This is a genomic window from Desulfopila inferna, from assembly GCF_016919005.1.
In the GTDB taxonomy this organism is placed as follows: Bacteria; Desulfobacterota; Desulfobulbia; order Desulfobulbales; family Desulfocapsaceae; genus Desulfopila_A; species Desulfopila_A inferna.
In genome coordinates this window covers 57,672-115,342 of the sequence record NZ_JAFFQE010000009.1, presented here as the reverse complement: position 1 = coordinate 115,342, position 57,671 = coordinate 57,672, and the positions used below count along the sequence as shown (strand labels likewise).

53 protein-coding genes and 1 pseudogene (2 of these 54 cut by a window edge) are annotated in these 57,671 nt (G+C 50.2%); 22 read left to right on the top strand and 32 right to left on the bottom strand.

Annotated features, from left to right (window positions below):
• Both JWG88_RS19145 and JWG88_RS19140 read right to left on the bottom strand, forming a co-directional pair.
• On the bottom strand, positions 1 to 473 hold the 5' portion of the coding sequence (locus tag JWG88_RS19145; protein WP_240194616.1) for a tRNA nucleotidyltransferase/poly(A) polymerase-related protein. The gene continues 883 nt to the left of window position 1, outside the view; 473 of the gene's 1,356 nt are visible here — the first part of the coding sequence; the start codon lies at positions 471 to 473; its stop codon lies beyond the left edge, outside the window.
• Between the two features lie 23 nt (positions 474 to 496).
• Entirely contained in the window at positions 497 to 1,483 is a 987-nt protein-coding gene (locus tag JWG88_RS19140; protein ID WP_205235401.1) for an NAD(P)H-dependent flavin oxidoreductase, read from the bottom strand.
• Positions 1,484 to 1,854: 371 nt separating this feature from the next.
• Here JWG88_RS19140 and hisS point away from each other — a divergent pair, with 371 nt between their 5' ends.
• Positions 1,855 to 3,114, top strand: coding sequence for a histidine--tRNA ligase (gene hisS / locus JWG88_RS19135; RefSeq protein WP_205235400.1), 1,260 nt, complete (start codon positions 1,855 to 1,857; stop codon positions 3,112 to 3,114).
• Between the two features lie 125 nt (positions 3,115 to 3,239).
• On the top strand, positions 3,240 to 5,030 hold the full coding sequence (gene aspS / locus JWG88_RS19130) for an aspartate--tRNA ligase (RefSeq protein ID WP_205235399.1): 1,791 nt from the start codon (positions 3,240 to 3,242) through the stop codon (positions 5,028 to 5,030).
• Between the two features lie 53 nt (positions 5,031 to 5,083).
• On the opposite strand, the gene JWG88_RS19125 is transcribed toward aspS, so the two are convergent.
• Together JWG88_RS19125 and hslO are read right to left on the bottom strand one after the other, a co-directional pair.
• A complete protein-coding gene (locus tag JWG88_RS19125; protein WP_205235398.1) occupies positions 5,084 to 5,323 on the bottom strand; it encodes a hypothetical protein in 240 nt (79 codons plus the stop codon).
• A gap of 207 nt (positions 5,324 to 5,530) precedes the next feature.
• Positions 5,531 to 6,412 (bottom strand): Hsp33 family molecular chaperone HslO, encoded by an 882-nt coding sequence (gene hslO / locus JWG88_RS19120; protein ID WP_205235397.1) that lies wholly within the window; start codon positions 6,410 to 6,412, stop codon positions 5,531 to 5,533.
• Positions 6,413 to 6,685: 273 nt separating this feature from the next.
• Here hslO and JWG88_RS19115 point away from each other — a divergent pair, with 273 nt between their 5' ends.
• Positions 6,686 to 7,249 (top strand): chalcone isomerase family protein, encoded by a 564-nt coding sequence (locus tag JWG88_RS19115; RefSeq protein WP_205235396.1) that lies wholly within the window; start codon positions 6,686 to 6,688, stop codon positions 7,247 to 7,249.
• Positions 7,250 to 7,358: 109 nt separating this feature from the next.
• On the opposite strand, the gene nikR is transcribed toward JWG88_RS19115, so the two are convergent.
• The 3 genes from nikR to JWG88_RS19100 form a co-directional block, all read right to left on the bottom strand.
• Positions 7,359 to 7,769, bottom strand: a complete 411-nt coding sequence (gene nikR, locus JWG88_RS19110) for a nickel-responsive transcriptional regulator NikR (protein WP_205235395.1) — start codon at positions 7,767 to 7,769, stop codon at positions 7,359 to 7,361.
• Positions 7,770 to 7,787: 18 nt separating this feature from the next.
• Positions 7,788 to 8,138, bottom strand: a complete 351-nt coding sequence (locus tag JWG88_RS19105) for a cupin domain-containing protein (RefSeq protein ID WP_205235394.1) — start codon at positions 8,136 to 8,138, stop codon at positions 7,788 to 7,790.
• Between the two features lie 115 nt (positions 8,139 to 8,253).
• Positions 8,254 to 9,174, bottom strand: coding sequence for a DMT family transporter (locus JWG88_RS19100; RefSeq protein ID WP_337833144.1), 921 nt, complete (start codon positions 9,172 to 9,174; stop codon positions 8,254 to 8,256).
• 892 nt (positions 9,175 to 10,066) lie between these two features.
• On the opposite strand from JWG88_RS19100, the gene JWG88_RS19095 reads away from it, so the two are divergent.
• From JWG88_RS19095 to rnfB, 7 genes are all read left to right on the top strand, one after another.
• Positions 10,067 to 11,050: a dihydroorotate dehydrogenase-like protein gene (locus JWG88_RS19095; RefSeq protein WP_205235393.1), complete on the top strand. Its 984-nt coding sequence runs from the start codon at positions 10,067 to 10,069 to the stop codon at positions 11,048 to 11,050.
• 163 nt (positions 11,051 to 11,213) lie between these two features.
• Positions 11,214 to 12,536, top strand: coding sequence for an electron transport complex subunit RsxC (gene rsxC / locus JWG88_RS19090; protein WP_205235392.1), 1,323 nt, complete (start codon positions 11,214 to 11,216; stop codon positions 12,534 to 12,536).
• 98 nt (positions 12,537 to 12,634) lie between these two features.
• A complete protein-coding gene (locus JWG88_RS19085; RefSeq protein ID WP_337833143.1) occupies positions 12,635 to 13,684 on the top strand; it encodes an RnfABCDGE type electron transport complex subunit D in 1,050 nt (349 codons plus the stop codon).
• Positions 13,681 to 14,571 (top strand): FMN-binding protein, encoded by an 891-nt coding sequence (locus JWG88_RS19080; protein ID WP_205235391.1) that lies wholly within the window; start codon positions 13,681 to 13,683, stop codon positions 14,569 to 14,571. Before JWG88_RS19085 ends, JWG88_RS19080 begins: the two co-directional genes overlap by 4 nt.
• A 21-nt stretch (positions 14,572 to 14,592) precedes the next feature.
• The gene (gene rsxE, locus JWG88_RS19075; RefSeq protein ID WP_205235390.1) at positions 14,593 to 15,210 is read left to right on the top strand and encodes an electron transport complex subunit RsxE; all 618 of its coding nucleotides are present in this window, start codon (positions 14,593 to 14,595) and stop codon (positions 15,208 to 15,210) included.
• On the top strand, positions 15,207 to 16,151 hold the full coding sequence (locus JWG88_RS19070; protein WP_240194615.1) for an electron transport complex protein RnfA: 945 nt from the start codon (positions 15,207 to 15,209) through the stop codon (positions 16,149 to 16,151). The genes rsxE and JWG88_RS19070 overlap by 4 nt, the downstream gene beginning before the upstream one ends.
• A gap of 34 nt (positions 16,152 to 16,185) precedes the next feature.
• Positions 16,186 to 17,061 carry an RnfABCDGE type electron transport complex subunit B gene (gene rnfB, locus JWG88_RS19065; protein WP_205235389.1) on the top strand — a complete coding sequence of 292 codons (876 nt, stop codon included), beginning with the start codon at positions 16,186 to 16,188 and terminating at the stop codon, positions 17,059 to 17,061.
• Positions 17,062 to 17,386: 325 nt separating this feature from the next.
• Here rnfB and JWG88_RS19060 read toward each other — a convergent pair whose 3' ends face one another.
• The 12 genes and pseudogenes from JWG88_RS19060 to JWG88_RS19005 all read right to left on the bottom strand — a co-directional run bounded on the left by JWG88_RS19060 (position 17,387) and on the right by JWG88_RS19005 (position 27,344).
• Entirely contained in the window at positions 17,387 to 18,121 is a 735-nt protein-coding gene (locus tag JWG88_RS19060; protein ID WP_205235388.1) for an ATP-binding cassette domain-containing protein, read from the bottom strand.
• The gene (locus JWG88_RS19055) at positions 18,114 to 19,076 is read right to left on the bottom strand and encodes an amino acid ABC transporter permease (protein ID WP_371927115.1); all 963 of its coding nucleotides are present in this window, start codon (positions 19,074 to 19,076) and stop codon (positions 18,114 to 18,116) included. The genes JWG88_RS19060 and JWG88_RS19055 overlap by 8 nt, the downstream gene beginning before the upstream one ends.
• Positions 19,077 to 19,091: 15 nt before the next feature.
• Positions 19,092 to 19,892, bottom strand: a complete 801-nt coding sequence (locus JWG88_RS19050) for a transporter substrate-binding domain-containing protein (protein WP_205235386.1) — start codon at positions 19,890 to 19,892, stop codon at positions 19,092 to 19,094.
• Between the two features lie 538 nt (positions 19,893 to 20,430).
• A complete protein-coding gene (locus JWG88_RS19045) occupies positions 20,431 to 21,342 on the bottom strand; it encodes a DMT family transporter (RefSeq protein WP_205235385.1) in 912 nt (303 codons plus the stop codon).
• A 545-nt stretch (positions 21,343 to 21,887) separates the two neighbouring features.
• Positions 21,888 to 22,457 (bottom strand): annotated as a pseudogene (locus JWG88_RS19040) (DsbA family oxidoreductase); the annotation flags it as partial.
• Between the two features lie 121 nt (positions 22,458 to 22,578).
• On the bottom strand, positions 22,579 to 23,946 hold the full coding sequence (locus JWG88_RS19035; RefSeq protein WP_205235384.1) for an ATP-binding cassette domain-containing protein: 1,368 nt from the start codon (positions 23,944 to 23,946) through the stop codon (positions 22,579 to 22,581).
• Between the two features lie 28 nt (positions 23,947 to 23,974).
• Positions 23,975 to 25,048, bottom strand: a complete 1,074-nt coding sequence (locus tag JWG88_RS19030) for a uroporphyrinogen decarboxylase/cobalamine-independent methonine synthase family protein (RefSeq protein WP_205235383.1) — start codon at positions 25,046 to 25,048, stop codon at positions 23,975 to 23,977.
• Complete coding sequence (locus JWG88_RS19025) at positions 25,035 to 25,337, bottom strand: type II toxin-antitoxin system RelE family toxin (RefSeq protein ID WP_205235382.1); 303 nt, start codon at positions 25,335 to 25,337, stop codon at positions 25,035 to 25,037. The genes JWG88_RS19030 and JWG88_RS19025 overlap by 14 nt, the downstream gene beginning before the upstream one ends.
• 174 nt (positions 25,338 to 25,511) lie before the next feature.
• A complete protein-coding gene (locus tag JWG88_RS19020) occupies positions 25,512 to 25,670 on the bottom strand; it encodes a LiaI-LiaF-like domain-containing protein (protein WP_205235381.1) in 159 nt (52 codons plus the stop codon).
• A 403-nt stretch (positions 25,671 to 26,073) separates the two neighbouring features.
• Complete coding sequence (locus JWG88_RS19015; RefSeq protein ID WP_205235380.1) at positions 26,074 to 26,586, bottom strand: O-acetyl-ADP-ribose deacetylase; 513 nt, start codon at positions 26,584 to 26,586, stop codon at positions 26,074 to 26,076.
• A 25-nt stretch (positions 26,587 to 26,611) separates the two neighbouring features.
• On the bottom strand, positions 26,612 to 26,863 hold the full coding sequence (locus JWG88_RS19010; protein WP_205235379.1) for a VF530 family protein: 252 nt from the start codon (positions 26,861 to 26,863) through the stop codon (positions 26,612 to 26,614).
• Between the two features lie 118 nt (positions 26,864 to 26,981).
• The gene (locus tag JWG88_RS19005; RefSeq protein ID WP_205235378.1) at positions 26,982 to 27,344 is read right to left on the bottom strand and encodes a DUF3047 domain-containing protein; all 363 of its coding nucleotides are present in this window, start codon (positions 27,342 to 27,344) and stop codon (positions 26,982 to 26,984) included.
• 154 nt (positions 27,345 to 27,498) lie between these two features.
• Here JWG88_RS19005 and JWG88_RS19000 point away from each other — a divergent pair, with 154 nt between their 5' ends.
• The gene (locus JWG88_RS19000) at positions 27,499 to 27,669 is read left to right on the top strand and encodes a hypothetical protein (RefSeq protein ID WP_205235377.1); all 171 of its coding nucleotides are present in this window, start codon (positions 27,499 to 27,501) and stop codon (positions 27,667 to 27,669) included.
• A 51-nt stretch (positions 27,670 to 27,720) separates the two neighbouring features.
• Entirely contained in the window at positions 27,721 to 28,242 is a 522-nt protein-coding gene (locus JWG88_RS18995; RefSeq protein ID WP_205235376.1) for a universal stress protein, read from the top strand.
• 195 nt (positions 28,243 to 28,437) lie between these two features.
• Here JWG88_RS18995 and JWG88_RS18990 read toward each other — a convergent pair whose 3' ends face one another.
• Both JWG88_RS18990 and JWG88_RS22020 read right to left on the bottom strand, forming a co-directional pair.
• The gene (locus tag JWG88_RS18990) at positions 28,438 to 28,746 is read right to left on the bottom strand and encodes a TFIIB-type zinc ribbon-containing protein (protein WP_205235375.1); all 309 of its coding nucleotides are present in this window, start codon (positions 28,744 to 28,746) and stop codon (positions 28,438 to 28,440) included.
• A 301-nt stretch (positions 28,747 to 29,047) separates the two neighbouring features.
• Positions 29,048 to 29,491 carry a thioredoxin family protein gene (locus JWG88_RS22020; RefSeq protein ID WP_306793130.1) on the bottom strand — a complete coding sequence of 148 codons (444 nt, stop codon included), beginning with the start codon at positions 29,489 to 29,491 and terminating at the stop codon, positions 29,048 to 29,050.
• 334 nt (positions 29,492 to 29,825) lie between these two features.
• On the opposite strand from JWG88_RS22020, the gene JWG88_RS18975 reads away from it, so the two are divergent.
• From JWG88_RS18975 to JWG88_RS18950, 6 genes are all read left to right on the top strand, one after another.
• Entirely contained in the window at positions 29,826 to 30,293 is a 468-nt protein-coding gene (locus tag JWG88_RS18975) for a PRC-barrel domain-containing protein (RefSeq protein WP_205235372.1), read from the top strand.
• 306 nt (positions 30,294 to 30,599) lie between these two features.
• Positions 30,600 to 31,751, top strand: a complete 1,152-nt coding sequence (locus tag JWG88_RS18970; RefSeq protein ID WP_205235371.1) for an efflux RND transporter periplasmic adaptor subunit — start codon at positions 30,600 to 30,602, stop codon at positions 31,749 to 31,751.
• Complete coding sequence (locus JWG88_RS18965) at positions 31,748 to 32,437, top strand: ABC transporter ATP-binding protein (RefSeq protein WP_205235370.1); 690 nt, start codon at positions 31,748 to 31,750, stop codon at positions 32,435 to 32,437. Before JWG88_RS18970 ends, JWG88_RS18965 begins: the two co-directional genes overlap by 4 nt.
• Positions 32,434 to 33,639 carry an ABC transporter permease gene (locus JWG88_RS18960; protein WP_205235369.1) on the top strand — a complete coding sequence of 402 codons (1,206 nt, stop codon included), beginning with the start codon at positions 32,434 to 32,436 and terminating at the stop codon, positions 33,637 to 33,639. Before JWG88_RS18965 ends, JWG88_RS18960 begins: the two co-directional genes overlap by 4 nt.
• A gap of 6 nt (positions 33,640 to 33,645) precedes the next feature.
• The gene (locus tag JWG88_RS18955) at positions 33,646 to 34,845 is read left to right on the top strand and encodes an ABC transporter permease (protein ID WP_205235368.1); all 1,200 of its coding nucleotides are present in this window, start codon (positions 33,646 to 33,648) and stop codon (positions 34,843 to 34,845) included.
• 250 nt (positions 34,846 to 35,095) lie between these two features.
• Complete coding sequence (locus tag JWG88_RS18950; RefSeq protein ID WP_205235367.1) at positions 35,096 to 35,458, top strand: DUF3135 domain-containing protein; 363 nt, start codon at positions 35,096 to 35,098, stop codon at positions 35,456 to 35,458.
• 103 nt (positions 35,459 to 35,561) lie between these two features.
• Here the strand turns inward: JWG88_RS18950 and JWG88_RS18945 are convergent, their stop codons facing one another.
• On the bottom strand, positions 35,562 to 37,094 hold the full coding sequence (locus tag JWG88_RS18945) for a phosphotransferase (protein WP_205235366.1): 1,533 nt from the start codon (positions 37,092 to 37,094) through the stop codon (positions 35,562 to 35,564).
• A gap of 532 nt (positions 37,095 to 37,626) precedes the next feature.
• On the opposite strand from JWG88_RS18945, the gene glgX reads away from it, so the two are divergent.
• From glgX to treZ, 3 genes are all read left to right on the top strand, one after another.
• Positions 37,627 to 39,738 (top strand): glycogen debranching protein GlgX, encoded by a 2,112-nt coding sequence (gene glgX, locus JWG88_RS18940; RefSeq protein WP_205235365.1) that lies wholly within the window; start codon positions 37,627 to 37,629, stop codon positions 39,736 to 39,738.
• A gap of 105 nt (positions 39,739 to 39,843) precedes the next feature.
• A complete protein-coding gene (gene treY / locus JWG88_RS18935; RefSeq protein ID WP_205235364.1) occupies positions 39,844 to 42,498 on the top strand; it encodes a malto-oligosyltrehalose synthase in 2,655 nt (884 codons plus the stop codon).
• 1 nt (position 42,499) lies between these two features.
• Entirely contained in the window at positions 42,500 to 44,245 is a 1,746-nt protein-coding gene (gene treZ, locus JWG88_RS18930; protein WP_205235363.1) for a malto-oligosyltrehalose trehalohydrolase, read from the top strand.
• Positions 44,246 to 44,267: 22 nt separating this feature from the next.
• Here treZ and JWG88_RS18925 read toward each other — a convergent pair whose 3' ends face one another.
• From JWG88_RS18925 to JWG88_RS18880, 10 genes are all read right to left on the bottom strand, one after another.
• Positions 44,268 to 44,516, bottom strand: coding sequence for an SHOCT domain-containing protein (locus JWG88_RS18925; RefSeq protein ID WP_205235362.1), 249 nt, complete (start codon positions 44,514 to 44,516; stop codon positions 44,268 to 44,270).
• Between the two features lie 56 nt (positions 44,517 to 44,572).
• Complete coding sequence (locus tag JWG88_RS18920; protein WP_205235361.1) at positions 44,573 to 45,100, bottom strand: hypothetical protein; 528 nt, start codon at positions 45,098 to 45,100, stop codon at positions 44,573 to 44,575.
• 307 nt (positions 45,101 to 45,407) lie between these two features.
• Positions 45,408 to 46,244 (bottom strand): glycerophosphodiester phosphodiesterase, encoded by an 837-nt coding sequence (locus tag JWG88_RS18915; protein WP_205235360.1) that lies wholly within the window; start codon positions 46,242 to 46,244, stop codon positions 45,408 to 45,410.
• 57 nt (positions 46,245 to 46,301) lie between these two features.
• Positions 46,302 to 47,675 carry an MFS transporter gene (locus JWG88_RS18910; RefSeq protein WP_205235359.1) on the bottom strand — a complete coding sequence of 458 codons (1,374 nt, stop codon included), beginning with the start codon at positions 47,673 to 47,675 and terminating at the stop codon, positions 46,302 to 46,304.
• A gap of 11 nt (positions 47,676 to 47,686) precedes the next feature.
• Entirely contained in the window at positions 47,687 to 48,562 is an 876-nt protein-coding gene (locus tag JWG88_RS18905) for an amino acid ABC transporter permease (RefSeq protein ID WP_240194613.1), read from the bottom strand.
• A 113-nt stretch (positions 48,563 to 48,675) separates the two neighbouring features.
• Positions 48,676 to 49,509, bottom strand: coding sequence for a transporter substrate-binding domain-containing protein (locus tag JWG88_RS18900; RefSeq protein WP_205235358.1), 834 nt, complete (start codon positions 49,507 to 49,509; stop codon positions 48,676 to 48,678).
• A gap of 43 nt (positions 49,510 to 49,552) precedes the next feature.
• Positions 49,553 to 50,380 (bottom strand): amino acid ABC transporter permease, encoded by an 828-nt coding sequence (locus JWG88_RS18895; RefSeq protein WP_205235357.1) that lies wholly within the window; start codon positions 50,378 to 50,380, stop codon positions 49,553 to 49,555.
• 405 nt (positions 50,381 to 50,785) lie between these two features.
• Positions 50,786 to 52,312, bottom strand: coding sequence for an AMP-binding protein (locus tag JWG88_RS18890; protein WP_205235356.1), 1,527 nt, complete (start codon positions 52,310 to 52,312; stop codon positions 50,786 to 50,788).
• Between the two features lie 119 nt (positions 52,313 to 52,431).
• Positions 52,432 to 53,748, bottom strand: a complete 1,317-nt coding sequence (locus JWG88_RS18885; protein WP_205235355.1) for a DNA recombination protein RmuC — start codon at positions 53,746 to 53,748, stop codon at positions 52,432 to 52,434.
• 443 nt (positions 53,749 to 54,191) lie between these two features.
• Positions 54,192 to 56,090: a propionyl-CoA synthetase gene (locus JWG88_RS18880; protein WP_240194612.1), complete on the bottom strand. Its 1,899-nt coding sequence runs from the start codon at positions 56,088 to 56,090 to the stop codon at positions 54,192 to 54,194.
• A gap of 703 nt (positions 56,091 to 56,793) precedes the next feature.
• Between JWG88_RS18880 and JWG88_RS18875 the strand changes: the two genes are divergently transcribed.
• Positions 56,794 to 57,671 carry the 5' end (the start) of a cache domain-containing protein gene (locus tag JWG88_RS18875; RefSeq protein WP_205235354.1) on the top strand. The gene runs 1,021 nt beyond the window's last position, so only the first 878 of its 1,899 coding nucleotides appear in the window; it begins with the start codon at positions 56,794 to 56,796; its stop codon lies beyond the right edge, outside the window.

Sequence of the window (57,671 nt, the reverse complement as noted above, 5' to 3'; positions counted from 1 at the left end):
TCGATTATGGTATGACTCTCCAGTTCATAGAAGAGCGAATTTATTGAGAGATCACGACGCTGGGCATCTTCGGGTAGATTGCCGTAGGTGTTGTTGGGTGCCAGGACCGCTTCGGGGCCGTCAAGATCATGCTCGCTCAGCGACCTGAGAGTCGAGATTTCAATGAGATTGCCCGACTTGAAGAATACCTGAACCAGCCTGAAGCGCCTGCCGATTGTCGAGCTGTGGGGAAAGATCTTACGAATCTGTCCGGGCTTGGCATTGGTGCTTATGTCAAAGTCCTTGGGCTTCTTGCCCAGATAAAGATCGCGTACGCCGCCGCCGACAAGATAGCTGGAAAAGCCTTCCTTGTTGAGCTTGCGCATCACGAATATGGCATCCCCATCGAGCATGTTTCGCCGGATGGGGTGGTTATGTTCCGATATTACCAGGGGCTGTGAGGCGTCAGGATGTTCTGATGGCATGCCGGTCATTGATGGCTGGAGGCAATTGATGATCAAACGGCAGGAGAAAAGCCTCTTCCTTCCTTATAGACGGATTCAGCTTCCCGGATAAATTTTTCAAAAATCTCGGAGACCGTCAATATTGATTTCATCTTATAGGTGTTTTCTCCTGAGAAGACGAGGCCTTCCTCAATATTCCCCTCTTTGGACATGTTAAGCCGCTCGTTGATGCAATAATGATGGTCGCATTTTTTCAAACAGAGTGAGCCACATTTTTTGGTACTGAGATCATCTCCATTCGCCAGCGATTTGACGAAAGGAGTGTTGATGGCGCGCCCGGGCAATCCCACGGGTGATGTGGTCAGGACAATGTCTTCCTTCCGGGCGTTGAGATAAGCCTGTTTGTAATTGTCCGAGACATCACATTCTTTGCTGAGAACAAACCTGGAGGCGATCTGTACACCATCGGCTCCATATTTATCCATCATCTCAGCCATCTCGTAACCGTTGGTTATTCCGCCGGCGGCGATCAGGGGGATATTTTTGACCGCATCCCGTATCGAGGGAAATATTTCCCGGAGTGAGAGGCTGGTGCCGAGATGTCCGCCTGCTTCCTTGGCCTCTGCAACAATGGCTGAAGCCCCCAACCGCTCCGCCAGTTTAGCCAGTTTGGCGGAGGAGACGATCATTATGACAGGCACATTATTTTTCTCGCCAATTTTGAAAATATCGCGGGAGAAGCCGGCTCCGGTGACGATCATGTCCACGCCGGCATCAATGGATGTCATCACCAGCTCGTAAAAATTTTTCATGGCATACATGATATTGACGCCGACAACCCCGTTGGTCTGGGATTTTGCCTTGAGAATATCTTCCTGCAGTTCGGCTTTGGGAATACCCGATCCGCCGATAATGCCGATACCGCCGCAGTTGGCCACAGGCACGGCCAGCGCGGAAGTGGAGACGCGGATGGACATACCGCCCTGAATCAGTGGAATTGGGGCTGTCAGATTTGCAATTTTCAGTGAAGGTAACTTCATATATTCGTAAAAACTCCTTTGTACGTACTTAATAATAGATCCCGATATTGCCTTTCTTGATAGAATTTGTCAAGCTAACTCATACTATGACAGTAATCATTTTCACATGGAATAATCGGGGAAAGAGTGCAGAAAAGTTTTCAGAGACGAAAGAATGGATGATCCGCAACCTCCACCAGAGGCGACAATTTCTCTTTTCCGGTAAATAGGGGGGCGTGATATGGAAAAGATAAGTAACAGAAAAAACAATGAAAATATCATTTGTTACAGTGCCTTCGCTGGATTGCTTGACATTTTCCGGTATTTGCTTTTTATTCTATAATCTTTGACAAATGTCTTTTATGATTTTGCTAGAGTAGTGGAGGTACATTTTGAAAATCAAAGCCCTCAATGGCTTCAAGGATATACTGCCGGAAGAGGTTGCCCTGTGGAGAACCGTCGAGAGCCAGGCCCGCTCAATTCTGCAGCTTTTCAATTTTGCGGAGATACGACTGCCGGTTTTGGAGAAGACGGAATTGTTCGCAAGGTCCATCGGCGAGGCTACGGATATCGTCGAGAAAGAGATGTACACCTTTGTCGATAAGCAGATAACTATGAGGCCAGAGGCTACCGCTTCTTTGGTGCGTGCCTATATCCAGCACGGCCTCTATGTAAAAAAACCGGTGCAGCGTCTTTTTACCATAGGTCCCATGTTTCGGCATGAGCGGCCTCAGAAGGGACGATTGAGACAATTCCACCAGATCAGTGTCGAGGTTCTCGGCTCCGAGAACGGCCGCATAGATGCCGAGATGATGGCTTTGGCGGCATTGTTTTTCGAAGAATTAGGCGTCAATGTCAGCCTGGAGCTTAACTCTCTGGGATGTCCGGAATGCCGGCCCGCTTTTCGTCGGGAGCTCCTTGCTTTTCTCCAATCGAAACACGATGAACTCTGCGATGACTGCCGGCGCAGGGTAGATACCAATCCGCTGCGGGTGCTCGACTGCAAAAATGTACACTGCAGAGAGCTGGTTGAGGATGCTCCGTCCATTCTCGAACATCTTTGTGAGGTATGCTCCGATCATTTCAGCGTGGTTCGAAATTCCTTGGAACAACTTGGAATCGGTTATTCTCTTAATAAGTTTATGGTGCGCGGTCTTGATTACTATTGCAGGACCACCTTTGAGTTTCTTACCACCGATCTCGGCGCCCAGGCTGCGGTCTGTGCCGGCGGCAGATATGATGGTCTGGTAGAGCAGCTGGGTGGTCCGAAGACTCCGGGGATAGGTTTTGCCATGGGCCTGGAGAGGCTTGTCCTGCTCCTTCAGCAGAAGGGCGAGCTTGATGGGGAGGTTCCTCTGGATCTTTTTGTTGCGGGGCTGGGAGAACAGGGGGGAGAATTTGCCTATACCCTTACTCACCAGTTGCGCAAGCGGGGACTGAGCGTTGCCATGGATCATGAAGGTCGCAGCCTGAAAAGCCAAATGAAACAGGCAGACAGATCCAAGGCATCCTTTGTTCTGCTGATTGGTGATGAAGAGGTGGATAATCGTGCGGCTCTGCTGCGCAATATGAAGACCCGGGAACAGATGAGCGTCGAATTGCGGGATGAAGAGATCGAGGCGGTGGTCTCAAGCCTGCTGCCGCTTCGCTGATGTGCTCTGCAGTGGTTAGTGGATATTTTTCGTAGCTGTTCAGCAGCTCAAACCAGAAGCCGGGTATCTCTGCCCGCTAAGGTCCGACTGAAGAAGCTACTAATTTTTTTGAAAAAGCAAATACTATGGAATCAATGGGAACGTTGCGCCGCACACATTATTGTAATGTGCTCGGTAAGGAAAATGTTGGTGAAGAAGTCATTCTGATGGGCTGGGTGCTGCGCAGGCGGGATCATGGTGGCGTAATCTTTATCGATCTGCGCGATCGTCGCGGCATAACCCAGGTGGTCTTCAATCCTGAAGTAAACCCTGAGGTACATGCCAAGGCGCATCAACTGCGCAGTGAATGGGTGCTTGCCGTTAAGGGCAGGGTCGAGGCGCGGCCGGGTGATATGGCAAATCCCAAGCTTGCCACCGGGGAAATTGAGGTTCTGGTCAGTGAGCTGAGAATTCTCAATACCAGCGAAACACCTCCGTTTCCACTGGACGAGGAGAGCGATGTCTCCGATAATCTGCGCCTGCAATACCGTTATCTTGACCTGCGCAGACCGGAAATGAGTGCCAATCTGGTAATGCGTCACAAGGCGGTGCAGGCCATCCGGGCATATCTCAACGATCATGATTTTCTCGATATCGAGACGCCGATGCTGACCCGCTCCACCCCCGAGGGGGCAAGAGACTATCTGGTGCCGAGCCGGGTGAATGCCGGCAGATTCTATGCCCTGCCGCAGTCGCCTCAGCTGTTCAAACAGTTGTTGATGATGGCCGGAATGGATCGTTATTATCAGATTGTGAAGTGCTTCAGGGATGAAGATCTCCGGGCGGACAGGCAGCCGGAATTTACCCAGATCGATATGGAAATGTCCTTTGTCGACGAAGAGCAGGTGATAAAGACCACTGAGGGCATGATCGAGGCTCTTTTCGACAAGACCCTCGGTTTGGATGTAGCCCCGCCCTTCAAGAGAATCAGCTATGACGAGTCCATGGATCGGTTTGGCACCGATCGTCCCGACATGCGCTTTGGCCTTGAACTCACCGATCTTACCGGAATCGCCGCAGGATGCGGTTTCAAGGTATTTCGTGATGTGGCCGACGGCGGGGGGACGGTCAGGGCGATTAACGCCAGGGGGTGTGCGGTATTTTCCCGAAAGGACCTCGACGTCCTCACCGAATACGTCCTCCAGTTCGGCGCCAGGGGTCTTGCCTGGGTAAAAATGAAGGCGGGGGGCGAGTGGCAGTCGCCGATAGCCAAATTTTTTACCGATGAGGAGCGGAGCTTAGTCAATACAGCCCTGGAGGCAGTCGAGGGCGATCTTCTCTTCTTTGGAGCCGATAAATCCTCCGTGGTATTTCAATCTCTTGGCGAACTCAGAGTTGAGCTTGCCCGAAGGTTGGGTCTGGTCAAGGAAAACACCTTTGATTTCGTCTGGGTGACTGACTTCCCGCTGGTTGAGTATGACGAAAAGGAAAAGCGCTTTCAGGCACTGCATCATCCCTTCACCGCACCGCGCCATGATCAGCTGGAGCTGCTCGATTCAGACCCCGGGAAAGTATATAGCCGGGCCTATGATCTTGTCTTGAACGGTACCGAAATAGGCGGCGGCTCCATTCGTATCCATCAAAAGGATGTGCAGTCCAAGGTGCTGCTCGCTTTGGGAATTTCCGAGGAAGAAGCGCAGCAGAAATTCGGCTTTCTCCTGAAATCCCTTGAGCTGGGTGCCCCGCCTCATGGCGGTATCGCCTTCGGACTCGACCGGCTGCTGATGATCATTACCGGCAGCAGCTCGATCCGTAATGTCATTGCCTTTCCCAAGACCCAAAAAGCAACCTGTCCGCTGACCGACGCTCCGGCAGCGGTATCCAGGAAGCAGCTTACCGAGCTGCACCTTCGTCCCGATTGGAAGGAAAAAGAGTAATTCCAGAGCCGGCAGCCACATTTGCGGCTGCCGGCTCTGGTAAAATTCGCATCCTACCAGCCGTATTCCGCCAGCTGAGTGAAAAAGAGATAGGAGCCGCTCAGGAACAGTGCGGCGGTGAAGATCACTACACACAGGTTGCTCAATATAGTGTGCACTACCGTCTGATAACGTCCCGGAAACTTATCCCTGAAGAGCAATAATGTATTTCTGCCGGCTTCTTCTCTCCGGTTATTTCGGGGAGCTGTTTTAAAAATACTGGGGTTTTTTACAGAACTGCTTTCCATTTTCATACTGCGCCTCCTTCTGTTGTTTTTCGGAGTATAGCAGTACAGGGTTATCACAGAGTGACTACCCCTTTTAAAAGATATCTTTTTTCGTGTATATTGACTAAAACCTTCGCGACTGGGGCTTTTGTCGGTGAATCTAGAATAATTCGAGAAGTTCGTTGCTGAGAAACTACCTAAAGGAAAGTCAGTTGACGGTTCAGTCATCTACTTCTAGTGGAGATTTTTTCTTGCGGCCAGCGTCTGCAGATACTCCCGTGGAAAATTATAAGCGGTGTTGCAGTAATCGCACTTGACCTCTACGCCGTCATTCTGCTCGAGAAGGTATTCAATATCATCATTGCTCAGGGTGTCGAGAATATCCTCCATCTTCTCTTTCGAGCAGTAACACCTGAAGGCCAGGGGGGTGCTGCCTGTGTGTTTGTGTGGAGTTCCTTCAAATAACAGGGAAAGAATGGCTGCAGGGTTATGGCCGGAGGAGATAAGCGAGGTAACCGAACTGTGGGTTTGTATCTTGTTGTCAAGTTCTCTGAGCATTTTTTCATCGGCAGGAGGAAGAGACTGGATGAGATAACCCCCGGCTGCAGTAATTGTTCCGTCTGCCTGAAGATGGACTCCCACGGAGATAGCTGAAGGGGTCTGCTCCGATTCGGTCAGATAATAAGCAATATCCTCGCCGATTTCACTGGTGTAGAGGCGGACCAGTCCGGTATATTTTTCCTTGAGGCCGATGTCTTTGATGACCCGTAAAAAACCGGCCCGGCCGATACCGCCCGCAACATCTATCAGACCGTTTTTGAGTGGAACGTCGGCTCTGGGGGAAGAGACGTACCCCCTGCACCACCCGGAGCTTCCGGCCTGGGCGCTGACCTTGCCCAGAGGACCATTCCCCTCAAAAATCACTTGTACGTTCTGGTCGTCCTTGAGCAGGCCAGCAAGCAGGACGGCACCGCTGAGAGCCCGGCCGAGGGCGGCGGCTGCCGTAGGACCAAGATCATGCCTCCGCCGGGCTTCATTGACAAGAATCGTGGTATCGCAGGCAAGACCGAAGATATTGCCGGATGCGGTTATTATTCTATCGAGTGTATCTGTCATTGTCTCATCAGAAAAAGATGGTGTTGTCTTGCTCTTTACGTTAAGGTAACTTTAGGTCCGGGCCAATGTACGATAATACTTGCAGTTCTTATGGCCACCTTATGTATGAGGACTCGTAAAAGCTCATCTGTGGCATTTCGGATGGCTGCTTTTTGGTAATATTATATTTTCTCGAATCTGCGCTTATCGCCGGGGCCATGTTCGGCAACTTCGATGATTTTTTTTTCAGGATCATCATCTGTGGTTAACATAAAATTTTGAGGAGGTAAAGTGATGCGTACACTGTTAATTGTTTTCACCCTTCTGTTTTTCGTCAACCCTCTATGGGCAAAGGATATTGCCGGTGTTGAGGTTGAGGAAAGTGTGGTCAACAGTGGTGGTACGACACTGCAGCTCAATGGCGCTGGAATTCGGAAGAAATTCTTCGTTAAAGTGTATATTGCCGAGCTCTATCTGGAGACTCCTGCCGCAGATGCCTCACGGGTTATTGCTGATGATGGGGCAAAGCGCATAGTAATGCATTTCCTCTATGACGAGGTGGGCAGGGATAAGATCGTGGAAAGTTGGAATGAAGGCTTTGCCGCCAACAACGATGCGGCTACTCTTGATTCGTTACGGGCAGAAATTGAGGCATTCAATGCCATGTTCGATGAGGACATGACCGCCGATGATGTCATTGTTTTCGATTATATTCCTGGCAGTGGGACCCAGGTGAAGATAAAGGAGAATATCAAGGGGGTCATAGAAGGAAAAGGGTTTAATGACGCGCTCCTCTCCATCTGGCTGGGGGAAGAGCCTGTCACCTCGGATCTTAAAAAGGCGCTGCTGAAGAAGTAAACCTTCTCTCTTTTTGTGGAGATGGAGGCGGGGTCGGCAGGGTGAAAAACCCCTGCCGGATTGAACACCGGCGAATCCGAGGTATTTCTCAGCAAGATGGATGGCGAAATCAGTGCAGACCTTTTCCGGTGCTGCTCATGGCCAGATTACCGTCCCGGACGCCGCGGAGAGCGGTAAGCCTGTCCGAGAGCTCCTGGACCTCCTGGGCCTTGCCGCGGACGACGATAACTTCAAGACAGTTATGGTGATCCATGTGTACATGCGTGGTGGAGACAATCAGGTGATGACGGTCATGCTGCACTTCAGTCACCTTCTCCTGCAATTGATGCTGATGATGATCGTATACAAGGGTTATCACCCCCATAACATTACTATCGCTCAACCATTCCTGTCTGATCAGAGCCTTGCGGATAAGGTCGCGGATAGCTTCCGATCGATTATCATAACTCTGTGCTTTTATGTAGCTGTCAAAAGAATCCAGCAGATTGCCTTCAAGGGAAATGGAGAAACGTTTAAGCATAAGAAAATTCCTGTCCGATTATAGTTCCGGGACATCTCTGGGTATCAAACAAATAAAAGTAAAATCCTCATTTCCCCGGTTGCGCAGCTGATGCTCCTCATGGCCGGGAATGAAAACTGCTGTTCCCGCCTCCACATCGGTCCACTGGCCTTTTTGAAAAACCTGCCCTTTCCCTGAATGGATAAATATTTCATGTTCCCATTCGTGGGCATGGCGCGGTGTAAAACCGTCGGCGCCGATGGTGAAAGCGCGCATACAGAAATTCGGGGCGCCGTCATCCTTGCCTATTACCACGCGGCCGGTAACATTCTTGACAATTTCGCTGTCAAAAGATCGGCTTGATGCTTCGCTGTAATGAAGGACCTTCATTTTACAAACCTCATTGATGATGATTTGATAATCCTTTCTCAGGCCTGCCAAAAACAGGCAGGGGAATTTTTATGAGCGTCATTAATATATAGCAATCGCAGCCAATGGTAAAGACTTATAGTTGCTCCCTTCTGGAGGAGAGACCGAGATAAATGGCAAACAGTGTGATGAAAACGCCGAACCAGTTAAGCGGGTCTGTGGGCCTGGAAAAAATAAGAACGTCCCAGCAAAATGCCAGGGCAGGCTGGAGAAGCAGGATCAGTCCTGCGCCGGAGCTATTGGTGTGAGGCAGTGAAGTTGCAATAAGCAGCCACCCCAGACATTGACTGAAAAAGCCAAGGCCAACAAGGCTAAACAGTGATTTCAGATCAGGAATGGCGAAGGTATCACCAATGGAAAGAATATATATGCAAAGCACGACTGCAGTGCTGAGGGAAACCAGCAGCATCGGCAGAAATGTCCCGGAGCATCGGGCGGAGAATTTTTTGAGCGTGAGTATATATGCGGAATAGAAGAAGGCCGTAGCCAGTCCGAAATTGATGCCCAACCGGTAACTGCCGGTCATGTCGGTCCAGCCGAAACCGACGATCAGAAAGAGTCCTGTCACAGCCAGAGGGATAGAAAGGAGCAAGATTTTACTATATCTCTCTTTGAGAAAAAAAATACCGACTGCTGCGAGGACGAAGACCTGGAAATTTCCGAGAATGGTTGCCAGACCTGGGCCGATCAGGATGATCGAGCGGTGCCAGCAGATCAGGTCGGCGGCAAATAATACTCCGCATACCACCCCCAGGAGAAATTGGGATTTGTCGGTGAGAATTTTTTCTCTGGCCCGCCCTGCAAAGATGAGGAGAAAGAGAAATCCGAGAAACACCCGATAGAATGCAGATGAATCGGGCGAGACATCGGCGATTTTGACCCATACTCCGGAAAAGCTGATGAGGATGGCTCCGATTATCAGCTTGAGGACGGGGGTGCTGAGAATTTCGAATATATGTCTTATGGCATTGTCATTCGGGATGCTGGATTTAAACACCAATAACTCCTTTTTTTTGATGGCGTCGCGATAAGCACCCGTACGGGCATAAACACCGACTTCAAGAAAAACGATCGCCCGCGCAGCTGGTCTTTAGAAAATCAATGCTCGCAGGTAAGCGAAGACTCCGATAATAAGTATATGGCTGTGCTTGATTTCCTAAAAACGTCTTAATCTGAGGAAAAATTGCAATTCTCCGACGCACTCCTAGGAGCTGTATCGGTCTTTTTCTCTGGCCACCTGAGAGTACGCGCCGACATTTTATGAGATTATCCTTTAAAATAATGTGATAATTTCATTGAAGATCCCTTCAGGCTCCCGATTGTGATAATGGTGAATACGCAAATACAATATCAAGGAAAATGGAAAAAGAAATAAGAAATCGGCCGTTGATCTTAATCTTTTCTAAGGGTTCTCCGATCAGGACGAAAGGATCGCTTCCAATGGCCAGCAGGCCAACAGAAATGCGGCGAGGCTTGACGTTTTGTATTGAAGTTGTCGTTTTCCGCTACTATATTGCCGGCTCAACAACCGTTTAGCCTGCTGAGTCTATAGGAAGTCAAGCTGTGACCAACTTTTCTGTGCAAAAAGAGCTATGCAGCATTCTCTAGTCTCTCTTTGAACAAGTAGAGATTATCAAAGAAAAAAATCCAAATTAAAAATATTTGATGAGTCATTTCAAATATGTGAATAACTTGTAAGCTATTGGTATGCGAAAAAACTTGTCTTGGGGGATGTTTTTTGGTAAAAATGCCAGCTTACAAATTTGCTTTTGTTGTTGTTTCTTTGGCACATTGAGCACAAATCGCACAAGTTTCTGATGGCTATTGTGGTGGTCTGTATTTAACCCGGCGTACTTATCGCCTGCTAATACTATACTTGAAGAGAAGATATGAAAGATCTGTCAACGAATTATCTCGGATTGCGTTTGAAAAATCCTCTTATCGTAGGTAGTTGTGGGCTTACCGGTTCCGTTGATAAAATTAGCGAACTGGCCGATAACAATGCCGGCGCAATTGTCTTGAAATCGCTTTTTGAAGAACAGATTCTGGCGGAACTCCATCAGAATATTGAAAGCTATAACACCGACTATCCTGAAGCCTTTGATTATGTGAAGGGATATACCAGAGACAACGCTGTTTCAGCTTATCTGGATCTTCTCAGCGGGGCCAAACAGAAAACTCAAATTCCCATCATTGCTTCAATAAACTGTGTCTCCGACAGTGAATGGGTATCCTTCGCCAAATCGGTGGAGAACGCCGGGGCCGATGCATTGGAGATCAATATCTCCCTGTTGCCCAGTCAGTCGCACAAGAGAAGCGTGGAGTACGAAAAGGTCTATTTTGATGTCCTCGAGAAGGTGGCAGCACTAATTTCTATCCCCATCGCCTTGAAAATGAGCAGATATTCCTCTTCGCTGGCGAATTTGGTTGCACGCCTCAGCTGGACTGGCAAGGTGGCCGGGTTTGTGCTTTTCAACCGCTACTATCGACCCGATTTTGATATTGAAAATCTCACAGTTCGCTCAGCTCCTGTCTTTTCAACCCCTGAAGAACTGGCTACGCCTCTTCGCTGGATAGCCTTGCTGTCCAACAGGGTCGGGCAGGATTTTGCCGCTTCCACCGGGGTGCACGACAGTGCAGGGCTTATCAAGCAGCTGCTGGCTGGGGCAAAGGCCGTTCAGGTTGTGTCGAGCATTTATACTAACGGTGCGCCGCATATTACCGAAATCCTGAAGGGACTCGAAGAGTGGATGGATCGAAAAACCTTCAATACCATCAATGACTTTCGTGGAATGCTAAGCTACCAGGATGACAATGATTCATCTGGACTGCAGAGAATTCAGTTTATGAAAAATTTTGCTGGTATTGAGTAACTGCTATCCCTGTTCCGCTCAACCATTCCAGGCAGGACAGAAATGTTTGAAAAAATTATAAAATTGCAGATCGATTCGGGAAAGTTGAGTTGAACCTGTGCCCTCGGGCGCATCCGGCAAAAGGGCAGGATGTGCTTATTATTTACTGAGCAATGTTCGTACTATGACCACATTATTGACATTTCCAAAGGGTGGAATACATCCACCGGAATCAAAGGAGCTGACCGCGGCTAAGAAGATCGAGGTCATGCCTGTTCCAGCCGAGCTGGAAATCATTCTGAGCCAGCATATCGGTGCTCCCTGTAAACCCACCGTCGAAAAAAAGGCGGAGGTTGGAGAGGGCGCTGTTATCGGCGATGTTGTCAAGGGCTTGGGCGTGCCCCTGCATTCACCGGCAGCGGGCAAGATCAAGGCTATTTCATCTTCAGTTCATCCGCTGAAACTCAATGCCCCATCAATCACCATCACCGTGAATCCCGAAGCTGCCCCGCTTCACTATGAAAAAAAGGAATGGCGCGATATCGACCCCAAAGAACTGCTGGGAAAGCTCAAGGATGCCGGGGTCATCGGCATCGGTGGGGCGGGCTTTCCGACGCATGTCAAGCTCTCTCCTCCCAGCAATAGTCCGGTGGATACTCTGGTGGTCAACGCGGCGGAGTGTGAGCCCTATATTACGGCGGATCACAGACAGATGGTTGAACATAGTGCTGAAATCATCGAGGGATGTAAGGTCATTTTGCGTATCCTGGGTATCAGCAACTGCCTGATAGGCGTCGAAAGCAACAAACCTAATGCCTTTCAGGCTCTGAGTGAGACTGCCGCAAATACCGCTGAAAGCGATTTCAAGATTGAGGTAAGAGCGCTGCAGGTCAAATATCCCCAGGGATCTGAAAAGCAGCTTATACAGGCAGTAACCGGCCGCAAGGTTCCAGGATACGCCTTGCCCTCGGCAGTAGGGGTTGTTGTGCAAAATGTCTCCACCGCCAAAGCAATCTATGACGCCGTTGTTCTGGAAAAACCGCTTTATGAGAAAGTAATAACAGTTTCCGGTAAAGGGATACAGCGACCGGCTAATCTGTTGGTTAAGATGGGAACCAGGATCTCCGACATAGTCGATTATCTGGGCGGTATTAAGCCAGAGCTGAAAAAGATCGTCCTGGGCGGCCCGATGATGGGTTTTGCCGTTTCAAGCCTCGACATTCCCATCACCAAGACGACCTCTTCAGTACTTTTTCTCTCCGAGGATGAAATAGATACAGCTCCACATTCTCAATGTATCCGCTGCGGTTGGTGTCTCGAGGCCTGTCCGATGGGGCTGGAACCCAAAGAAATCGGTCTTTTTGTCGAGGCAAATCATGCGGAAGAAACGGAGCGATTCGGAGTGTTCGAATGTTTTGAATGCGGATCGTGTGCCTATGTCTGCCCGGCCAAGCGACCTCTGGTGCAATTTGTCCGACTGGCAAAGATGAAGGCCAAAAGGAAATAGGAAAAGTCGGCTGCTCCATTGCAGGGTGTTACCAGGCCGATATGCGAATTTTGCAGATAAATTTTTAAGGGACTGTCTTTAAGGTAGGAAGGTGAAACGTGATCGAACAGCAAGGTAACCTGCCATCTGCTCAGCAGGGGTTATGGAAAGTTTCCATTTCCCCGCATATCAAGAGCGATGAGTCGGTTGAAAAAATCATGTGGACTGTGGTGGGCTGTCTGGTACCGCCGCTGATCCTCTCGGTATTTGTCTTTGGTATTCAGGTGTTATTCATCACCGCTGTCTCAGTGGCCAGTTGCATGGCGGTTGAAGCTGTGAGCCAGAAAGCCCTGGGGAGAAAGGTGACCGTCAGGGATGGCAGCGCAGCCCTTACCGGCATGCTTATAGCCTTTGTCATACCTCCTGGTGTCTCCGCTTTTCTGCCGGTTCTTGCCGCCATATTCGCAATCTATATCGGCAAGCACATCCTTGGAGGGCTGGGGTACAACTTCTTTAATCCGGCACTGCTGGGACGAGCATTTCTGTTGGCCTCTTTTCCCGTAGCCATGACCTCGGCCTGGTTGCCGCCGATCGAACCCGGAGCCATTTTCTCCTATCTCGGCGTTTCCATAGACGCCGTCTCCACGGCGACGCCGCTGGCGGTAATGAAAGAGCAGGGTATGGCGGCTTTCAACGAACGATTCGGTGAAGGTGCAAGTCTCTATACCAGCTTTTTCCTGGGCTGGAGACCTGGCTCCATCGGGGAGACCTCAGGTTTCCTGATGCTGCTTGGCGGACTTTTCCTGCTCTATAAAAGATATATAACCTGGCATATTCCTGTTTCCCTGCTGGGCTCCATAGCCGTACTGACCTGGATTTTCGGGGGAGAAGGATACTTTGCCGGCGATCCTCTGCTGGCCGTACTTTCAGGCGGTGCCCTTCTCGGTGCCTTCTTTATGGCCACCGATTATGTCACCAGTCCTTCAAACAAGATATCGCAGATTGTCTTCGGTGTCGGTATCGGCGCTTTGACCGTGCTTATCAGATTGAAAGGCGGATACCCCGAAGGGATCTGTTATGCCATCCTTCTCATGAATCCCCTGTCCACGGTGCTGGACGGCTGGTTTAAACAAAAACGATTTGCTCTGCCGCAGGGAGGTGAGAAATGAAAGAAATGCTCACCATAGTCTTCCGTTTGACGCTGTCCTGCATTCTGGCAGCGACGGTAATGGGAGTTACCTTCGTTTTCACAAATGAAGCCAAAATACACAACGAGCATCTTAAGGAAGAGCGTGTAGCTTTCTCGCTGCTGGGATTCCAGGATGAAGTTCCCGAATCCGTTGAGATGAATACCATCTACCGGTATGTGGTTTCCCGGGGGGGAGAACAGTCTATCGGTTACCTTTTGCCGGGCGGCGAACAGGCCTCCAGCCCCTTCGTCTTCCTGGAAATCGATCTTAATGGTAATCTTGCAGCTCAAAGCGATGTAGACATCGACCGCGAAAAGGTACGTGAAGATAAAGAGCGGGACAGCGCCATTGCCTCGGCGATCGGCCCTGGAAAAGATTTTCGCCTGGCTGAGAAATTTCAGACCATAACCGATGACGGTGAAAGAGCGGCATATCTTCTCAGCGGCAAGTTTCCCGGATTTAAAACCCATATCGCCGTTATGCTGGCACTGAGAACGGATTTTACCCTCATCGGTTTTGAGGTCCTCGAACATGAGGAAGACCCGGGACTCGGCGCTGAAATCGAACAGCCGTTTTTCAAGAACCAGTTCAAGGGTAAACCCTATGAAGTCATAAAAGGGCTCGATGTGGTCAAGGCCCCTATTCCAACCGACTACATGGAAGCACTGGAAATGGATCTGCCTCCTGAAGATATCGCCCAGGTGATGGAGAAGTACCGCGGTCAGGATATCTATGCACTTACCGGTGCCACCATTTCCACGGTTGCCGTGACTGACGGCATAAAGGCCATGGTAAGAAAATTCGCCTATCGCATAAACATACTGGACTCTGTCGTAGATACCCAGAATATATCAGTTTCTTTTTAACCACAAAGAGAGGATCGTATCGTGGCTAATGATAAATCAAATTTTCAGCTCGTTGCTAACGGCATTCTCGCTGAAAACCCGATATTTAAACTGGCGCTGTCAATGTGTCCGGCGGTTGGTATTTCCACAACCGTGATGAATGGCTTCATGCTGGGCCTGGCGGTATTGTTCGTCCAGGTATTTTCCAGTGTCACCATTTCGCTTTTCAAGGATGTCATTCATCCTCGTATCAGGATTCCGACCTATACCCTCACCATCGCTACCTGGGTCACCGTTATTGATCTCACTCTGGCGGCGGCGCTCCCCGAGGCCTATGCCAAAATGGGAATCTTCGTCAAAATCATCGTGGCTTTTGCCATCATCACCATGAGGCTGGAAATGTTTGCCTGCAAGGAGAAAGTCAGCGCCTCTTTCTGGGACGGATTAGGCATGGGGCTTGGTTTTCTGGTCGGTATGGTAACAATCGGTTTTGTGCGCGAACTGCTGGGCTCCGGCGCCGTATTGGGATATGATGTCCTTGGCTTCAAACCGCTGCTTTTTTTCATACTGCCAAGCGCGGGTTTCTTCGTCGTCGGTCTGATGATGGCCTTTTTTAACTATATTGAAATTGCATATAAACGATCCAAGGGGCTAAAATGATGAACGGAACAGCATTAAAACGAACATTGATTGCTGCTCTTCTGCTTTTCCTGCTGCCTTCTGCTGCCTGGGCGGCTGAAATTATAAGTGATAAAAGCTTTGGTGCGGAAAACGAGATTATCGTGGAGTTTAGCGCACCGGTAGAGCCGGAAACAATCGAAAACCATGATAACTACACCATATACGAGCAAAACGATCCGGATATACGACTGGAACTGGAGCGTGTTGAGGTGGCGGACGATAATCGCAGTGTTTCCCTGTTTTTTCAGGAGCCCCTCAATACCACCGAGACTCATATTGTTTCCATCAGGGGAATCAACGGCACGGCTGATGAGACCTTCGGTGTTGCCAAATCCTATATAGGGTATCTTTTCTCCGTCCTTCTCGGGGCTCTGCTGATTAATAACTTTGTTTTCACTAAATATCTCGGCCTTTGTGTTTTCTTCGGCACATCGAAGAGAAAAACCACGGCCAAGGGCATGGGGGTTGTTTTTACACTGGTAATGGTGGCCTCGGGGGTGATGAGCTGGATTCTTTATCAGCATGTGCTTAAACCCTTCAATCTCACCTTCCTGCAGATTGTGGTGTTTATCGGTCTGACCTCCCTGACGGTGCAGGCCATCGATACCATCTTGAGAAAGGTTAACCCGATACTTTTTAATTCTTTCGGAGTCTTCCTTGTTCTTGTTATTGCCAACTGTGTCGTCATTGCCGTGCCGCTTATTATGGCAAGCAACGAATATAATTTTCTGGAAACCTTTATGCTGTCGCTTGGCGCCGGCGGCGGATTTCTCCTCGCTCTGTATCTTATGAGTTCCGTCAGTGAACGATTGATGCTTGCCAAAATACCGCCGACGTTTAAAGGTTTGCCAATTGCATTTATTGTAGCCGGGCAGTTTGCCATGGCGTTTCTCGGGTTTTCCGGGCTGAAGATTTTTTAACAATAGAATTATTTCTACGTTTTGAGAGTATATTATGGATCCGGCATTAATTAAATTGGCATTGGGAGGCATAGCCCTTCTTGGCTGTATCGGTTTGTTTTTCGGGATAGGGCTGGCAATAGCTGCCCATAAGTTCGCCGTTGAGACCAACCCCCTCATCGAAGAGGTATTAGAGTCACTTCCCCTTGCCCAATGCGGAGGTTGCGGCTATCCAGGGTGTGAGGGATATGCCATCGCGGTTGTCAACGACCCCGATGTACCCCCTAATCTTTGTTTTCCGGGAAAGGAAAAGGTTGCCAATGTTGTGGCAGATCTCACCGGCAAGAAGATGACCGCTGTTGAAGATCAGATAGCCTTGGTGCGCTGCTCCAGGGAGGAGGGGCGGGTAAGCCATAAGCATGAATATTTTGGTTTTGCTTCATGTACGGCTGCCAATCTCAGTTTCGGTGGACCGTCCGCCTGCCAGTATGCCTGCATCGGCTTGGGCGAATGCGCCGAAGCCTGTCCCTTCGATGCTATTGATATGGTGGAGAATTTCCCTGTGGTCAACCCGGATAAATGCGTGAGCTGCGGTATTTGTGTAAAGACGTGCCCCAAAGCCATCATTGAGCTGCAGACCCTGCGGGCTCGTGTTTATGTACCCTGTTCAACCAAGGATCTTGGCAAAAACGTCAAGAAGGTTTGTGAGGTCGGCTGCATCGGCTGCAAGATGTGTGTCAAGGCATGTCCTGCAGATGCGGTAAGTTACCTCGATAATATCGTCAGGATTGATCATAAGGCCTGCATCGCCTATGGCCCCGGCTGTGAAGAGATATGTGTAACCAAGTGCCCACGTGATATTATGAGAAAGTATCAGGGCAGGAAGGCCATTGCCCGCAGCGGTGTGAACGGTCTGAAGATGGCCGGCTGATCGGACTTCCATCTCCAACGGAAAAAGAAAAGGTCTCCAAAACCATTATGGTTGCGGAGACCTTTTTCTTTTTTACCTTAAGGGGTGATACTTGAGCTGCGTGGCAGTTTTTCAAATGGGCTATACCCAGCGAAGCTGAATAAGTACCTTGGCAACAGGTCAAGCTATTGGCTTTAGAGGTGCTTTCCGTTTTCTTGCTATTTATGACAGCTTTTGTGGAGTAGGGTACTAACCCAGCTGAGCCGGACTCTTTACAGTACCCCTTGAGAGGTATAAGAACCTTTAAGCAGATGATTTTCTAACAAAAAAAGCAATCTGTAAGGTTCTAAAGAACCTGTTTGAGGAACAGTTTGGTTCTGTCTTCCCGGGGATTGGTAAAGAAATGCTCCGGGGTACCGACCTCGACGATCTTTCCCTCATCCATGAACAGTACACGATCTGCGACTTCGCGGGCAAATCCCATCTCATGGGTGACCACCACCATGGTCATTCCCTCCCGGGCCAGTTGCTTCATAACGTCGAGAACCTCACCGACCATCTCCGGATCGAGTGCCGAGGTCGGCTCGTCAAAAAGCATGACCTTGGGATCCATGGCCAGGGCCCGGGCGATGGCGACGCGCTGCTGCTGTCCACCGGAAAGACGTGAGGGATACTCCTTTTCCTTGACGGCTATACCGACTTTGTTCAGGAGCATACGGCCCTTCTCTTCTGCGACCTTGAGGCTTCTTTTGCGTACCTTGACCTGGGCAATAGTAAGGTTTTCAAGGACCGTCTTGTGAGGAAAAAGGTTGAATTGCTGAAAAACCATGCCAACTTCGGCGCGAACCTTATTGAGATTGGTCTTTTTATGAGCCAGATCTACGCCATCTATGATGATATGCCCGGAGTCGAAAAGATCCAAGGCATTGATACAGCGCAGAAAAGTAGATTTTCCCGATCCTGATGGACCGATCACAACCACCACCTCCCCGGGTGCCACTTCAGTCGATACACCATCCACAGCTCTGACGGTAAAATCCTTGCCGGTGAACACTTTTACTACATCGATGGCTTTAATCACTGATTGCGAGCCTCCGTTCCATGTGGTAGACCAATTGAGAAAGAACCGATGTAACGATGAGATACATCGCAGCAACGACCAGCCAGATTTCAAAGGTGGCGAATGTCGAGGTAATGATCTCACGCCCGGATTTGGTGAGATCGGTAATGGCGATAATGGATACCAGCGAAGAATCCTTGATGAGGTTGATGAATGTTCCCGAGAGCGGCGGCAAAATGCGCTTAAAGGCCTGGGGCAGGATGATATACATCATGGCCTGACCGACAGTCATACCGACCGATCGGGCCGCCTCCATCTGTCCTTTGGAAATCGACTGAATTCCTCCCCGCACAATTTCAGCTACATAGGCGCCGGCAAACAGCCCCAGGGCGCCGATACCGGCAACATTCCTGTTCAAATCGAAAACCGTTCCGATAAAAAAGTAGGCGATAAAAATCTGCACCAGAAGGGGCGTGCCGCGAATGATTTCCACATATATGAGGGCCAGACTGGAGAGGGTATAGTTGCTGGAAACCCTGGCAAGCCCGGTGAATAACCCCAGGAAAAGGGCAAAAATACTAGCCGCGGCGGATATCCACAAGGTCGTCACCAGCCCCCAGACGAGTGGGCCGAAATGCCAGCTCGTAGTGAAGCCCACAACATCACCTTCCCAGAGATCCTCGTTCAGACCGACTCTCAGGGAATCATTCTTGACCGTGATAGCATGTTCCTCACCGTCTTCGGAAACCACGATGACTTTGGCCGAACCGTCGGTTTTGTTGATATCCTTCACGGTGCCGTCAAAGGGCATCTTTTCAAGTTCCTCGGACTGATATACAAAATACTGGGGAACTCGATACCAGCGCCATTGATAATCTACGCGTTGAACGGACCCGTAGGTTGCGGCGGCCAGACCAAGGAGAATGACCGCCAGCATTATTTTCCCGAGCCACGTTTTTCGTGGGGCATTCAAAATAATTTGCCTTTTCGGTTATTGGATTTCTCTTAACCAGGTGTCATCCTGGAACCACTTATGGTAAATCTTGTCATAGACGCCGTCGTACTTGATCTGATCCATGAAATTATTCAGCCAGTTGAGGAAATCGACATCGCCCTTGCGGATGGCCCAGGCCAGAGGTTCCTTGGTGAACGGCTCGTCAAGGTGAACAAGTTTTCCCTCTCCTTTTTCGGCCATGGCGATCGCGTTGAAAGGCATATCATAGATGAAGGCATCAACTCTGCCGTTGACAACTTCCATAACACCTTCCTGCTCGGTTTCATAGGAGATGTATTTAGCGTTGGGAAGCATCCTTTTGGTGGCCTGCTCGCCGGTGGTACCCAGTTTGGAAGCGACCGTGTATTTGGGGTCGTTCAGGTCTTCGTAGGATTTCACTTCGTCCGCGAATTTGTTATTGAGCAGTACCGTCTGTCCGATGAGGATATAGGGAGTGGCAAAATTGATGCTGAGGTTGCGCTCCTGAGTCAAGGTCATACCGGACATGATAATATCAAATTTCTTGGTCAGCAGAGCGGGAATGATACCATCCCAGGCGGTAGAGATCAGTTCGAGCTCAACACCCATGGCTTTGGCCATGCGTTTAGCCATATCGGCATCAAAGCCGATGATTTCACCTTTTTTATTGGTGAGCTCAAACGGCATGTAGCCGGGTTCCATGCCAACGCGAAGTGAACCGCGTTTCTGGATTTCTTCCAGCGTGGCTGACAGCGCATTACCGGCAGTCAGTGTCATTGCCGCAAACAAAACGACAAACAACAGTACAAGCTTTTTCATAATCTTCTCCTTTTATACAAATAGTAGTATTAACGGGCTTGATAACGCCCCCTCCACGAACAGATAGTATTTGTCAAAAAACAGGGCAACGGCAGGGGAATGAAACTTTGGGAGAGGCAAAGATTATCAGACTGATAAGGATGTCTGAATGCACCCTTGCCGGGATCCGGTAACGAAGGAGGTGTTGCAACCATATTCAAATGATTATGTCCTGTAATACTGATTTCAGAGATCTTGAAGGGTTTCTCCCGCCTTTGGTAAGGGAAGAGGTTCCCAAAAGCATGTGTTCTCTTTGCAGACTTTCGTAAAGATTCATACCGCTGGGTCAGCAAAAGCCGGTGGAAGTTATGAAATCTTTCTTACCACAGGACCATTGCCAGAACAACTTTCTTTTTTGGTGGCAAAACAATAATGTGTGACTGTTTCCGATGTGGATGTACATCGTTTGCCTATAATTCCTCTAAAAGATCAATTAAGTCAAGCGACAATTGAGGTTGCGGCCAATCCGGGAAAAGCTGGCTGATTTATGTCGATGATGTCAAGCGGCTGAAATATAGCCCTTTTTCCGCTGTGAAGTATAAAGGGGAAGCAGCTGGACCATCATAATCCCGACAAGTATCAGGAATGCCCCGAAGAGCTGGGGAGGTGTGAGTCCTTCTCCCAGAAAAATAAATCCAGCCAGTGCGGCAAAGACCGTTTCCGAGCTGAGAATTATTGCGGCATCGGAAGCTGTACTGAATCGCTGGGCGACCACTTGGAGAGTAAAGGCGATGCCGACGGAAAGGATTCCGGCATAAAAGATCCCAAAAAAGGCGTTATCGAAATCTGCCGGAACAGGCCGCTCCACGATAATGCCGACCGCCAGCCCTGCCAGGGAGCAGACCATGAACTGAACCACGGCAACAACCAGGGGTGCCTGGGTGCGCGTAGCCATGATGCCCACCAGAATAACATGCACAGCCCAGAAGAAGGCGCTGGAGATTACCCAGAGGTCTCCGACGCTGAGGCTGACTGTCTGGGCACCGCTCATGATATAGGTGCCTACCAGGCATGCCAGGGCGGAAGGCCAGACGATCCAGTGAATGGAGGTTCGCAGTACCAGAAAAGCAAAGAACGGCACCATGGGGACATAGAGAGCGGTGAGGAAGCCGGCATTGGCGACGGAGGTATGGAAAATACCTATCTGCTGAAGGACTGCGGCGCTGAAGAGGGCTAAACCGGTTAAAATCATGCCGGCCCAATCTCTTGCTGTAATTGAATATGGAGTTCTCTGTTTCCTCTTATATTGGATATAGGCCAGAGGCAAGATAGCGAGGCCGCCCATAAAAAACCTGGCCGAGGTAAAGGTGATGGCGCCGAGGTCGCCGGTGGCGACCTGTTGAACGACGAAGGTCGAGCCCCATATCATGGCGGTTAATAGAAGCAGAAGATTTGCCCGGATCCTGGTCATTAGTGCCTTACTCCTGAAAAACTGTCAGAAAAAATAAGAAAACGAATAATGCATTTACTAACTGTGAATTATTCTCTATATCCAAGGCACTTATCCCGGCCGGTTTACCGGCTTCTCGGGGCTAGTGCCTTACTCCTGAAAAACTGTCAGAAAAAATAAGAAAACGAATAATGTATTTGCTAACTGCGAAGTGCCCTCTATGTCCAAGGCACTTACACCCCTCAAGGGGGGACTGTAAAGAGTCCAGCTCAGCTGGGTTGGACATCATAATCGTGTTTGAAACAGTGTGATAGATCCAGCCCTTCATCAACATAGCCGAGGGCGGCTCACCGTCGCATGAAGCTAGTCCGGTGAATATACATTGCCTTCTGCAAGGTGCAAGAAAAAAGAGAATGCATCCGCCTGGTCGGTTTTTTATCGGCGAGAAAAAATTCGACAGACAACGCCGGTCGGATTTTTACGACGCCTTGTATTGAAGAAAGGGTTGCTGGTCGAAAGAGAAGGAAAAGAGGGCATGAAAATCGCCATAGCTTTTGTTGCACCGGCTAATCTTTTCTCGGAAGAGGTCCGGCCGCTGTTTGGACAAAATGTTCCAGGTCTTTATAGGGTCGGGCGCCCGTCAGGCTTTTCCCGTTTATAATGAAGGTAGGCACCGCAGTCACTTCCTTTTCTCTGGCGAGATGCCAGTCGGCATCGACTGCGGCCCTGAAGGACCTTTTATCCACAACCTGCCCGGCGGCAGTCCTGTCAAGTCCGGCTTCGCCTGCTAGGTCGAGGAGAACCTGTCTGTCGGCTAGGTTGTGGCCGGCGGCGAAGTAGGCATGGAATGCGGCCATGTGAAAGGCGTGGCCTCTACCTAGACTTTCGGCCCAGAGGCCGAGTTCCTGAGCCAGTCTGCTGTTATAGGTGTTGCGCCTTTCACCGAAGGGAAGGCCCAGCGAGTCGGCCACCTCCTGAAGATGCCGCAGCATCTGCGGTATGTCGATGCTGCTGCCGGCGAAGAGCTTTTCCAGCGGAATACCTTGTTCGGGCGTCTCGGGGTGCAGTGGAAAGGCCCGCCATTTGATACCCAGCTCATATTCATCTGTCAGTGTTTCAATACTCCCGGTAATGAAATAACACCAGGGTCAGATATAATCTGAAAATATCTGGAGTAAGGCCATGATTCAATCCTCCCGTCAGTTTATTTGGATACCATGCCAATAAAGAGAAAAATGTCAATAGAGTCAGGGGCCGTTACTCTCTTTTGGAGAGATCAATATGCTGCCGGAAGAATGGACGAAATTCATCGCTTCTATGGCCGGCATAGAGAATGGTGCTCAATTTTCGAAGCGTTATGGTCTCGAGAAAGTCCAGCAGCGCGTTGCGATTATGATGGTCAAGTCCCTGAGTCGGCTCATCGAGAATCAGCAGTTTCGGCATCTTGATCAAGGCCCGGGCTATGAGACAGAGGCGTTGTTCGGCATAGGAAAGCCGTCGGAAAGAGGTGCGTGCCTTGCCGGCCAGACCGATCATTTTCAGCCACTTCTGGGCCTCTTCCTGCTGTCTCGCGGCAGGCTGCCGGTAGACGCCGATGGAATCGAACAAGCCGGAGAGCACCACCTGCAGTGCACTGCCGGGAATATAATGATTGCGGTGCAAGTCGGGGCTGACAATGCCCATCTGTTGTTTAATATCCCAGATCGATTCGCCGCTGCCCCGTTTTCTCCCGAAAATCAGCAGGTCGTTGGCATAGCAGTTCTGATTGTCGCCGGTAATGATCTGCAAAAGGGTGGATTTTCCGCTGCCGTTGGCACCGGTGATCAAAGTGTGATCCCCAGTTTTGACGGTAAGGTGCAGATCTGAGAAAATAATGTTTTCGCCATATCGCGCACAGCCGTTGGTCAGACGAATAAGTTCAACTTCCGTATCCTGTGCATCCTGATCAGTTGAGTTCAGATGAAATGCGGCTCCCGTCTCTTTCCCCCTGATTTGGCTGAAATCCGGGACCAGATCAAGCGGACCCTGAAAGACAATATGCCCGCGTTGCAATATCGCCAGATGAGTGCACCACTGAGGTATGTCGCACTCATTGGTGACGGTAATCAGAAGGCGGTGGCCACCATGGTTGTGGAGGCGGTTCAGGCAACGATCAAGCTCCCGGCAGCCTTCACTATCCACACCATCATAAGGATTTTCGAAAATAAGCAGTCCTGGATTTCGGGAGAGGGTGCTGATCAGCATGAGCTTTCTGCTCTCTCCCGAGGAGAGCTGCCGGTAGCCTTTATCCAGGCAGTCCTGCAGGTTGAAATGATGAATGAGTTCTGAAAAACGCTCGGGATCATCAATAAAGTCGCGGGCAGGTGTTCCGGGATCAATCCGGTCGATAAAATCACTGTTGTCCTTATGCACTTCTTCTTCGAAAATTTCCTGCTGCATGGCAAAAGAGATTACCGCAGGTTTTTCTTCAAAAGAGATTTCCTTCACTTCTGTGGGATAAGACAGCAAGTTGACGAAGCTGCTTATCCCTGAAGTATTGGAGCCGTAAACGCACCAGGCTTCTCCCTTAAGAATTTCGAAATGATCTATATGGAGATCCTCGGCATGATAGTTCTGGATGTGCATTATTTGGTTTTCCAATTCTCGCTGAAGATCAGCTCAGTGAAAATTTCTCCCTGATGGTCGTGGAAACTTCCCGTGTCAATGCCATCACCCTGCCGGCATAGTCGAAATTGATCGAGCCTGTGCCGCAGCTTGGGGTAATGAGGGTCTGCTGCAGAATCTGCTCCATGGGAATCCCGATGTTTTCCAATTCTCGGGCCTGCTCCAGCCATTTTCCCGTCAGAGAAGCGCCATCTACCTCGTCGATAAACTCTGGTGTAGTGGGAATGATGCCGCTTGCCAGAATACCTCCCTTGTTGAAAAACGCACGGAGCTGAGCAGGGTAGAGAATCAATTTATCGAAATAGGAGTAGGCGTCGAAACTGACCAGGTCGGCGCCTGCATCAAACAGAATAGACCACTCGGTGTTGGCGCAGACATGGACTCCGGCGAGTGCGCCTTCACTTTGCACGGCCTCGAATACTTCGGCGAAGCATTCTTTGACATCATCGGCAGAGATGGTGATAAAAGCCGATGAGCCGAATCCGGCCAGTGCCGGTTCGTCAAAAATCATGATAGTCCGAGGGCAGATTTCCTTCATCTTGACGATCTGCCATTTGGCTTTGAGAGCCAGCAGCTTGATGGCGGCATCCCTGAGCTGATCATTATAGAAAATCGCTCTATTGTCCTGATCGACAACACCGGTAGCGAAGGTGAAGGGGCCCGTGGTCTGTGCCTTCAATGCCGCAAGGCCTTCTTTTACGCCGGCGGTATGTTCCAGAAAATCAAAAAAACCTTTTGCCGTTTCGGTGGTCAGAGCGAAGCGGCTTCCCTCAAGGCTGCCACCGCCTTCGGTAATCATCAGGTATTCTTCATAAAAGGAGAGGAACTCGGCGTCAAATTTTTCGCCCTTACCATTGATAAAAACGGTGTCGTCGCATTCGTCTATGCCGGGCATGCCGGGGAGGAACTGGGGAACCATGCCCTCCTCCTTGTAGGCGGGAAGTTGTGGCCACAGGGGAATTTCAGGAGTGTGGGTGAGAATCAGTTCCATGGCCTGACTATGATTGTCGATAGGTAGGCTGCCTATGAGGAGCGGCAGACAATTTGCCTTAAAAGGTTGCATAATTTCCTTTTTGTGTTGAATTCTTCTTGATCTTCTTCTTATCCTTCTTGTGGTAGATGTCAAAGAAGATCACACTGTTGTCTGGAATCAAACATTGTTGCCTCTGGTTTTCCCGGTGACAGAGTCTGCACCAGTAGTAAATGATGCGAAAATCACCTCTGCCCACATATTTCTTCAGTCTGCCGTCGTAGAGACCCACCATTCTGCCGTCGGCATCTTCAGGATGCAGCAACAATCTGCTGATGGTTTTTTGTATACGTCTGTAACCATCAGTATCGACTTTTTTCAAGTGCGACAGCTTCCTGGCGAAGTGAGCGGTAGGTTGATAATGATGATGCATAACAACAGGTTGAAATGGTAATTATTATTGAGGAAATGTCCAGCCTACTCTTGTCCGGCCGAGCTCAGGAGTATAGGTGGCCGCTGAGAAAATGTGTTTACCGGACCTGCAGGAGAGGCAGCATCAACGGCGCAGCATAATAATCCCGATAATGACCAGCAAAGCGGGCCACCACTGCTTCAGCAGCACCTTGAGATCGCCCAGAGGAAGAAGGTTGAGGTTGGAGAGGAGGAGCAGTATCCCGATGATGATGAGTAAAATTGGTCCTGTATTTTTTCGCATTGTCCATTGTTCCGATAGCTGCCTTTTCCGGTGGAGCTGGTATCCATGAATCCGGCAGTTGTTTATTATTTGGTGCAGGAGAGTATCTTCTCTGTTGCCGAACAGGTTTCTGGGGAAGAGTAATGCTTCCTGGCCGCGAAAAAAGATGATACCGAATTGTTGAGAGAAAGTCCACCGTGGGAACTTAAAAGGCTAAAATAGGGCATCCCATCATCTATGCCTGTTTTCAGGCAAGGTAAGCTTTTTCTTGACGACGATGTCGATCATTTCGAGGTGATGATCATCATTCCGATCCCGATCGGGGGCAAATAATTGTGCGGATCTTTGAAATTTCAAAATAGTAGGCGACCAAGCTGAAGTGTTGCAGGAACATCGTTGAGTACAGTGCTTGGAACCTAAGGATTTACCCGATTTGCTGAAGAGCAGCCCGGAGTGCTTCTTCAACTTTTCTACTAAAGCAGGCAAAGATAACCTGTTTTGGAGCCTTATGTTCTGAAAGAAATTTTGAAACTTCGGAAATCGCAATGGTGCATGCCTGGTCAATGGGATAGCCATATGCCCCGCAGCTTATGGCTGGGAAAGCAATGCTCTGCATTTCCTGTTTCTCTGCAATTTCCAGTGAATTTCTGTAGCATGCTGCCAGAAGGTTGGCCTCACCGTTGCCTCCGCCATGCCAGATGGGGCCAACAGTGTGAATCACCCAGTCGGCCGGAAGGCGATAGCCCTTTGTCAGCTTGGCCTCGCCCGTGGGACAGCCTCCGATTGCCCTGCATTCGACAAGGAGTTCCGGTCCCGCTGCCCGATGTATCGCCCCATCGACACCGCCCCCGCCCAAAAGGGAGCTGTTGGCGGCATTGACGATTCCGTCGACTTGTAGCGTTGTGATGTCCTGGCGAACGATCTGTATTTTATCCATTTGAATCTAGGGGAGGTAATCAGACTTACTTTGGCTTTTTGGAACGGCTCTTCTTCTCTTCATTTTTTCTGGTGACGATATAGAGGGACTCGACTTTTGTCCTGGCCCAGGGAGACCTGCGTAGAAATTTAAGACTGGATCTGATAGAAGGCTCGTTTTTAAAGCACTTGATGTCAATATATTTACCTAATTTGTCCCAGCCATAACTCTCAACCAGGTAGGTAAGGATATTCTCTAGAGTCCGGCCATGCAGGAAGTTGTTGGGTTGGTTATTCATAAATTGAGCTAAGGTATGCCGCTTATAAAAATATCAGGATCGTCATTCCGGGCTCGTGTGAATCCCGGCCGTTGCAAGTATAACCATAGCTGAGCTTTGTTTGAGATAGCAACACTAATCATTTTTGTCCGTCAGAAAAGTAAAAGACACGCAGAAACCCATTGCCAGCGGCAGGTCCTTCACCTATCTGAAAAGTCCGTCCGTAGAAGGCAGCTACTAGGCCTCCTGTGTCGTCACTGTCGGTCATGATGGCTATTGCCTCGACGATTGCGATCGAGGACGCGAAAACGGCAGAGATACCTGCTTTGACATTGCGTCTCCATCCATCCTCACGTTTTTGTTTCACCTGTGCGTACACCGCCGGCATTCTGGCACTGGCGGTATAGGCTTTCGGCCAGCTTGTCCCAATAGTCGAGGTGGTGCCCCAAGCCTGATTGAGGCCCTTGATATTCCAGAACCAGGGACCAGTCTTGAAGATCACATAAGGCCATGTTTCTATCTCACTTGACTCCTTGGAGCCTATGCCTAATGTTTGTGGAATCAGGGAATATTGTGATTGTACATCCTTGATTACCTACTTCGGAAAATTAAGCTACTCTAATAGAACCCAGCAGAGCTGGACAGGAGGAGAAAGTATGAGCGACGACACTACCAAAACCCTGTGCGCATACGTAGAAGAGGAACTTCAAGTCAAAGACCCTCAGTCATATATGGCACTTATTCAACCTGCAACACATTATTGCGAGAACTGCGGCCGTAGTGCAGCAAAGGCTGAAAACCTTTGCAATCCCAAAGAATTGTCCTGATCCCTTAAACCAAACAAACCGCCTCAATTCGTGTTTCAGGATGAGGCGGTAATGGTGAAAATCATGCTACCTAAAATAGAGACCATCCTCTATACAACAGGCCTCAGCCCACATGCTCCATACGTATTCAGATATGCTTTGGCTCTTGCCAGTCAGCATCGGGCCAAAATTGTGGCAGTACATGCCATTGAGCCTCTGACCCCTTTTGGAAAAAGCCTGGTTGAGCAATATATTTCCCCTGAGAGTTCGCTGGAGCTGCATACCAAGGCAAGAGAAACGGTCACGTCTCAACTCAAGAAACGAATTGAGCGACTCTGCAATGAGGAATGCAATAACGCCCCAAGCTGCGAGAATGCAGTTGCTTCAATTCATGTACTGGAAGGTTATTCAGATCAGGTAATTTTGAATATGGCGGAAGAATGCTCGGCGGATGTGATTGTTATGGGGGCACGACGCCACAGCAGGGTAGGGGAATTTATGCTCGGCAGCACCACACGTAAGGTACTGCATAGTGCATCCCAGCCGGTATTTGTGGTCAAAATTCCAAAGGGCTATAAAGAGGAGTTTAAATAGCCTGACTTCGTTCCAGCAGGTTTTTTCTGATTGCAAGATGGGCGGGACAAAGAGGAAGATCAAGAAAGACCATTTTCCCATGATCTGCTTGGTCTTAAAGTAATTTTTTACTTATAGAACAAAGCATCGTGGCTCAATCATTACCGCTTTCTTCGTTTTAATACTCTCGGGAATGTCTTACCCGCCTGCAGAAGATCAGGATTTTTTGAAGACATTGAAAAGTTTCTCTAAACCTGTTTTTTCTAAATCTGATACCTTTTCAAGTTCTCCCGGATCAAGCCAGACACCTTCGCATCCGGTGCACTGGTCGATCATTACATCCTTGAAGGCAATTTCAACAAGCTCCATGCCGCATTTTGGGCATCGCATGAAGTGTGCCTGCTGCAACTCGCGTCTTTGCTCCGCGTTCAGGTTCCTGGACTGTTCTGCCTTGATTTTCTGCTTTTTCTCGAACTCTTTGCGAGCGAAGTATTCATCTTCCTGTGCTGTGGGCTTTGTCGGCATGGTTCTCTCCTCTTTCAAATGTTATTCAGCGGCTTGTGATGGTTTTTTTGTCGACCTCTATACATGTAAGCTGTGAACTCCTGGTTGCCAATAGGAGTGACAAGGAAAAAATACGAACGAATCATGTCCTTCAAAAAAGCGTATAATTGCCGATGCCTTGAAAACTTCAATTATGCTTCGCACTGCTGCCGGTTTTTCTGTGACCAACCTGCTGGCGATGACCAGCTTCCGCGGCAAAGCCTTTGTCGAACTCGTCAATCTGCCGCTGGTACTGCCCCACAGTTGTCAGAACGGCAGGTTGTTATGCCAAGCGCTGGAACCAGGACAGCACGGCCTCTGCCGATTGTGCACCTGCTATCTGATCAACAACATTCCCCTGTTTTACCAGCATGATCACTGGTATGCCCCGGACCCCGAAACGCGATGCCAACGATTTGTTTTCCTGGGTATTAATCTGGGCTACAGCTGCCTTACCAGCCAGTTGTTCAGCTATGTTTCGCACGACCGGTGCGAATGAGACGCAGTGCGGTCACCAGGGAGCCCAGAACTCAGCCAGCACCGGCCCCGGATAGGAGCGGACGAACTTGTCGAAAGTATGATCGTCGAGTTGCTGCGGTCGGGAGTAGAAAGGCGGCAGAGAGTTTTTGCAATTTCCACAACGTCCTTGAACCCCTTCTTTGTCGGCAGGAATTCGATTTCCCTTCCCGCATGAAGGACATTTTACAATGTAGGATGTATCGGGCATGATTTCCTTTCCCTGAATTAGTTTCCATAAAGTGCTTCATTTTATCTCAGCAGCCCCGGAAGAATCAGAAACCCACTGTTTCAATATTCTTATGAGGTTGCATTTAAAGTATGTCAGACATGCCTGCAAGGCAATGTTTTTATAGAGGACTTGTCGGGAGCTGGCTTCGCCTCGGTTCAGTACTACACTCAGAGACAACGCTTGCCCTGAAAAATGTTAGGAATTGGCATGCTCGTTGCTTGTATGATTTGCATATGAAACGGGTCTGCAGAGTGAGGCTATACCTCTCCGCATGCCTCTACAGCCGATAACCTTACTTTATGGGAGGTATGCCGTGGAAAAGCTCTTAGTGTCCACTCTAGCTCTTCTGCTCTGCATCGCGCCGACCAGCCCGTTAAAGGGTATGGAGAACGCAGAGAATTCATCAGGCATGGCTTATCCGTCCGGGTCGATGCCGGATCAGAAATCCAAATATTCACTTAAAGCAGAAGGTACATATGTGACGATCGCGAAGTTCGATGGTTTACCGGTGCTGTCCCGGAGTGGTGAAGAAATAGGAAAAATGCAGAATATAGTAACAGACAAAGAATCGGGTCTGATCCATTATTTCACCCTCACTCAGAGCAGCGATTCGAGGGATCAAATCGCGGTCCCGTATGGGGTTGTCCGATTTTACAGTGATAGGGCAATCTTGAGCGTCGATCGGGACAAACTCGATTCTGCACCGCAACAGGATGATTTGTCCGATGCAGAATTTCAAAAAAATCTGGAGAGTCATTACGGAATTTCTCCCGCCTGGTAGAACAATCACCACAATGTTGTATAGATATGCCTGTCAGCCTTCAGTATGCTTGATCCGCTGAGTCTCAAGGTTCTTATACACCGCAAGGGGGTACTGTAAAGAGTCCAGTTCAGCTGGGAAAGTATTGTGCCGCCCTCATGGAGGTCAAGCGTTGAAAGTTTGTCGGCAATCAATTATGCTTCTTCCAAGAAAACAAGGAACTAGACCGGCTATTTCACGAGTCTGGCAGGTTTATGGGACGAGGCGTAACGCTGTACATGAGTCTGCAGGGCTCCTTTAACACTATTTCATTACCTGGCGTGATATATGGGCAAGCTGATTCGTTGGCTGATTGTCGTGTTGTTTGTTGCGGGCATTGGTTTTTTCATCTGGCAGAAAACCAGGAGCAAACCTGTCGAGGTGGTGGTCAGGCCCATCACTCGTGGAACCGTTGAAAATGTGGTGGCCAACACCCGGGCCGGTACGGTAGACGCCTGCCGGAGAGCCAGGCTCTCGCCGAGTATCGGTGGTCAGATTGCCAGCTTGCCGATAAAGGAGGGAGATCTGGTTGAAGCGGGAGATCTGCTTTTGGAGATCTGGAATGAAGATCTCAACGCGCAGGTTGCCATCGCCCGGCAGGAGGTGAAAATTAGCAGTGCTCAGGCTGAAGCCGCCTGTGTATCAGCTGAAGAAGCCGCGCGGCAGGGGGAAAGGGCCAAAACTCTGTTTCGCGGCAATGCCGGTTCTCTGGAACAGATGGAACGCCTGGTGGCTGAGGCCGAATCCATGCAGGCCAAGTGTGAAGCTGCCCGGGCGACGGTACAGCGAAATATGGCGCAGGTGAGCCTGGCCAAAGCCAATCTGGCCCGATCCCGTCTGGAGGCGCCGTTTGCCGGAGTGATTGCCAAGATCGAGGGCGAATTGAATGAGTATGTCACCCCATCGCCGATCGGGGTGCCGACTCCACCAGCGGTTGATCTCATCGAAAATGATTGTTTCTATGTTACCGCTCCGATAGATGAGGTGGATGCCGCCGGGGTTCGTGTCGGTATGGATGCCGGGATTACCCTGGATGCTTTTCGCAATCGCGTCTTTAGTGGAACTGTCCGTCGCATCGCCCCCTATGTACTCGACCTCGAGAAGCAGGCCCGAACCGTCGATATCGAGGTATCATTTGCCGGCAAGGACGATTTTGCCGAACTGCTTGCCGGATATAGCGCCGATGTTGAAATTATCCTCAGCGTCAGTCAGGATACCCTGAAGGTTCCCACCGAGGCGGTAGTGGAGGATGGTTCTGTCTATGTATTTTACCGGGAGGAGGGGATTATCCGCAAGGTCGCCTTCACCCCCGGTTTGCGCAACTGGTCCGTTACCGAAGCCGTTTCCGGGCTCCGGGAAGGACAGTTGGTGGTGGTCAATGTCGATAAGCCCGGACTTGCCGATAACGTCGCTGCCGTGCAGGCGGAGCCTGAGCCATGATCCGGCTGGCTGCGATTCAGCGCTCCTTTCAGGTCGGTGATGAGCAGGTCACTGCCTTACGCGATATTAATCTGTCCATATTTCCAGGGGAATATGTCTCCATCATGGGGCCATCCGGCTCGGGCAAGTCAACATTGCTAAATGTGATAGGATTGCTCGACCGGGCTGACAGCGGGGATTATCTCTTCGAGGATCAGAAAACCAACACTCTGAGCGATATTCAGCAGGCGGCTCTGCGCCGTCATAAGATCGGCTTTGTCTTTCAGTTTTTCCATCTGGTGCCGCGGATGACCGCCGCAGAGAATATTGAACTGCCGATGATGCTGGCCGGAATAGAACCTGTTCGGCGCAAAGAGCGAGTCGGTAAGGCGTTGAAGGCATTTGGTATTGCGGAGAGGGCCAGGCACCGCCCCGATCAGCTTTCCGGAGGCCAGCGCCAGCGCGTCGCCATAGCCAGGGCGACCATCATGGAACCCCATGTTCTGCTGGCCGACGAACCGACCGGCAACCTTGATCGTGTCTCCGGGCAGGAGGTCATCGATATCCTGGAAGAGCTCAACCGCCAGGGATTGACCCTGATCATGGTGACCCATGACCCGGAACTTGGTATGCGGGCTACGCGAAGGATAACCATGGTGGATGGCAGGGTCGACACGGATACTGCCATGAAGCAGACCGCATTATGAACTTTGCCGATACAGTGAGATTCGCCTTCAAGGCTCAACTGGGATATCCCACCAGAACATTGTTGATGCTGCTGGCCATGGCCATCGGTGTCGGTTCGGTGGTGGTGCTTTCCGCGCTGGGCGAAGGGGCCAGAAGATATGTCGTCGGTGAGTTCGCATCGCTCGGCACCAATCTGCTCATCGTTCTGCCGGGCCGCTCGGAAACGGTGGGGGGACCGCCGCCGCTGCTGGGCATCACCCCCAGGGACCTGACCATTGACGATGCCCAGGCATTGCTGCGCACCTCGACCATTCGCTATGTTGCGCCGATTTCGGTAGGCGCAGCTCCTGTTTCATATAGCGGTCGTGAACGGGAGATAACCATTCTGGGCACGACGCCGCACCTCTATTATATTCGCAAGATGAGCATGGCCCAGGGGAGTTTTCTGCCCGAAGGCGATCCCACCAGGGCGTCATCTGTTTGCGTGCTGGGGTATAAGGCCAAGGAGGAGTTGTTCGGCGGTGCTTCGGCTCTCGGGGAAAAGGTGCGCATCGGAGACTGGCGTTTCCGGGTGATTGGCGTACTTTCCAAAAAGGGCGAATCGGTAGGGCTTGATATGAGCGATGTCGTTGTCGTACCGGTAGCCACGGCGCAAGCTCTGTTCGATAATCCCTCGCTGTTCAGGATCATGATAGAGGCACGGGATCGCGACTCCATCGCCCGGGCCAAGCGCACCATAATAAGTGTAACCCAAGAGCGCCACAATGGTGAAGACGATATAACCGTTATCAGTCAGGATGCCGTGCTGGCAACCTTCGATCGCATTTTTACCGCTCTTACCCTGACGGTGGCGGGAATTGCCGCCATCAGCCTGGCGGTGGCCGGAATCCTGATCATGAACGTTATGCTGATTGCAGTATCGCAGCGCAAGGCCGAGGTCGGACTGCTCAAGGCCATCGGTACGCCGCCGGGGCAGATCATCGCGCTCTTTCTGACCGAGTCGGCGATCCTCTCGATTCTGGGAGCTGTCCTGGGGCTGCTCCTTGCAAGTGCGGCCAACTGGATTTTAGGCCGGATGTTTCCACAGTTTCCCATCGCCGCTCCCGTCTGGTCTCTGGCGGCGGCAGTCGGAGTGGCGCTGGCAACCGGACTGATTTTCGGGGTGCTGCCGGCTCGTCAGGCAGCCAGGCTCGATCCTGTCCTGGCCCTGGCCAGAAGGTGAAACAACATGTTTATCCGGGATATCCTGAAAATTTCATTGAGTTCCCTGCTTGATCAGCGGCTGCGGAGCTTCCTTACCTTGCTGGGAATAGCGGTCGGGATCGCCTCGGTCGTCCTGCTCACCTCGATCGGCGAAGGTGTTCATCGTTTCACCTTGGCCGAATTTACCCAGTTCGGCACCAATCTCATCGGCATCAATCCGGGTCGTACCACTACCGCCGGGATTTCCGGCGCCCTGATCAATACCGTACGTCCACTTACCATAGCGGATGAAGAGGCGCTCAGGCATCTTCCCGGAGTCACCGATACCGTTTCGGTTATCCAGGGCAATGCCGCCGTGGAATTCGGCAAGCGCAGCCGGCGCACCAACGTCCTCGGGGTTGGACCATCAGCAGGACGTGTCTGGCAGATAAACGTGGCCATGGGGCGCTTTCTACCAGATGACGACAGCCAGGGAGCACGTGCCTTTGTGGTCTTGGGCAGCAAGGTTTCCGCTGAACTTTTCCGGGCCGGCAGTCCGCTCGGTGGCCTGGTGAGAATAGGAGGGGAGCGCTATCGGGTGATCGGGGTGATGGAGTCGAAAGGGCAGATGCTTGGTTTTGACCTTGATGACGCCGTCTATATTCCCACGGCACGGGCGATGAGCCTGTTCAATCTTGACAGCTTGATGGAGATCGATGTGCTGTACCAGAGCGGCCTGCAGTCGAAGACCATGGCAGAGCGCATCAGGAAAATGCTGATAATGCGGCACGGCAGTGAAGATTTTACCATCACCACCCAGGACGAGATGCTCAAGGTCCTCGGTTCGGTTCTTGACATTCTCACCCTCGCCGTGGGTGGATTGGGTGCTATCTCCCTGCTGGTCGGCGGTGTGGGCATCATTACCATCATGACCATTGCCGTCAATGAACGCACCTCCGAGATAGGACTGCTCCGCGCCATAGGGGCGGATCGACGCCAGATCCTTCTGCTCTTCCTCGGCGAAGCCGTGGTTCTTGCCGGACTCGGCGGTCTCGCCGGGCTGCTGAGCGGTGCGGGGATTGCCTGGCTGCTCGGCGCATTCGTTCCTGCTCTGCCGACTCACACCCCCTGGCAGTATGCTCTCTACGCCGAACTTCTGGCGGCGGCCATCGGTCTGCTGGCCGGCGTGCTGCCGGCTAGCCATGCCGCCGGCCTTGATCCCATTGAAGCTTTAAGAGCTGAATAAGAACCTTTCACTAATCCTCTCCTGCTGGAAAGCTGTCCTGTATAATTGGAAAATACCTTTGGCTCAGGCCATATTTGCGGCAATGATCGTCTGGAAATTCTGCGAAACAGCGGCACGTACCTCAGGCTCTATCGGCATGTTTTTTGCTTTATCTCTTCCAGGAGTGTGAGGTTTGGAAAAATGCAATGTTCTTGCGCAGCGCCGGAAGCACACAAGAAAGCAGGTAAATTACCGATCAGGAGAGGCAATTATGGAGATGAATTCAATTGCAGACTGGGAGGAGTGGGTTAAATTGGCTCGTCAAAATCCGGAAAAATTTGAAAGGGAGAGGAAAGCAGCTATAGAGGAATTGATCATGAGCCAGCCCGCCCAATATCGGCATCGCAGTCGTCAGCTGCAATGGAAAATAGATGCTGTACGGCGAACCTCGCCGAATGCTTTATCTTCCTGCATCCGGATACACGATATGCTTATGGATTCGTTCTACGGGCCTAATGGACTGCTGCAAGCCATCAATCTTCTTGGCAATGCAGATGGAGGAGAAGCCGCCCGGACCAGTTGCCCGACAAAGGCAGGCCGCTGTATCGAATTTCATAAAAAAAAGAGCAGTTGATCCCGGTACCTGAGAGCAGGATCCGTTGTCGCAGACCAGAATTACCTGACTATCAGTTGCATGGCTACCATTTGGTTGGAGTGTAGCGAGGAAGTAATCTGATTCAGCTGGTCTCTTCTGCGGCACCGGCTATCCGCGCGTGAGTGAATATGGCCAGTGATTTTTCGGCAGAAAGCAGAATTGTCCAAAAATTTTCCGATCCACCCAAACCCACCTTATTTAAGTAGTACAGAACACTCAGGCAGGTTCGCGCCTGGAAGAGATGAACCTGTTGACGAAAATTATGAGGTAATCCATTTATTTCATTTTCATAAGTCTGCAGGAAGAGATGCCCTGGAGCTTTGGTGAGAATATGAGGATGACGAAAAAACATATTTTCATACTGAGCTAGGAAGGTACCGACATCAAAAGCTTGAGGAAGACTGTAGGAGCTGTCAAAGTCAATCACGATGATACAGGGATTCCCTTTGTCGTTGTGGAACAGAATGTTCTTCAGATGAAAATCTCCATGGCTTTGCACCAGCCACTGAGGATGTGACCGGATAAGCTGTAGTTCCGCCTTAAGGACTTGGTCGCATATTTCCTGAACCCGGTGGCGATGAGGATGGTCATTTTCATGGAGACCCTTGACATACCAGTTGATTCGATCCGTTTCAATCGCAGGGAATTCACCGTCAGGAGTCACTTTCAACCGTAGGTTATGCAGCTTGGCCAGCCATGTTGCCGTTAGCTTCAGGCCCTGCCGTGCAGTTTGCTCATCACCATGAAGAACGACATCGAATAGATTCTCCCCCTCGGCCTTTTCCTCTATCAGAATTTTATGATTCTGATCCCCTTCCAAGGGTTCGGGAATCCTGCACGATCCACGATCGAAGCCATTGTGGCGGATTGCCGTCATGATGCGGTAGGAACGATCTCCGTTTTGCCAGGCTTCGGTTTCTTCATACTCCTTGACAATAAAGGCCCTCCGCTTTTCATGTCGTGGGCCTACGGTGATTTCCTTGACTTTGGTGTGGGTGGTTCCTTCCCGGCGTACTTCTTTAAAATAGGGGTGACAGCGGCCTGCCTTTATCTCTTCGGCAAACTGCTCTACGCTGTCGACCGGATGTTCCAGAACCGTGGGATAGGTGCCGACGTAGGAGAGGGCGTGGGCGTCTGTTCCTGCGGTTGCCGTGAATTTCATGGTATGCCAGTCATTTATGGCTCGATGCGTCTCTGAAAATGTATGATTTGAGTTGAGAATTTCTATGGCGTCGAACATCTCATCGGTGAGCTGTTCCCGGTCGGGCTGACCTCCCTTACGATAAGGATGAGCCCAGACAACGGCGGCATCCGGACATGCTTTCCGAATATCGTGCACCGCGGTTCCTTTTTTGAAGATTTGGTCAGCTCCATATACCAGCACATCAATACCGTCTGAAGTGGTAGTTTCCTGACCGGAGACAATCAGAAAATGAGCAGGGACGCCGGATTCGCTCCTGACCTTCTGTAGTTTTTCCGCCGACCACATGTAATGATGATCAGTCAGAATTACACCGTCCATACCTATCTCAAATGCTCGGGCAATTAAATCTCGCGCCCTGACGAAACTGCACTTGGATTTCTCAATAGTGTGGCAATGGATTTCTAGAATCACATATCCCTCTCTTCGGAAAAATTATAGTTGCCGGAGTCCTGAAACCTCCGACTTTTACGTTTTGCAAAAAGAAGAGTCTGATATAAAGTTAAAACCACCTCGGAATAAATCAACAATCACTATCCAATTATACCTCATGCCGGGGGAAGCCTCTGCTCTGATGCTTTGTTGAATTAAATGTCTGTGTCCGATTGTATCGGACAACATTTCAAGTCAGGTATGACATCGTAAACGATCACTGTGTTTCGGTCCTTGGATGGTATTTTTCTTCAAGCAGTTGATATTGTGATATACTGTAACCAGTATCTATTGACGAATAAGCGATTTCAATGTCTCCGCTATCCTATACTGGGAAAAATGCTTCGCACCGCAGCCATTAGCCTATAATTCGGACATGGGATTTTTTTCAGCTGGTGCTTTTGCACCGGAAAGAAAACATTAGGCATGGCATATAAATTGTATAATTCAAATTGATAAGAAAGATGGAATCTCCTACCACAAACCCAACAGAGTATTCGGAGGAAAATCCAAGATGAGACTATTGGCAGGTCAGCCTTATCCGCTAGGCGCCACCTTTGACGGTGCAGGCACAAATTTCTCTTTGTTTTCCGAGATTGCCGAACGTGTTGAATTATGTTTGTTCGATGATAACGGCAAAGTAACCAGTTTGGAGCTGGAGGATGTGAGCGGATATTGCTGGCATGGATACCTCCCCACAATAGAGCCGGGCCAGCGTTATGCCTACAGAGTCCACGGACCGTGGAATCCGGAGGAGGGACATCGGTGCAACTCCTCCAAGCTTCTTTTAGATCCGTATACCAAAGCCATCGACGGCCGTGTTCACTGGCATGAAGCAGTTTTTCCCTATCGCTTCGGCAAGGGCTTCCAGACCCGCAGCGATAGGGACAGTGGTCCCTACATGCCCCGTTGCGTAGTTCACCAACCGTTTTTTAACTGGGATGGGGACCGTACTCTTCGAATTCCCTGGCATGAAACCATTATTTATGAGACTCATGTAAAAGGACTGACCATGAATCATCCCGATGTGCCCGAGGAACTCCGGGGCACCTATGCGGGGCTCGCCCATCCGGCAATCATCGATCATTTTACCCAACTGGGGATCACGGCGGTCGAACTTATGCCGATCCATTATTTTATCCACGATAAGAACCTGATTGATCAGGGGTTGCGGAATTACTGGGGCTACAACAGTATCTGCTATTTTGCTCCCCATGATGAATATGTCTCCGATGAACATGCGGGCAGTGCGGTTGCCGAATTCAAACAGATGGTGAAGTCCCTGCATCAGGCTGGAATCGAGGTCATCCTCGATGTTGTCTATAACCATACTGCCGAGGGTAATCATCTGGGCCCGGTATTTAGTTTCAAGAGTATAGACAACGCCTATTATTATCGACTTACGGAAGAAAAACAGTATTACATGGATTATACCGGCTGCGGCAACAGCCTCAACATGCGCAATCCTCATGTTCTTCAGCTCATTATGGACTCGCTGCGCTACTGGATTCAGGAGATGCATATTGACGGTTTCCGCTTTGATCTGGCGTCTGCGCTGGCACGTGAGCTGCATGATGTCGATCGGCTTTCGGCATTCTTCGATATTATCCAGCAGGATCCCGTGATCAATCAGGTCAAGCTGATAGCTGAGCCATGGGATATCGGAGAAGGTGGATACCAGGTCGGTAATTTTCCGCCGGTCTGGACGGAGTGGAACGGCAAGTACCGCGATTGCATCCGCGATCTGTGGCGAGGTGAGGAACAGACTCTGCAGGAATTTGCCTCCCGTTTCACCGGCAGCTCGGATCTCTATGAAAATTCCTCGCGTCTGCCATCTGCCAGCATCAATTTCATCACCGCACACGACGGCTTCACCCTGACGGATTTGGTAAGCTACAATGAAAAGCACAATCTTGCCAACGGTGAAAATAACCATGATGGCGATGATCATAACCGCTCATGGAATTGTGGTGCCGAGGGCCCTACGACCAATAAAGACATAATCAGGCTGCGGCGGCGGCAGAGAAGGAATTTTCTGGCCACTCTGCTGCTTTCTCAGGGAGTGCCGATGCTTGCTGGAGGAGATGAAATCGGCCGGACCCAAAAGGGAAACAATAATGCCTATTGCCAGGATAATGAGTTGACCTGGTATGATTGGGATAACGTCGATGAGGATCTTCTCGATTTTTGCCGGCGGCTTATCCAGTTCCGCAAAAGCCATCCAGCATTTCGCAGGCGCGGCTGGTTTCAGGGCAAGCCCATTCATGACAGTGAAACGCGGGATATAGCCTGGTTCACCATAAAGGGTGAAGAGATGACCGAGGAAGACTGGCACCAGGGACGTACCAACACCCTGGGTATTTTCTTAAACGGCGCCATCCAGAATCCCAATCCACACAGAGAGCCTCTCTCCGATGATAATTTTTATATCCTGATCAACGCTCATCATGAGCCTCAGAACTGCACCCTGCCGGGCTCTCCATGGGGCAGCAGCTGGCTGTTTGTTTTTGATACCGATACCGGCTGGGATGAAAAAGCAGAAACAGAATATGCAGCAGGCGACCGCATAAAAATTGAGTCTCGATCATGGTGTGTTCTGCGTACCGCAGATGGCCAGGACGATTAGCACCTTACAGATTATTTTCTTGTTTTTTAGCAAGAAAATAATCTGTTTAAAGGTGCTTATACCCCTCATGGGGTACTGTAAACGTTCGTGAAAGGAGATGTATAATTGAAGCCTATTCCCCATGCCACTTATCGTATTCAGCTCCAGCCAGAATTCGGTTTCTCCCAGGCGACTGGTATTATCGGCTATCTTGCCGAACTCGGTATCAGCCATTTCTTTGCCTCGCCCTACCTGCAGGCGCGGATCGGGAGCACTCACGGTTATGATATCGTCGATCCCCGGCGTATAAATTTTCAGCTTGGCGGGGAAGAGATGCACGCCAGGTTATGCGAAGAACTCAAGTCTGCCGGTCTGGGGCAGATGATCGACATTGTCCCGAATCATACGGCTATTGCCGGTCGGGAGAATCCCTTCTGGTGGGATGTCCTGGAGAACGGACCGTCGAGCCGTTATGCCGCCTTCTTCGATGTTGACTGGGATTCCTCCGAGGAACGCTGGCCCAACAAGGTTCTCCTGCCGGTGCTCGGTGATCATTACGGACGTGTTCTTGAAAACGGAGAGATCACTCTTGCTTACAATGAAGGGATCTTCACCCTTCATTACTATGACAATTCATTTCCGGTGTGTCCTTCCAGCCTGGCCGAACTCCTCGGCAGAGCGGCACAAAGCAGCTCCTCGGATCTTCTCGCCTATTTAGCCGACAGCTGCGGCAGGCTGCCCCGTCCCACGGCGACCAACCGCAAAATTGTGGCGCTTCGCCACCGGGACAAAGGTATTATTCTGCAGTTGCTTGGCGAGTTGTGTCGAGAGAAGTCTGAGGTGTGTGCGGCCATAGACGAAGAGGTCAAGAGGACAAATAAAGAGATCGACGAGCTGGATAACCTCATAGATAAGCAGAACTACCGGCTGGCCAGGTGGCGCATGGAAAGCAGGGATCTGGGATACCGGAGATTCTTTGATATCAAGGAGCTGGTGGGAATGAGGATGGAAAACGAGGAGGTATTCAAGACAACCCATGCTCTGCCCATCTCTTTTTTCAGGAAAGGTCTGGTCCAGGGACTGCGTATAGATCATCCTGACGGATTACGTGATCCCACGGAATATTTTGAACGTTTGCGTCAGGCCTGCCCGGAGAGCTGGATAGTCGCGGAAAAAATACTCGAGCCGGGTGAGGAGCTGCCGTCCCACTGGCCGATTGAAGGCACCACCGGCTATGATTTTCTCAATGTTGTTGTTGGACTCTTCATCGATCCTGCGGGAGAGGCACCGCTTACCGCTCTCTATAGCAGATTAACGGGGGAGCCTACAGATCTCGAAGAGGTGATTCATTCCTGTAAGCGTCATGTCCTGAGAGAATTGCTGGAAAGTGAGCTGAGCAGGCTGACCGATCTCTTTGTAGGAGTCTGCGAACGCCATCGGCGGCACCGCGATTATATGCGCCTCGAGTTGCACGATGCCCTCTGTGAAACGGCAGTTTGTTTTCCTGTTTACAGGACCTATCTCTCCCCGAGCCGTCCGGAGGGAAGTGCAACCGACAGGCAGCACATAGAACAGGCCATTGAGTGCGCCCGTGCTGCAAGAAAGGACCTGGAGCCAGAACTCTTCTATTTCCTCAAGGATCTTCTCCTGTTTCGCTATGATGAAGCGCGGGAGAGGGAGTTGGCTTTGCGTTTTCAACAGTTGACCGGACCGGCAATGGCCAAAGGTGTGGAGGATACCGCCTTCTACCGGTTCAATCGTCTGATAGCCCTCAATGAGGTAGGTGGAGATCCTTCCCGGTTCGGCATCACGGCGGCACAGTATCACAGTTATTGTGCCGAGGCCCGCAAGAAGAGACCTTGGGGGCTGTTGAGCTCAACGACCCATGATACTAAACGCAGCGAGGATGTGCGTGCCAGACTGGCACTGCTTTCCGAAATTCCGCAACGCTGGGGTAAGGCGGTGGAGAGCTGGATCACCGGTAATAAGCGTCTTCAGCCGGGTAGGGAGCTGGACAGCAATACCGAATATTTCTTCTATCAGACTCTGGTGGGGGCCTGGCCCATAGGTTTCGACCGCATCTCCGCCTACATGGAAAAAGCGGTGCGCGAGGCCAAGATACATACATCGTGGGTCGACCAGGATGAAGGGTATGAAACGAGCTTGCGGGACTTTATCAAGGCGGTAATGACGGACCATGAGTTTCGCAGGGAACTTGAAAAATTTGTTGAGGGGCTTGTTTTCCCGGGCCGCCTGAACAGTCTGGCGCAAACTCTGCTCAAGTTAACGGCACCAGGTGTACCCGACATATACCAGGGCAATGAGCTTTGGGATTTAAGTCTGGTGGATCCGGATAACCGCCGCGCGGTGGATTTTAATCTGCGCAGAGAAATGCTTGACCAGATATCGTCTCTCACTGCGGAAGAAATTCTCCAGCGCATGGATGAAGGCCTGCCCAAACTGCATGTGGTGCGGCAGGCCCTGCATTTGCGGCGCAGCAGACCGGAACTTTTCGGTGCGGAGGCGGCATATGGCGCCCTTCAGGCAGAGGGCGAGAAATCCGATCATGTCGTCGCCTGTCTTCTGGGAGAACAGGCTCTGGCGATTGTGCCCCGTCTGGTGATTAAACTTGGCGGTGACTGGGGCAATACATCTCTGCAGGTCCCGGAAGGACAGTGGTGTAATGTTATGACGAGGGAAATGATTTCCGGAGGGACCCTGCGGCTGCAGGATCTTATGGCGCGATTCCCGGTGGCACTGCTGGTAAAGGAGGGGGATTAACATGGAACACATGGAAGTATGGGTACCACAGGCCCGGCGGGTGGAATTGGCCTGCAGTGATCGTCTACTCAGGATGACTGCTACGGAGAGCGGCTGGTGGCTGGTGGAGGCCCCGTTTATAGAACATGGAGTTGATTACGCATTTTATATAGATGGTGAAGGACCTTTTCCCGATCCCCGTTCATGCTGGCAACCGGCTGGAGTTCATGGCCCCTCACGATGGTTGAATCACGAAAAATTCTCTTGGTCCGATTCATGTTGGCGGCCGCCGTCGCTGAAGACGGCCGTCATTTATGAGCTGCACATCGGCACCTTCTCGGAGTCTGGAACCTTTGAGGGAGCCATCGATCATCTTGATCAGCTCATCGATCTCGGTATCACCCATGTCGAACTGATGCCCGTTGCCGAATTCTCAGGGAGCAGAGGCTGGGGATATGACGGTGTCAATCTCTATGCCCCGCATCACGCCTATGGCGGTCCTGACGGACTCAAGCGTCTGGTCGACGCCTGTCACCGGCGTGGACTTGCCGTTTTGCTCGACGTGGTCTACAATCATTTTGGACCCGAAGGAAACTATCTGAGCCGCTTCGGGCCCTATTTCACCGAGCGTTATATGACTCCGTGGGGAGATGCCGTTAATCTGGATGGAGCGCACAGCCATGAAGTACGGCGTTTTTTCGTGGATAATGCACTGATGTGGCTGCGAGATTACCATTTCGACGGTCTGCGCATAGATGCAGTTCATGCCTTTCTGGATATTTCGGCCATCCATTTCCTCGAGCAGCTTGCCGATGAGGTAGGGCATCTTGCCGGTGAAACCGGACGTCATCTGGTGCTTATCGCCGAAAGCGACCTGAATGATCCTCGTATTGTCCGCTCGAAGGGAGCAGGCGGTTATGGCATCGATGCCCAGTGGAATGAGGATTTCCATCATACCCTGCATACGGTGCTGACTGGAGAAAACAATGGCTACTATCGTGACTTTGGAACTCTTGCCGATCTTGCCAAGGTACTGACCAGGGTTTTCAAAATTGACGGCATATATTCCATCCACCGGAATCGTGTTCACGGACGTCCGGCCGGAGAACTGCCAGGCAGCTGTTTTGTAGGATGCCTTCAGAACCATGACCAGATCGGTAACCGGGGGCTGGGAGAACGTACAAGTCACCTGCTCTCCTGGGATTTACTGAAGATTGGAGCGGCGCTGGTGATGACCTCTCCCTTTGTCCCTATGATCTTCCAAGGTGAAGAGTGGGCTGCTTCCTCTCCCTTTCTCTACTTTACCGATCATCAGGATCAGGAGTTGGCAGCGGCAGTTAAACAGGGGCGCCGGGAGGAATTTGCTTCCTTTGGCCAGCAGGATGATCAAATTCCTGATCCGCAGGCGGAAAAAACCTTCAACCGTTCAAAAATTGACTGGGCTGAACGGAATAAACAGCTGCATAGCGAAATGTTCAACTGGTATCGCGATCTCATCGCTCTGCGCCGTACCATGCCGGCGCTGCATGAGGGACGCATGGAAGATGTTTCGGTATGTTTCGACGAATCGGCGCGTTGGCTCACCATGACCCGCAAAAATATGATCGTTGCCTGTAACTTTTCTGACTCACCGCGAAAAATCACCTGCTGCAATACGGCTGAAATGGAGTTTGCACTGGCTTCTCAGGAGGGAATTACAGCCGTTGACGATGAACTGCACCTCCCCCCCGAGTCTGTGGTAATCCTGGTTTGCACCGGTGATATCTGATGTGGAATAACTTGTTGAGTGACTAAGACGAGATATCCTTTTTCATACGCTCATATTCTTCCCGTTTGATTTCTCCTCTGGCGTATCTCTTCTTGAGTATATCCTCGGCACTTTCATGTGATTTTTCAGCCGAATGCCTGTCCGGGTTCCTTTGCGCCAGTATTTTGATGAAATTAAAAATCAGCACAAAAATTACGATCCAGAAGAGTATCATGAAGATCCATCCAAACCCGCCCATTCCATAGCCGTGATTCCCAAACCAGTGCATCATAACTTCGTCTCCAAATCATAGAAAAAGAAATTCTACATAAAAACGATCACGATCTGCTACGGTTTGGTAGATTTTTCTGCCTTTCCGTGAATTTCTTCCATCAGGTCGTACATGTCCTTTTTCATTTGTTTCAACTCACCCACGGTTGTCTCCGGCTGGCGCATCTTCTCGCCATATTCAAATCTCATGGCGTGCAATTTTTGGCGCTGCTCTTTAGTCTCATCAAGAAAAGTTTCAAAATCCTCGGTAGACTTGAAGTTCTTCGTAACCGGTCCGTCGGAGCCGCCCATCATGCGGTAGTGCATCATGGGGCCCATGCCGCCCATCATACCCATACCCATACCCATTCCAGGGCAACCGTCCATCGTGCCGGGCCCCATACCCATACCGTCCATCATGCCGGAGTCCATACCCATGCCGCCCATCGTGTCCTGGCGCATATTAGAATGGTAATTTTGTTTGTCGCTCTGTTGTGTAGAGCCATGCATCATTTTCTGATTCTCCTGGGTTTGTGCCTCGAGGCCGCTCGATGTTGCAATTATGCCGGCGCAGATGATGCTCATTACAAACATTGATTTTTTCATAACATAACCTCCATCGATCTTGGGAGCTTGATGTGGTGGAATAGGCGCCTGTGTTTTTCCGTTTGAAAATCGGCGACTTTGTTCTTCCTATTCCGTTTCAATCCGTGATAAGAAAAATTATCCAAAAACTATGCCACTATGGCAGAATCGCTCTATTTCAGGCATGAACGGGCACCACCGTCAAATGAAACAGGACAAGCAGAAGCAGAAAGAAGTCTTTTCCGGATCAGAATACCGAGATGCGGCTATGATGTCCTGTTTCAATGGACTGATCCATTATCGTTGGATTTTCCGGTTGGCAGGGCGTTCAGCAGCCGTTTCGGCTGTTCCGGAAAAGGGTCAGGAGCTGGGGATAATCGGTGATGATCTTATCTATCCCCTCCTGGGCAAGGTAGTGCTTCATCTCCTCGACCCTGTTGACGGTGTAGAGATTGATGCGACAGCCGCGTCGCCTGGCTTCTTCTATCTGCAGCGAATCGATTAAATCGATATTGGCATTGTAGATTTCAAACTCATAATTTCCCCAGCTTTGGGGTTTACCGGGATCTTCGCCGATCAGCGCGTTTATCTCCACTTCGGGACGCAGATTCTGTAGCCGATAAAGATAGGAATGCTCAAAAGAAGAGATGGAAAACCTTGCAGGAGCCAGCTCGACTTTGTCAATGATTTTAAGAATTTCTTCAACAATGGCAAAGGAGGCCAGCTCTCTGGGCAACCGCTTGATTTCGATGTTGACGAACCAGGAATGTGCCTTGACGAAAAAGAGCAGTTCCTCCAGTGCAGGGATGTGTGCATGACGCATCGATCCGGCTTCTGCCGCTGTTATCGAACCATCGGCGATGCTGCCGAAAGGATCACTTTTAACAAACCAGGAACCGGCATCGAGTTTTTTAATATCTTCATGGGAGAAGGTATGCAGTGGATCATGCTGCCGCTGCGGAAAGATCCGCGCAACATCGGTGGTTCGGCGCAGGTTGGGATCATGGAAAAGTATCAGCGCTCCGTCCCCGGTTACCGATACGTCGGTTTCCACGCCATGAGCGCCGACCTGCCATGCCTTGGCAAAGCCCGTCATAGTGTTTTCCGGGGCAAGGCTGCGGGCGCCGCGATGAGCGATATTATAGAGTTGAGGTGGTTTTTTCATTGTTTTTACCGGCTTTGGAAAGAATAAGCACTACACGGTCAATGCCGTAAATGACGGTTATCCCGCCTTACGATGTATTGCCGCATTGCGCAGCAGATATCGAGCCAGGAGAAGCAGAGCAATGAAGAGGATCACGGTATAGGGAATGAACCAGCCTATGGCATTCTTGAAAGCGATCTTTTCCAGAATGCTCTGGCTGAGTTGCGGGTGTGCAGCCTCCTTGGCGGAGCGGATCGTACCGATCAGAGCGGCAAACGCTCCCCCTATAAATCCGTAGGCGAGATTAAACGCCAGGCCTTTGAAACTCAGCACAGTGGCGCGCTGGTGCGATTCTGTGATCCTGTTGAGATAGTGGCTGGTGAAAAAGGAGGTCAGCATAATCCCTATAGAGACCAGAGCCATGGGAAAAACGCCCCAGTAGGGAATGAACGGTGCCAGTCCGCAGAGCGCAACCAGGATAAGCAGCAAGAGCCACAGCATATTCTGCAGGGGAGTGTATCGCCGGACCATTTCTTCGGCTACTTTGGGCACATACATCCCGAGCAGGGCCATGAACGCCCCTATAAAACCAAAGCTCGCTTCCGGCAGCTGAATCAGGCGAAAGTATTGACTGGTCATGGTGATCAGCATGCGGAGAATATGATCGTAGCCCATGGCAAAAAGGATGACTACCAGGGCAAATGGTGTTGTTCCGATCCAGCGTCCCGCCCGGAGTGTTAAACCTAATGCATTTCGGACATTCCGAAGGATATCTGAAGAGCTGTCGGAAAAAACCTTGGGCGGTTTTTTTTCCTGCATCAACATCACGGAAATACAGGATAGTATGCTGAGAACCAGTGTGAGATAAAGGGGAAAGCGCATGGATGTCTGTTGATCGATCACCATGGAGGAGCTGAAAAACTGCAGGATTCCATTGACGATCGCCGGATCGTAGATGAGTGCGCCGATGGCCATGGTAAGGGCCATACCCAGAGCCTTGATGCGCATCATCACGCTGAGCACGACCGGCCAGTCATCCCTGTTGCCCTGTTCGGCAAGAGTATCGTACGCAAGAGCTTCATCGGCGCCGCTGGCCAGTGCTTCGGCCAAGCCGCTGAAGATACGGTTGAGGAGAAAGGCCCAGAAGACCAGAGTGATGTTGTGCAGGGGAACGAAGCTGAGCAGCGCCATTTCCAACACCATCAACACCGAGGTGGCGAGGAGCAGCCTTTTTCTGCCGATGATATCGGCCAGAGCACCGGATGGCACCTCTGCTATGACGATTGTGGCAGCCCAGACACTGTTGAGTATGGCAAACTGATCAATGGTCAGCCCATAGTCGAGAAAGAGGATGGTGAAGACGGGATAATAAAACCTGGCGTTGAAAAAGAGACGAAAAGCGATGAAGCAGCGAATGTTGGTTATTGCAAATGGTGATGAAATCTTTTCCATGGCTGCATCGGCTAAAATCTGCCTTGTGACAGTTTGTATTCCAGCCGGTTGACAAACATCGACAGAAAAAGGCAGAGGACCAGGTACATTGCCGTGATGGTGATCCAGACCTCGATGGTGACTTGGGTCGAGGCCATGACCTGCATACCCTGAAAGGTTAGCTCCTGAATAGAAATCACCGAGACAATGGAAGAATATTTAATGGTGTTGATAAATTCATTTGCCAGCGGCGGCAGCATATTTTTAATGGCCTGGGGAAGAATGACCCGTCGCATCTGCTGCCAACTGGTGAGCCCCAGGGCGGCAGAGGCCTCCCACTGGCCCTTTTCTATGGACTGGATTCCGCCTCTGACAATTTCAGCAATATAGGCACCTTGAAAAAGGCCAAGGGTAATGACGCCCGAGAGGAATTGGGTGATCATTTCCGGTTTGGAGAGGAAAAAGGAAAAGAGCAGGCGGCTCTCTCCGGAGAGGCTGCGACTGAGCCGGTCTATGTGCAGGAGCGGAATGAGTTGATCGCTTACAAAAAAATAAAAAATGAAAACCAAAACCAGAGCCGGAATATTACGGATGAGCTCAACGTATGTTCTGGCGCTAAGGCGGAGAAAAAGGCGCCGGGAGATGGACATCATACCTACCATCACTCCCAGCAGAGCGGCAAGAAGAGTACCCCAGATACTTAATCTGATGGTGGTGAAAAACCCCTGGAGCAGAAGACCGCTTTGCCATGTTTCAGTTTGTTCATTATAATGGAGGAGGTAGGAGGGGATGATGGCCCAGTTCCAGCTGTAATTCAGGGAGTGGTTCAGCCGATATAGGATATAGCCAACCAGAATCATTGCGGCCATGATGATAATGGTGTCAAGTATGCTGAATTTTTTCTTCAAGGTTTTGCCAGATAACAAAGCTGGGGTAAAAAAGAGAATGGAGAGCCGGGTTACGGCTCTCCACCTCAACTCTTTTTCCGTTGTTCTTCTATCAGGTGGAATGCTCCTCTCGACTACTCAAGCAAATCCGCCCAGTCACGGGTCTCAAACCAGTAATCATGTCTCTCCTTGAGCCAGCCTTCGAGATTGACGTTGGTAATCCAGCTGTTCAGGAACGCCAGCATATCCGGGTCTCCCTTCCTGATGGCAAAACCGATAGGCTCCTGCGTAAAGGTTCCCTTGAGCGGCATAAAGAGCGAATCACTGTATTTGATGGCTTCAAATGCCGGACGAGGCGCAGAGGCTACCACCGCATGCACCTTGCCGTTGCGGAGTTCCTGATAGGTCTGAGCTTCATCATCATAGAGACGAACGGTAGCTTCAGGCAGGTACTTTTTGGTGGCCGCGGCCGCAGATGTTCCCAGCTTACAGGCAATTTCAACCTCCGGTTTGTTAAAATCGTCAATGGTTGAAAATCCCTCCGCCTTTTCCTTGTGCGCCACTATGGACATACCGGAATAGTCATAGGGGATGGAGAAATTGACCTTGAGTGCACGCTGCGGAGTAATGCCCATACCGCCAATGATCACATCAAATTTGGAAGTGAGCAGCGCCGGTATTATACCAGCCCACTTGGTGGGAACAAATTCAACCTTTACCCCCATATCCTCGGCCAGTCGTCGGGCAACGTCAATTTCAAAACCAATATATTCACCGCTGGTGCTTTTCATTGCCCAGGGGAGAAAGGTGTCCATACCAACCCTTATTACCCCGCTCCTGATGATGCTCTCCAGAGTGCTTTCCCGGGCCAGCTGCTGCTGAATGGAGGCGGCGGAGCCTAATCCGGCAAGACAGAAGACAAGGGTAAATAGGGCAATCACCTGCATAATCCATAGTGGTTTTTTCATTTGTTTCCTCCAGTGACATGAGTTTTGGTCTTTGTCGGCCGTCTTAATGCTGTCCCGTGGATTGCATTCGCTTTTCCATGATGGAGACGGCAAAAGACAGGGAAATTGTGATGAGTAGATACATTAAGGCTATGGTGAACCATATTTCAAAAGTTAGAAAGGTTTCTGCAATTATACTCTGGGCCTGCATGGTAAGGTCATATATGGCAATGGTACTGACCAGGGCGGAGTCCTTGACCAGCGATATGGCCTGATTGGTCAGGGGCGGCAGGGTATTGCGCAAAGCCTGCGGTAGAATAATATGACGATATGTGAGGCTCTTACCAAGCCCCAGGCTATATCCCGCTTCCCTCTGCCCGGAGTCGACCGAGAGGATGCCGGAACGGATAATTTCTGAGACATAGGCGCCCTCAAAAAGGCTCAGGGCCAGAACAGCGGAAAGAAAGCGCTCCAGCCCGAGTACAGGGCCGAGTACGAAGTAGATAAAGAATATCTGAATAAGCAAAGGGGTATTCCGGGTAATCTCCAGATATAATCTGGCGAAAAGCCGGGCCACCGGGGCATCGGCAAGCCTGAGAAAGGCGGTGATGAATCCTATGAGCAGGGCAAACAGCATGCTTATAGCTGAAATCTGCAGGGTTACCTTGAGCCCTTCCAGTAATGGGCCTGCGGTAAACCCATGTTCCTCGAAGGTGTAGATGTATTTGCCGACCTGATACCATTGCCAGTTGTAGCCGAGTTCTTCGATATTCATCGTGAAAAGGAAGACCAGAGCTGCCATCAGGATAACAAACTGAAGGGTGTCGGGAATCGGCGATGGTTTCCGCACTCGTGGGCGGTTTTCTGATTTATGGGAAAGCGGTCCGATCATGGCTCATGTCATATTTTGATTGCGGGACTATCCGCAACATTGAAAACCCGGTGGTTCAATTTGGACACTATCAAAAGATAATATGGTTCTACTGCCACACCACCTGAGAGCTTGCGATTCTTTACGAAGCTGCCGAGACGGACGAGTCCACAAGTCATGAAAATAGAATAATTATCTACCTATAGTAATCACCAGGTGTAAAAAATAAAGATAAGTCTTTAAACAGAGCACAGGAAAAAAGGGTCGGAGAAGTGTGGCATGGTAAACTTACTTCCGCGGTATTTCGGCCGAAAGCCTAGTGCAGAACATTTTGGAACCAGCAGTTACCGGATCAGTGTTCCAAAAAGTCAACAGCGCTGGTTTCCGGAAAAAGCTGGGTTTTTTGTAGTGGTCTGGTGAAAGAGCTTAATTTTTTTCTCCGGCCAGCTGCGCTCTGGTCAATTCCGTGATTGTGCGGAAGTCTATCTTACCGGAGCCCATTTTGGGTAGTTCTTCCATCACCAGAAAAATCTTGGGAATGGCAATCTTGGGCAGATGTTCGGCCATTTTTTTCTGGACGCTTTTTTTGTCGACCCCGATTGTGGTTACGGCAACAATCTTGGCGCCTTTTATGGAATCAGGTACCTCGACAACGCAGCAGAGAGCGTCTTCGGGCAGCAGGCGGTCGAGGACGGATTCAATTTTAACCAGAGAAACCATTTCACCGCCGATTTTAACGAATCTCTTCAATCTGCCGACGTGCCAGAGATAGCCATCCTCGTCGATGTTGCCCATATCTCCGGTATCGTACCATCCTCTACGGATATGCAGCGAAGTCTGCTCAAAGTCATTGAAATACCCCTTCATGACATTGTCGCCCTTTACCAGGATGCGGCCATCTTCCCCCAGTCCGCATTCTTCGCCGGTTTCGTAATTTTCGATCCTTACCTGTACTCCCTCGATCGGCTGGCCGACGCTGCCGGGTTTGTTCAGCTCCGGGCAGTTTGCTGAAATGACAGGAGAACATTCCGTTGCCCCATAACCTTCATAAAGGATAATGTTATGTTTTTCCATAAAACCTTCCCGAAGAGTTTCCGGGCACTTGTCGGCACCGCAGAGCATGATGCGCAGACTGTCGAAGTCGCCGGGTTCGGATTTACGCAGATATCCCCAGAAAAAACTTGGTGTACCTACCATAAAGGTAGCCTTTTCATCGCGGACAATGTCACAGATTTTCCTGAAGTCGAGCGGATTGGCGTAGGCCAGCAGAGTCATGCCATGGTGGAGTGGGATCCACATATTGGTGGTAAGGCCGAAAACATGAAAAAGCGGCAGTGAGGCCAGGAAAATATCGTCGCTGCAGAAGTGGAAGCGCTCAGAGGCGGAGAGAATATTGGAGACAATATTTTTGTGGGTAAGCTGTACCGCTTTGGGATCCTTTTCGCTGCCGCTGGTAAAAAGGATGACGGCGGTGTCGTCTTCCCCACCGCCATGAACCATCATCTTGATTGCCGATACCGGAAGCTTGGAGATGAGCGCCGCTCTGATCTTCTGCAGGCCGGAGAGGTTTTCCATTATGTCCTCAAGATATATCATGCCGTCTACATGCGCACATTCTATCTTTTCCAGCAGGGCTCTGGAGGTTATTATGGTCTTGAAGTCACATTTTTTCTGGGCGTATACGGCGTTCTGCTCGGCACCTGTGGAATAGTTGATCATCACCGGAATTCTGCCGCTCATCAGAATGCCGATTTTCGCCAGCATGCAGCCGGCGGAGGTGGGGACCATAAGTCCGATAAATCCTTTATCCAGCTTCTTTAAATACTTGGAGAGGAGAATGCTGGCAAGAAGCGCCCTGTTGTATGAGATTTTCTTATTGGTTGCGAAGTCATGGATGGCCAGCTTCTCACCTTGCTTCTTGGCCACTTCAATGAATTTTTGATGTAATAGCACGAAACTCCCCTCCGTTTGAAAAGATCATGAAAGAATATGCATAGATCCTCTCTAGTACCATTTTCGATATACTTTGGCAATAATCAGTGACGTCACGCTATTGTTCCTGCTGCCGGAGATTAATTGACAAGATCCGTGTCTGAGAGTGCCGTGATCGATTGCGGGATTTTTTTCTTTACGGAGATGCCGAGTTCGGTAAGTTTGCCGGCCTGTGAGATAACATTCCCCCTTCCTCTGGTCAATTTGTTCATGGCCGCATCATAGGTGGCAGTGCAGGTGGACAGCTGCTTTCCCACTTTCTCCATTTCTTCAAGAAAGCCGCAGAGCTTGTCGTAAATCGCGCCTGCCCGATCGGCAATCTCCCTGGAGTTTCTGTTGCGATGCTCATAACGCCAGAGATTCTCCACGGTCTTCAGTGTTGCCAGGAGCGTAGTCGGCGTAACGATGATGATACGCTGCTCGTAGGCATCGCCAAAGAGATTTTCATCGTTTTCATAGGCGGCGATGAAGGATGAGTCGATGGGAATGAAGAGAAGGACGAAATCCAGGGAATGCAGACTGTTCAGATCCGAATAGTTTTTGTGATTAAGTCCCTTGATATGATTGCGGATGTTCTGGATATGTTCTTTGAGAAAATGGCTTTTCTCCTTGTCGTCATCGCAATTGATATACTTCTCCCAGGCCGTCAGGGAAACCTTGGAATCAATGATAATGTCCTTGTGATCCGGAAGATGGATGACCACATCGGGTTTGAGGAGCTGGTTGTCGCCATTGCGGTATCCTGTCTGCACCGTGTATTCTTCGCCCTTGCGGAGCCCTGATTTTTCCAGAACCCGCTCCAGAACAAGTTCTCCCCAGTTGCCCTGCATCTTTTTATCTCCTCTCAATGCTCTGGTAAGATTGGCGGCCTCTTTGTTTATCTGCTGATTGAGATCGCGCAGGTGCAGTATCTCCTCTTTAAGCGAGCTGCGTTCCCTGACATCATTTACCTGGATGTCATCTATGCGTTTCTGGAAGACTCTCAATTGCTCCTGGAGAGGCTGGAGCAAGGCGGATACCCGTTCCTTGTTTTCATGGCCGAATTTTTCGCTTTTCTCCTCAAAAATACGTTGTGCCAGAGATTGGAACTGGAGAAGCAGATTCTCTCTGGCATCCTCGAGAATCACCAGTTTTTCGTGGGTACCCCTGCGCTCGGTCTTCAACAGGGTTAAGAGTTTGGCGGCCCGTATCTGCTCCTGATTCAATTCATCTTTAAGGGTGGAGTTTTGCCGCCGGTACTCTTCAAGCAGCTCCGTCTTTCTCTCAAATTCTCTGCGGATGTCTCTGTAGCGCAGCAAAAATGGTACTACGAGAAGAAAGAAGCAGCAAAATACCAGAAGGCCGACAGCCGCCGCGGGAATATAGGCCTGGTAATGTTGCGGTAAGAGAAAATCCATAGCGAGGAAATACAGGTTGTCGGGTGAAAAAAAACTGCTTTTGACGTTGAAATAGCCTTCCCAGCGTCAATTTACCTGATTCAATATGCATTCTCGGAGAGAAAGGATATGATGTCGTTCGTTACACCACTAATTGATGATCTCCTAAAAAATCATCGAAATTACCGATGGACGAGTCCATCACTCTTGGAATCAAGCAATTCCAAGAGGGTACAAGTGGTTACGGGCTTTGTCAAATATAATTGCAATGCAGTCCAGCCTTTTGGGTGCCGGCTATTGCTCACAACCTTGTATTTAGCCGCTTGAATGTGCTTGACCATCTGGAGTTACAATAATATTAACGCTGCTGATGCCGGGAATATCTTCTGGGAAGGTTGCAGGGAATGGTATCGGAGAAAAACACGGCGGTCACCCAAAGGCAGCCGCCGTGTTTTTGGAAGGTGTTAATTCTTTACTACATAACCCATCTCGGTGAGTTTTTCGGTGATTTCCTCGAGAATGGCAGGATCATCTATTGTTGACGGCATCCTGTACTCTTTATTGCTGGCGATGGAGCGCATAGTGCCGCGCAAGATCTTTCCGGACCTGGTCTTCGGCAGACGCGCAACCTGGCAGGCATCCCGGAAGCAGGCGATGGGGCCGATTGATTCACGAACCATTTTTACCAGTTCAGCCTTGATCGAGTCGGCATCCTCGGTTATGCCTGCTTTCAGCACGAACAGGCCGACCGGCAGCTGACCTTTCAGCTGATCATCAACTCCAAAAACCGCACATTCGGCAATAGCCGGATGGTTGGAGATAATCTCCTCCATTGCCCCTGTGGAAAGACGGTGACCGGCAATGTTGATAACATCATCCATCCTTCCCATGACATAGACATAGCCGTCTTCGTCGATGTAGCCGCCGTCGCTGGTGTCGTAATACCCCGGGAATTTGCTCATATACGATTTGACAAATCGGTCCTCATTTTTCCAGAGAGTGGTCAGGTTTCCAGGAGGCAGAGGAAGCTTGATAACGATATTTCCTTCCGCACCGGCGGGGAGAACATCTCCCGCCTCATCTACAACATGGACATTATAGCCCGGCAGCGGTTTGGTCGGGGAGCCTTCTTTCACCGGAAGCTCTTCTATGCCGCGGCAGTTTCCAACGATTGCCCATCCCGTCTCCGTTTGCCACCAGTGATCGATCACCGGCACTCCGATCAAATCTTCAGCCCAGTGCAGGGTATCGGGATCGGTTCGCTCGCCTGCCAGATAGAGGCATTCGAAACAGGAGGTATCGTATTTTTTGAAATATTCGCCTTTGGGGTCTTCCTTCTTTATCGCTCGGAAGGCAGTGGGCGCGGTGAAGAGTGCCTTGACGCCATGTTCCGAGATGACCCGCCAGAAAGCACCGGCGTCAGGTGTTCCAACCGGCTTACCCTCGTAGAGGATCGTGGTTGATCCCTGCAGCAGCGGAGCATAGACAATGTAAGAATGACCGACAACCCAACCGACATCTGAGGCGGACCACCAGACTTCACCCGGATTGATATCGTAGAGATTTTTCATGGTCCAATACAATGCCACCGCATGACCGCCGTTGTCTCTCAAGACACCTTTCGGCATTCCCGTAGTGCCTGAGGTATAAAGGATATAGAGGGGATCGGTAGCGTCCACCGGAACACAGTCGACCGGCTTGCTTTTGTCGACCAGATCCTTCCAGTCGAGATCCCGGCCTTCGATCATGGTAGCTTTGACAATATCGCGCTGAAAGACGATAACTTTGCCGATTTCAAAGACGGATTGTTCGATAGCACTATCTACCAGTGGCTTGTATTCCAGAACTTTCTTACCTTCAATTGCTCCCGAAGCGGTGATCAGCACTTTCGGCTGGGCATGATCGATTCGTATGGCCAACTCGTGTGAAGCAAATCCTCCGAAGACAACGGAATGGATGGCACCCAGTCTGGCGCAGGCCAGCATGGCAACTGCAGCCTCGGGTATCATCGGCATGTAGATGACTACGGTGTCGCCTTTTGCCACTCCCTGGCTCTCGAGGGCGCCGGCGAAAGTTGCTACCTTTTCCTGTAATTCTCTGTAGGTAATTTTTTTGATGGTGTTGGTTACGGGGCTGTCGTAGATGATCGCGGTCTGATCAGCCCGGCCGCCCTCGACATGGCGGTCCACGGCATTGTAGCAGGTATTCATCTTGCCGCCGGAAAACCATTTGTAGAATGGCGCTTTTGATGAATCTAAAACGGTGTCGTAATCCTTGTACCAGGTAATGTCTTTTGCAGCTTCTGCCCAAAATTCTTCTGGATTGTCAATGCTCTTTTGCAGCACCTCATCAAATTTTCCCATAATAGCTCCTTGTGGTCTGAATCTTAGTCCATTCACCAGCCTCCATTTCGATGTATAATGCATGGAGACATATACTTCAAGAATTTTCCAGATAATAAATGAACATTGTTACATAAACAATCATTACTGTTATCTGCTTATATATGATAAAGTCTGAAATAACAATAATATATGTATGGATTGGCCTTGGCGCTCGCGGAATAATATTATTGCTAACAGGGGAAAAAAATTGTCCTAAAAATGCAGGTATAGTAAGATAAATATCTGAATTAATATATTAAAATTCATTGCTGGAAAGACTTGAGCGGTAGAAAATAACATTGTTACTCCTAACTTGAAAGAACGGCCTGTTGTGGTATTGATATTCAAAATTATTTATTCAACAGTTCAGAAACACTAAATATTCTAAATGAACACTTTGTTCGTAAAGGACTGTAATACGGTGTTCTTTAATCTTTTTTTGTTTTTTACCAGGTTGCAGTGCGTGTGGATCATCAATGTGTGCAAAAGGCCAGGGGAAAAAGTGGAAATTTCCAGGAAGAGCCTTGTTCTGTTTGAAGCGGGGTGGCATATTGCAGAATGACTACTTTATTGTGAATATGATGAACTCTGTCCTCTCTCGGCAACTTCGGAGAAATTTCCAGAGTTCATCCCGGTTTCAATGATTTTTTACGAGATTATTGTGAATGATAAAGGCAAATAAATGAAAAAAATCCCATCGCCGGCCTTCCTGCCAAATATGGTTCCGGCCAGAATATTCATGCCGGTCCTGCTCTCGATGTTCCTTTTTATAGGTACTTTTTTTGGCTACATTCTCCCCAAGGTGGAAACCCATCTTATGGACCGTAAGAGGGAAATGATTCACGCTCTGGGCGAATCTGCAATGAGCTCCATCAGATATTATGCGGAATTGGCGGAAGGGAGTTCCATTTCTGAGCAGGAGGCCAAGCGGCAGGCCGTCTCTCATCTGCGAAGTCTTCGCTATGGACCCGACAACAAGGACTATTTCTGGATAAACGACACCACTCCACGCATGATTATGCATCCATACCGACCAGACCTGGAGGGGAGATATGTGGGCGATACCGAAGATCCGGCGGGTAAAAAGCTTTTCCTGGCTTTTCTTGACACGGTTAAGAAAACCGGAGGGGGGTATGTCAACTACCACTGGCAATGGCAGGATGACCCGAGCCGGGTTTTCTCTAAAATATCCTATGTCCAGGAGTTCCCGCAGTGGCACTGGATCGTCGGAACCGGTGTCTATGTCGAAGACGTGCATGCCCAGATAGCCGCGATTACCGAGCATATGACCTTCATATTCCTGGGTATTCTTGGAATAATTGCAGTGCTTTCCGTGTATATTATCTGGCAGGGTGCCACCGGTGAAGCCCATCGACGGGAAATTGAAGAGTCGCTGAGAAAAAGTGAAAATAAATATCGCCTCCTTGCGGAAACCGCCCGCGAGATAATCCTCCTTTTTGACACCGATCTGCGGGTAACCTATGCCAATACCGCCTGGAAGAAAATCAGCGGGTATTCATTCGCTGAGATGGAGGGCCTGGATATCACCTCCTTGGTTCC

Coding starts and splice junctions, on each gene's coding strand:
- JWG88_RS19140 (WP_205235401.1), bottom strand. CDS start 1,483: ATGAAGTTACCTTCACTGAAAATTGCAAATCTGACAGCCCCAATTCCA.
- aspS (WP_205235399.1), top strand. CDS start 3,240: ATGGAATCAATGGGAACGTTGCGCCGCACACATTATTGTAATGTGCTC.
- JWG88_RS19125 (WP_205235398.1), bottom strand. CDS start 5,323: ATGAAAATGGAAAGCAGTTCTGTAAAAAACCCCAGTATTTTTAAAACA.
- hslO (WP_205235397.1), bottom strand. CDS start 6,412: ATGACAGATACACTCGATAGAATAATAACCGCATCCGGCAATATCTTC.
- JWG88_RS19115 (WP_205235396.1), top strand. CDS start 6,686: ATGCGTACACTGTTAATTGTTTTCACCCTTCTGTTTTTCGTCAACCCT.
- nikR (WP_205235395.1), bottom strand. CDS start 7,769: ATGCTTAAACGTTTCTCCATTTCCCTTGAAGGCAATCTGCTGGATTCT.
- JWG88_RS19105 (WP_205235394.1), bottom strand. CDS start 8,138: ATGAAGGTCCTTCATTACAGCGAAGCATCAAGCCGATCTTTTGACAGC.
- JWG88_RS19095 (WP_205235393.1), top strand. CDS start 10,067: ATGAAAGATCTGTCAACGAATTATCTCGGATTGCGTTTGAAAAATCCT.
- rsxC (WP_205235392.1), top strand. CDS start 11,214: ATGACCACATTATTGACATTTCCAAAGGGTGGAATACATCCACCGGAA.
- JWG88_RS19080 (WP_205235391.1), top strand. CDS start 13,681: ATGAAAGAAATGCTCACCATAGTCTTCCGTTTGACGCTGTCCTGCATT.
- JWG88_RS19070 (WP_240194615.1), top strand. CDS start 15,207: ATGATGAACGGAACAGCATTAAAACGAACATTGATTGCTGCTCTTCTG.
- rnfB (WP_205235389.1), top strand. CDS start 16,186: ATGGATCCGGCATTAATTAAATTGGCATTGGGAGGCATAGCCCTTCTT.
- JWG88_RS19050 (WP_205235386.1), bottom strand. CDS start 19,892: ATGAAAAAGCTTGTACTGTTGTTTGTCGTTTTGTTTGCGGCAATGACA.
- JWG88_RS19045 (WP_205235385.1), bottom strand. CDS start 21,342: ATGACCAGGATCCGGGCAAATCTTCTGCTTCTATTAACCGCCATGATA.
- JWG88_RS19035 (WP_205235384.1), bottom strand. CDS start 23,946: ATGCACATCCAGAACTATCATGCCGAGGATCTCCATATAGATCATTTC.
- JWG88_RS19030 (WP_205235383.1), bottom strand. CDS start 25,048: ATGCAACCTTTTAAGGCAAATTGTCTGCCGCTCCTCATAGGCAGCCTA.
- JWG88_RS19020 (WP_205235381.1), bottom strand. CDS start 25,670: ATGCGAAAAAATACAGGACCAATTTTACTCATCATCATCGGGATACTG.
- JWG88_RS19015 (WP_205235380.1), bottom strand. CDS start 26,586: ATGGATAAAATACAGATCGTTCGCCAGGACATCACAACGCTACAAGTC.
- JWG88_RS19010 (WP_205235379.1), bottom strand. CDS start 26,863: ATGAATAACCAACCCAACAACTTCCTGCATGGCCGGACTCTAGAGAAT.
- JWG88_RS19000 (WP_205235377.1), top strand. CDS start 27,499: ATGAGCGACGACACTACCAAAACCCTGTGCGCATACGTAGAAGAGGAA.
- JWG88_RS18995 (WP_205235376.1), top strand. CDS start 27,721: ATGGTGAAAATCATGCTACCTAAAATAGAGACCATCCTCTATACAACA.
- JWG88_RS18990 (WP_205235375.1), bottom strand. CDS start 28,746: ATGCCGACAAAGCCCACAGCACAGGAAGATGAATACTTCGCTCGCAAA.
- JWG88_RS18970 (WP_205235371.1), top strand. CDS start 30,600: ATGGGCAAGCTGATTCGTTGGCTGATTGTCGTGTTGTTTGTTGCGGGC.
- JWG88_RS18965 (WP_205235370.1), top strand. CDS start 31,748: ATGATCCGGCTGGCTGCGATTCAGCGCTCCTTTCAGGTCGGTGATGAG.
- JWG88_RS18960 (WP_205235369.1), top strand. CDS start 32,434: ATGAACTTTGCCGATACAGTGAGATTCGCCTTCAAGGCTCAACTGGGA.
- JWG88_RS18955 (WP_205235368.1), top strand. CDS start 33,646: ATGTTTATCCGGGATATCCTGAAAATTTCATTGAGTTCCCTGCTTGAT.
- JWG88_RS18950 (WP_205235367.1), top strand. CDS start 35,096: ATGGAGATGAATTCAATTGCAGACTGGGAGGAGTGGGTTAAATTGGCT.
- glgX (WP_205235365.1), top strand. CDS start 37,627: ATGAGACTATTGGCAGGTCAGCCTTATCCGCTAGGCGCCACCTTTGAC.
- treZ (WP_205235363.1), top strand. CDS start 42,500: ATGGAACACATGGAAGTATGGGTACCACAGGCCCGGCGGGTGGAATTG.
- JWG88_RS18925 (WP_205235362.1), bottom strand. CDS start 44,516: ATGATGCACTGGTTTGGGAATCACGGCTATGGAATGGGCGGGTTTGGA.
- JWG88_RS18920 (WP_205235361.1), bottom strand. CDS start 45,100: ATGAAAAAATCAATGTTTGTAATGAGCATCATCTGCGCCGGCATAATT.
- JWG88_RS18915 (WP_205235360.1), bottom strand. CDS start 46,244: ATGAAAAAACCACCTCAACTCTATAATATCGCTCATCGCGGCGCCCGC.
- JWG88_RS18910 (WP_205235359.1), bottom strand. CDS start 47,675: ATGGAAAAGATTTCATCACCATTTGCAATAACCAACATTCGCTGCTTC.
- JWG88_RS18900 (WP_205235358.1), bottom strand. CDS start 49,509: ATGAAAAAACCACTATGGATTATGCAGGTGATTGCCCTATTTACCCTT.
- JWG88_RS18895 (WP_205235357.1), bottom strand. CDS start 50,380: ATGATCGGACCGCTTTCCCATAAATCAGAAAACCGCCCACGAGTGCGG.
- JWG88_RS18885 (WP_205235355.1), bottom strand. CDS start 53,748: ATGGATTTTCTCTTACCGCAACATTACCAGGCCTATATTCCCGCGGCG.
- JWG88_RS18880 (WP_240194612.1), bottom strand. CDS start 56,090: ATGGGAAAATTTGATGAGGTGCTGCAAAAGAGCATTGACAATCCAGAA.